This is a genomic window from Streptomyces sp. NPDC030183 (genome assembly GCF_055573455.1).
The window spans coordinates 1-54,205 of the sequence record NZ_JBVIBK010000033.1; the positions used below are offsets into that span (position 1 = coordinate 1).

Annotated in this window: 53 protein-coding genes and 1 pseudogene (1 of these 54 cut by a window edge); 26 read left to right on the forward strand and 28 right to left on the reverse strand. The window is 72.3% G+C overall.

From position 1 onward, the window contains the following. Positions 1 to 237 precede the first annotated feature (237 nt). The 3 genes from ACZ4Z2_RS31755 (at position 238) to ACZ4Z2_RS31765 (ending at position 2,982) form a co-directional block, all read left to right on the forward strand. Entirely contained in the window at positions 238 to 930 is a 693-nt protein-coding gene (locus tag ACZ4Z2_RS31755) for an SDR family NAD(P)-dependent oxidoreductase (RefSeq protein WP_468080729.1), read from the forward strand. Then, entirely contained in the window at positions 930 to 2,015 is a 1,086-nt protein-coding gene (locus ACZ4Z2_RS31760) for an S-adenosylmethionine:tRNA ribosyltransferase-isomerase (RefSeq protein ID WP_468080730.1), read from the forward strand. The genes ACZ4Z2_RS31755 and ACZ4Z2_RS31760 overlap by 1 nt, the downstream gene beginning before the upstream one ends. 298 nt (positions 2,016 to 2,313) lie before the next feature. Beyond that, entirely contained in the window at positions 2,314 to 2,982 is a 669-nt protein-coding gene (locus tag ACZ4Z2_RS31765; protein WP_468080731.1) for a transglycosylase SLT domain-containing protein, read from the forward strand. 84 nt (positions 2,983 to 3,066) lie between these two features. Here ACZ4Z2_RS31765 and ACZ4Z2_RS31770 read toward each other — a convergent pair whose 3' ends face one another. Beyond that, on the reverse strand, positions 3,067 to 5,583 hold the full coding sequence (locus tag ACZ4Z2_RS31770) for an ABC transporter ATP-binding protein/permease (protein WP_468080732.1): 2,517 nt from the start codon (positions 5,581 to 5,583) through the stop codon (positions 3,067 to 3,069). Between the two features lie 241 nt (positions 5,584 to 5,824). Here ACZ4Z2_RS31770 and ACZ4Z2_RS31775 point away from each other — a divergent pair, with 241 nt between their 5' ends. Next, a complete protein-coding gene (locus tag ACZ4Z2_RS31775; protein ID WP_468080733.1) occupies positions 5,825 to 7,858 on the forward strand; it encodes a streptophobe family protein in 2,034 nt (677 codons plus the stop codon). A gap of 379 nt (positions 7,859 to 8,237) precedes the next feature. After that, positions 8,238 to 9,449: a phosphoserine phosphatase SerB gene (gene serB, locus ACZ4Z2_RS31780; protein WP_468080735.1), complete on the forward strand. Its 1,212-nt coding sequence runs from the start codon at positions 8,238 to 8,240 to the stop codon at positions 9,447 to 9,449. Between the two features lie 128 nt (positions 9,450 to 9,577). Here the strand turns inward: serB and ACZ4Z2_RS31785 are convergent, their stop codons facing one another. The 4 genes from ACZ4Z2_RS31785 to ACZ4Z2_RS31800 form a co-directional block, all read right to left on the reverse strand. Then, the gene (locus ACZ4Z2_RS31785; protein WP_468080736.1) at positions 9,578 to 10,096 is read right to left on the reverse strand and encodes a SixA phosphatase family protein; all 519 of its coding nucleotides are present in this window, start codon (positions 10,094 to 10,096) and stop codon (positions 9,578 to 9,580) included. Positions 10,097 to 10,193: 97 nt separating this feature from the next. Continuing rightward, positions 10,194 to 10,418, reverse strand: a complete 225-nt coding sequence (locus ACZ4Z2_RS31790) for a hypothetical protein (RefSeq protein ID WP_468080737.1) — start codon at positions 10,416 to 10,418, stop codon at positions 10,194 to 10,196. A gap of 268 nt (positions 10,419 to 10,686) precedes the next feature. After that, on the reverse strand, positions 10,687 to 10,803 hold the full coding sequence (locus tag ACZ4Z2_RS31795; protein WP_099968646.1) for an SGM_5486 family transporter-associated protein: 117 nt from the start codon (positions 10,801 to 10,803) through the stop codon (positions 10,687 to 10,689). Between the two features lie 96 nt (positions 10,804 to 10,899). Beyond that, the gene (locus ACZ4Z2_RS31800; protein ID WP_468080739.1) at positions 10,900 to 12,216 is read right to left on the reverse strand and encodes a CynX/NimT family MFS transporter; all 1,317 of its coding nucleotides are present in this window, start codon (positions 12,214 to 12,216) and stop codon (positions 10,900 to 10,902) included. 94 nt (positions 12,217 to 12,310) lie between these two features. On the opposite strand from ACZ4Z2_RS31800, the gene ACZ4Z2_RS31805 reads away from it, so the two are divergent. Next, positions 12,311 to 12,976: a FadR/GntR family transcriptional regulator gene (locus tag ACZ4Z2_RS31805; RefSeq protein WP_468080741.1), complete on the forward strand. Its 666-nt coding sequence runs from the start codon at positions 12,311 to 12,313 to the stop codon at positions 12,974 to 12,976. A gap of 48 nt (positions 12,977 to 13,024) precedes the next feature. Here the strand turns inward: ACZ4Z2_RS31805 and ACZ4Z2_RS31810 are convergent, their stop codons facing one another. From ACZ4Z2_RS31810 to fabG, 3 genes are all read right to left on the reverse strand, one after another. Continuing rightward, a complete protein-coding gene (locus ACZ4Z2_RS31810; RefSeq protein ID WP_468080742.1) occupies positions 13,025 to 13,432 on the reverse strand; it encodes a hypothetical protein in 408 nt (135 codons plus the stop codon). A gap of 159 nt (positions 13,433 to 13,591) precedes the next feature. Further along, positions 13,592 to 14,359: an enoyl-ACP reductase FabI gene (gene fabI / locus ACZ4Z2_RS31815; protein WP_159766574.1), complete on the reverse strand. Its 768-nt coding sequence runs from the start codon at positions 14,357 to 14,359 to the stop codon at positions 13,592 to 13,594. 5 nt (positions 14,360 to 14,364) lie between these two features. Continuing rightward, the gene (gene fabG, locus ACZ4Z2_RS31820; RefSeq protein ID WP_468080743.1) at positions 14,365 to 15,084 is read right to left on the reverse strand and encodes a 3-oxoacyl-[acyl-carrier-protein] reductase; all 720 of its coding nucleotides are present in this window, start codon (positions 15,082 to 15,084) and stop codon (positions 14,365 to 14,367) included. Positions 15,085 to 15,324: 240 nt separating this feature from the next. Between fabG and ACZ4Z2_RS31825 the strand changes: the two genes are divergently transcribed. The 3 genes from ACZ4Z2_RS31825 to tyrS all read left to right on the forward strand — a co-directional run bounded on the left by ACZ4Z2_RS31825 (position 15,325) and on the right by tyrS (position 19,596). Continuing rightward, positions 15,325 to 16,848, forward strand: a complete 1,524-nt coding sequence (locus tag ACZ4Z2_RS31825; protein WP_468080744.1) for a TldD/PmbA family protein — start codon at positions 15,325 to 15,327, stop codon at positions 16,846 to 16,848. Further along, the gene (locus tag ACZ4Z2_RS31830) at positions 16,845 to 18,248 is read left to right on the forward strand and encodes a metallopeptidase TldD-related protein (RefSeq protein WP_468080746.1); all 1,404 of its coding nucleotides are present in this window, start codon (positions 16,845 to 16,847) and stop codon (positions 18,246 to 18,248) included. Before ACZ4Z2_RS31825 ends, ACZ4Z2_RS31830 begins: the two co-directional genes overlap by 4 nt. Before the next feature lie 76 nt (positions 18,249 to 18,324). Further along, a complete protein-coding gene (tyrS, locus tag ACZ4Z2_RS31835) occupies positions 18,325 to 19,596 on the forward strand; it encodes a tyrosine--tRNA ligase (RefSeq protein WP_468080747.1) in 1,272 nt (423 codons plus the stop codon). A gap of 76 nt (positions 19,597 to 19,672) precedes the next feature. Here tyrS and ACZ4Z2_RS31840 read toward each other — a convergent pair whose 3' ends face one another. After that, positions 19,673 to 19,954, reverse strand: a complete 282-nt coding sequence (locus ACZ4Z2_RS31840) for a GlsB/YeaQ/YmgE family stress response membrane protein (protein WP_468080748.1) — start codon at positions 19,952 to 19,954, stop codon at positions 19,673 to 19,675. 248 nt (positions 19,955 to 20,202) lie between these two features. Here ACZ4Z2_RS31840 and ACZ4Z2_RS31845 point away from each other — a divergent pair, with 248 nt between their 5' ends. Both ACZ4Z2_RS31845 and ACZ4Z2_RS31850 read left to right on the forward strand, forming a co-directional pair. After that, entirely contained in the window at positions 20,203 to 20,589 is a 387-nt protein-coding gene (locus tag ACZ4Z2_RS31845; RefSeq protein ID WP_468080749.1) for a DUF3099 domain-containing protein, read from the forward strand. A 206-nt stretch (positions 20,590 to 20,795) separates the two neighbouring features. Next, positions 20,796 to 21,032, forward strand: coding sequence for a hypothetical protein (locus ACZ4Z2_RS31850; protein ID WP_468080750.1), 237 nt, complete (start codon positions 20,796 to 20,798; stop codon positions 21,030 to 21,032). Positions 21,033 to 21,078: 46 nt separating this feature from the next. Here the strand turns inward: ACZ4Z2_RS31850 and moaA are convergent, their stop codons facing one another. The 3 genes from moaA to ACZ4Z2_RS31865 all read right to left on the reverse strand — a co-directional run bounded on the left by moaA (position 21,079) and on the right by ACZ4Z2_RS31865 (position 24,193). Continuing rightward, positions 21,079 to 22,068: a GTP 3',8-cyclase MoaA gene (moaA, locus tag ACZ4Z2_RS31855; protein ID WP_468080751.1), complete on the reverse strand. Its 990-nt coding sequence runs from the start codon at positions 22,066 to 22,068 to the stop codon at positions 21,079 to 21,081. A gap of 146 nt (positions 22,069 to 22,214) precedes the next feature. Next, on the reverse strand, positions 22,215 to 23,840 hold the full coding sequence (locus ACZ4Z2_RS31860) for a solute symporter family protein (protein WP_099968658.1): 1,626 nt from the start codon (positions 23,838 to 23,840) through the stop codon (positions 22,215 to 22,217). Further along, complete coding sequence (locus tag ACZ4Z2_RS31865) at positions 23,837 to 24,193, reverse strand: DUF485 domain-containing protein (protein WP_468080752.1); 357 nt, start codon at positions 24,191 to 24,193, stop codon at positions 23,837 to 23,839. The genes ACZ4Z2_RS31860 and ACZ4Z2_RS31865 overlap by 4 nt, the downstream gene beginning before the upstream one ends. Positions 24,194 to 24,583: 390 nt before the next feature. Between ACZ4Z2_RS31865 and ACZ4Z2_RS31870 the strand changes: the two genes are divergently transcribed. The 4 genes and pseudogenes from ACZ4Z2_RS31870 (at position 24,584) to ACZ4Z2_RS31885 (ending at position 30,649) form a co-directional block, all read left to right on the forward strand. Continuing rightward, a complete protein-coding gene (locus tag ACZ4Z2_RS31870; RefSeq protein WP_468080753.1) occupies positions 24,584 to 26,119 on the forward strand; it encodes a S8 family serine peptidase in 1,536 nt (511 codons plus the stop codon). Between the two features lie 87 nt (positions 26,120 to 26,206). Beyond that, the gene (locus ACZ4Z2_RS31875) at positions 26,207 to 27,724 is read left to right on the forward strand and encodes a S8 family peptidase (protein ID WP_468080754.1); all 1,518 of its coding nucleotides are present in this window, start codon (positions 26,207 to 26,209) and stop codon (positions 27,722 to 27,724) included. A 129-nt stretch (positions 27,725 to 27,853) separates the two neighbouring features. Beyond that, positions 27,854 to 29,388 (forward strand): annotated as a pseudogene (locus ACZ4Z2_RS31880) (CoA transferase). Positions 29,389 to 29,587: 199 nt separating this feature from the next. Then, positions 29,588 to 30,649, forward strand: a complete 1,062-nt coding sequence (locus tag ACZ4Z2_RS31885; protein ID WP_468080756.1) for a CopD family protein — start codon at positions 29,588 to 29,590, stop codon at positions 30,647 to 30,649. A 29-nt stretch (positions 30,650 to 30,678) separates the two neighbouring features. Here ACZ4Z2_RS31885 and ACZ4Z2_RS31890 read toward each other — a convergent pair whose 3' ends face one another. Continuing rightward, complete coding sequence (locus ACZ4Z2_RS31890) at positions 30,679 to 31,407, reverse strand: lysoplasmalogenase (RefSeq protein ID WP_468080758.1); 729 nt, start codon at positions 31,405 to 31,407, stop codon at positions 30,679 to 30,681. Beyond that, positions 31,404 to 32,375 (reverse strand): sterol desaturase family protein, encoded by a 972-nt coding sequence (locus ACZ4Z2_RS31895; RefSeq protein WP_468080759.1) that lies wholly within the window; start codon positions 32,373 to 32,375, stop codon positions 31,404 to 31,406. Before ACZ4Z2_RS31895 ends, ACZ4Z2_RS31890 begins: the two co-directional genes overlap by 4 nt. Before the next feature lie 318 nt (positions 32,376 to 32,693). On the opposite strand from ACZ4Z2_RS31895, the gene ACZ4Z2_RS31900 reads away from it, so the two are divergent. The 3 genes from ACZ4Z2_RS31900 (at position 32,694) to ACZ4Z2_RS31910 (ending at position 34,894) form a co-directional block, all read left to right on the forward strand. Beyond that, on the forward strand, positions 32,694 to 33,686 hold the full coding sequence (locus ACZ4Z2_RS31900) for a DEDDh family exonuclease (protein WP_468080761.1): 993 nt from the start codon (positions 32,694 to 32,696) through the stop codon (positions 33,684 to 33,686). Positions 33,687 to 33,766: 80 nt separating this feature from the next. Further along, the gene (locus ACZ4Z2_RS31905) at positions 33,767 to 34,000 is read left to right on the forward strand and encodes a hypothetical protein (protein ID WP_079049939.1); all 234 of its coding nucleotides are present in this window, start codon (positions 33,767 to 33,769) and stop codon (positions 33,998 to 34,000) included. Between the two features lie 69 nt (positions 34,001 to 34,069). Then, positions 34,070 to 34,894: an SURF1 family cytochrome oxidase biogenesis protein gene (locus ACZ4Z2_RS31910; protein ID WP_468080763.1), complete on the forward strand. Its 825-nt coding sequence runs from the start codon at positions 34,070 to 34,072 to the stop codon at positions 34,892 to 34,894. Positions 34,895 to 34,969: 75 nt separating this feature from the next. On the opposite strand, the gene ACZ4Z2_RS31915 is transcribed toward ACZ4Z2_RS31910, so the two are convergent. The 3 genes from ACZ4Z2_RS31915 to ACZ4Z2_RS31925 all read right to left on the reverse strand — a co-directional run bounded on the left by ACZ4Z2_RS31915 (position 34,970) and on the right by ACZ4Z2_RS31925 (position 37,638). After that, positions 34,970 to 35,167: a YbdD/YjiX family protein gene (locus ACZ4Z2_RS31915; RefSeq protein WP_468080765.1), complete on the reverse strand. Its 198-nt coding sequence runs from the start codon at positions 35,165 to 35,167 to the stop codon at positions 34,970 to 34,972. Then, positions 35,164 to 37,320 (reverse strand): carbon starvation CstA family protein, encoded by a 2,157-nt coding sequence (locus ACZ4Z2_RS31920; protein WP_468080767.1) that lies wholly within the window; start codon positions 37,318 to 37,320, stop codon positions 35,164 to 35,166. The genes ACZ4Z2_RS31915 and ACZ4Z2_RS31920 overlap by 4 nt, the downstream gene beginning before the upstream one ends. Before the next feature lie 81 nt (positions 37,321 to 37,401). Then, on the reverse strand, positions 37,402 to 37,638 hold the full coding sequence (locus ACZ4Z2_RS31925) for a DUF3311 domain-containing protein (protein WP_468080769.1): 237 nt from the start codon (positions 37,636 to 37,638) through the stop codon (positions 37,402 to 37,404). 222 nt (positions 37,639 to 37,860) lie between these two features. Here ACZ4Z2_RS31925 and ACZ4Z2_RS31930 point away from each other — a divergent pair, with 222 nt between their 5' ends. The 5 genes from ACZ4Z2_RS31930 (at position 37,861) to ACZ4Z2_RS31950 (ending at position 42,984) form a co-directional block, all read left to right on the forward strand. After that, positions 37,861 to 39,402, forward strand: a complete 1,542-nt coding sequence (locus ACZ4Z2_RS31930; RefSeq protein WP_468080771.1) for a sodium:solute symporter family protein — start codon at positions 37,861 to 37,863, stop codon at positions 39,400 to 39,402. Beyond that, a complete protein-coding gene (locus ACZ4Z2_RS31935) occupies positions 39,399 to 40,052 on the forward strand; it encodes a sigma-70 family RNA polymerase sigma factor (RefSeq protein WP_468080772.1) in 654 nt (217 codons plus the stop codon). Before ACZ4Z2_RS31930 ends, ACZ4Z2_RS31935 begins: the two co-directional genes overlap by 4 nt. Continuing rightward, positions 40,049 to 40,342 (forward strand): hypothetical protein, encoded by a 294-nt coding sequence (locus tag ACZ4Z2_RS31940; protein WP_468080773.1) that lies wholly within the window; start codon positions 40,049 to 40,051, stop codon positions 40,340 to 40,342. The genes ACZ4Z2_RS31935 and ACZ4Z2_RS31940 overlap by 4 nt, the downstream gene beginning before the upstream one ends. An 85-nt stretch (positions 40,343 to 40,427) precedes the next feature. Continuing rightward, positions 40,428 to 42,224, forward strand: coding sequence for a glycoside hydrolase family 15 protein (locus ACZ4Z2_RS31945; protein ID WP_468080774.1), 1,797 nt, complete (start codon positions 40,428 to 40,430; stop codon positions 42,222 to 42,224). A 4-nt stretch (positions 42,225 to 42,228) separates the two neighbouring features. Further along, entirely contained in the window at positions 42,229 to 42,984 is a 756-nt protein-coding gene (locus ACZ4Z2_RS31950) for an SDR family oxidoreductase (protein ID WP_468080775.1), read from the forward strand. A gap of 32 nt (positions 42,985 to 43,016) precedes the next feature. On the opposite strand, the gene amaP is transcribed toward ACZ4Z2_RS31950, so the two are convergent. The 5 genes from amaP to ACZ4Z2_RS31975 are packed head-to-tail and all read right to left on the reverse strand — an operon-like array spanning position 43,017 to position 45,402. After that, positions 43,017 to 43,595 carry an alkaline shock response membrane anchor protein AmaP gene (amaP, locus tag ACZ4Z2_RS31955; protein ID WP_468080776.1) on the reverse strand — a complete coding sequence of 193 codons (579 nt, stop codon included), beginning with the start codon at positions 43,593 to 43,595 and terminating at the stop codon, positions 43,017 to 43,019. A gap of 4 nt (positions 43,596 to 43,599) precedes the next feature. Further along, positions 43,600 to 44,325, reverse strand: coding sequence for a DUF6286 domain-containing protein (locus ACZ4Z2_RS31960; RefSeq protein ID WP_468080777.1), 726 nt, complete (start codon positions 44,323 to 44,325; stop codon positions 43,600 to 43,602). Beyond that, the gene (locus tag ACZ4Z2_RS31965) at positions 44,322 to 44,696 is read right to left on the reverse strand and encodes a hypothetical protein (protein ID WP_468080778.1); all 375 of its coding nucleotides are present in this window, start codon (positions 44,694 to 44,696) and stop codon (positions 44,322 to 44,324) included. Before ACZ4Z2_RS31965 ends, ACZ4Z2_RS31960 begins: the two co-directional genes overlap by 4 nt. Further along, positions 44,693 to 44,878, reverse strand: coding sequence for a hypothetical protein (locus ACZ4Z2_RS31970; protein ID WP_468080780.1), 186 nt, complete (start codon positions 44,876 to 44,878; stop codon positions 44,693 to 44,695). Before ACZ4Z2_RS31970 ends, ACZ4Z2_RS31965 begins: the two co-directional genes overlap by 4 nt. Before the next feature lie 29 nt (positions 44,879 to 44,907). Then, positions 44,908 to 45,402 carry an Asp23/Gls24 family envelope stress response protein gene (locus tag ACZ4Z2_RS31975; protein WP_468080782.1) on the reverse strand — a complete coding sequence of 165 codons (495 nt, stop codon included), beginning with the start codon at positions 45,400 to 45,402 and terminating at the stop codon, positions 44,908 to 44,910. A gap of 86 nt (positions 45,403 to 45,488) precedes the next feature. On the opposite strand from ACZ4Z2_RS31975, the gene ACZ4Z2_RS31980 reads away from it, so the two are divergent. Further along, positions 45,489 to 46,289, forward strand: a complete 801-nt coding sequence (locus ACZ4Z2_RS31980; protein WP_468080783.1) for a nucleopolyhedrovirus P10 family protein — start codon at positions 45,489 to 45,491, stop codon at positions 46,287 to 46,289. Between the two features lie 14 nt (positions 46,290 to 46,303). On the opposite strand, the gene ACZ4Z2_RS31985 is transcribed toward ACZ4Z2_RS31980, so the two are convergent. From ACZ4Z2_RS31985 to abc-f, 3 genes are all read right to left on the reverse strand, one after another. After that, entirely contained in the window at positions 46,304 to 47,095 is a 792-nt protein-coding gene (locus tag ACZ4Z2_RS31985; protein ID WP_468080785.1) for an enoyl-CoA hydratase/isomerase family protein, read from the reverse strand. Positions 47,096 to 47,212: 117 nt separating this feature from the next. Next, the gene (locus tag ACZ4Z2_RS31990) at positions 47,213 to 47,434 is read right to left on the reverse strand and encodes a helix-turn-helix domain-containing protein (RefSeq protein WP_006123601.1); all 222 of its coding nucleotides are present in this window, start codon (positions 47,432 to 47,434) and stop codon (positions 47,213 to 47,215) included. A 360-nt stretch (positions 47,435 to 47,794) separates the two neighbouring features. Further along, complete coding sequence (gene abc-f, locus ACZ4Z2_RS31995; RefSeq protein WP_468080786.1) at positions 47,795 to 49,393, reverse strand: ribosomal protection-like ABC-F family protein; 1,599 nt, start codon at positions 49,391 to 49,393, stop codon at positions 47,795 to 47,797. 307 nt (positions 49,394 to 49,700) lie between these two features. On the opposite strand from abc-f, the gene ACZ4Z2_RS32000 reads away from it, so the two are divergent. Next, complete coding sequence (locus tag ACZ4Z2_RS32000) at positions 49,701 to 50,114, forward strand: VOC family protein (protein WP_468080835.1); 414 nt, start codon at positions 49,701 to 49,703, stop codon at positions 50,112 to 50,114. A 48-nt stretch (positions 50,115 to 50,162) separates the two neighbouring features. Here ACZ4Z2_RS32000 and ACZ4Z2_RS32005 read toward each other — a convergent pair whose 3' ends face one another. From ACZ4Z2_RS32005 to ACZ4Z2_RS32015, 3 genes are all read right to left on the reverse strand, one after another. Further along, on the reverse strand, positions 50,163 to 51,572 hold the full coding sequence (locus ACZ4Z2_RS32005; protein ID WP_468080787.1) for a hypothetical protein: 1,410 nt from the start codon (positions 51,570 to 51,572) through the stop codon (positions 50,163 to 50,165). A 251-nt stretch (positions 51,573 to 51,823) separates the two neighbouring features. Then, positions 51,824 to 52,942, reverse strand: coding sequence for an alpha/beta hydrolase family protein (locus ACZ4Z2_RS32010; RefSeq protein WP_468080789.1), 1,119 nt, complete (start codon positions 52,940 to 52,942; stop codon positions 51,824 to 51,826). A gap of 106 nt (positions 52,943 to 53,048) precedes the next feature. Beyond that, entirely contained in the window at positions 53,049 to 53,780 is a 732-nt protein-coding gene (locus tag ACZ4Z2_RS32015) for a class II aldolase/adducin family protein (RefSeq protein WP_468080790.1), read from the reverse strand. A gap of 307 nt (positions 53,781 to 54,087) precedes the next feature. Between ACZ4Z2_RS32015 and ACZ4Z2_RS32020 the strand changes: the two genes are divergently transcribed. Beyond that, positions 54,088 to 54,205, forward strand: partial view of an inorganic phosphate transporter gene (locus tag ACZ4Z2_RS32020; RefSeq protein ID WP_468080792.1) — the beginning only. Its footprint extends 1,142 nt past the window's final position; 118 of the gene's 1,260 nt are visible here — the first part of the coding sequence; it begins with the start codon at positions 54,088 to 54,090; the stop codon falls past the right edge of the window.

Sequence of the window (54,205 nt, forward strand, 5' to 3'; positions counted from 1 at the left end):
CGCCGCGATCTGGCACAACTTCCAGACAGGCCAGGCGGTCAGCCGCTCACTGACCGCCTACGACCACTAAACGTGTTCGGAAAGACTCGTCTAGGGCCGGGGGCCCCGCCGGGTGACCTAGGGCGAAGGGCCTTGGTGGGTTGCGGCCCATGGACGAGGCGGTGGGGTGGGCCGGGTTCCTACGTTGAGATCACCGCCGACCGCAGCGGGAGGCGGCGACGACGAGGGGACGATGTCATGCCGGTGGCGATCATCACGGGGGCTTCCAAGGGCCTGGGACGGGCGCTGGGGGAAGCGCTGGCGGAGCGGGGCTGGGACCTGGTGCTCGACGCGCGGACCGAGGAGGTCCTGCGGGGGACGGCGAAGGAGCTGGCGGCGTACGGGACGCGGGTCGAGGCGCTTCCGGGGGATGTGACGGACGCGGCGCACCGGTCGGCGCTGGTCGCGGCGGCCCGTGCGCTGGGCGGGCTCGACCTGCTGGTGAACAACGCGAGTGCGCTGGGCGCCGAGCCGCTGGTCCGGCTGGAGGAGCTGGCCCTGGACGGGCTGCGGCGGGCCCTGGAGGTCAATGTGGTCGCGGCGCTGGGGCTGGTCCAGGAGGCGCTGCCGCTGTTGCGGGCGTCGGGCGCGGGTGCGGTGATCGACGTCAGCTCGGACGCTGCGGCGGAGGCGTACGGGACGTGGGGCGGGTACGGGGCGTCGAAGGCGGCGCTGGACCAGCTGTCGGCGGTGCTGGCCGTGGAGGAGCCGGGGCTGCGGGTGTGGGCGGTCGATCCCGGGGACATGGGCACCGATCTGTACGCGGCGGCCGTGCCGGACGACGACGATCCGCGGCCGCGTCCGGAGAGTGTGGTGCCGGCGTTCCTGCGGCTGATCGAGGGGCGGCCGGCCAGCGGCCGTTACGGGGCGCCGTCCCTGCTGGAGGCGTGATGACGACGGCCCTGAAGGTGCCGGGTGACCGGCTGGCGCGGGTGCCGGTCGAGCAGCGCGGGCCGGGGCTCGACCGGGACTCCGTCCGGTTGCTGGTGTCGCGCGGTACGGAGGTGTCGCACCACGCGTTCGTGGAGCTGCCCCTGCTGCTGCGGGCCGGGGACCTGCTGGTGGTGAACACGTCGCAGACGTTGGCGGCGGCCGTCGACGGGATGCTCGGGCACACGCGCGTGGTGGTGCACTTCTCGACGCGGGGCGATGACGGGCGGTGGGCCGTCGAGCTGCGGGATCCGGACGGCAGGGGCACCACACGCCCGCGCGCGGGCGGTCCCGCGGGGACCGGGGTGCGGCTTCCGGGGGGCGCGGGGCTGGTTCTGGAGGAGCCGCTGAGCGAGCGGGGCGAGCGGTTGTGGTGGGCGCGGGTGTCCTCGCCGGACGTGCTGGGGCTGCTGCGGGAGCACGGGCGGCCCATTCGGTACTCCTACACGGAGCGGGACCAGCCCTTGTCGGTGTACCAGACGGTGTTCGCCCTGCCGTCCGAGGACGGGGCGGGCAGCGCGGAGATGCCGAGTGCCGCGCGGCCGTTCACCGCGCGGCTGGTGGCGGAGCTGGTGAGCCGGGGCGTGCAGTTCGCGCCGGTGACCCTGCACACGGGGGTCGCGTCGGCGGAAGCGCACGAGCCGCCGTACCCGGAGCGGTTCGCGGTGCCGGCGGCGTCGGCGCGGCTGATCAACGCCGTGCGGGCGGGCGACGGGCGGGTGATCGCCGTGGGAACGACGGCGGTGCGGGCCGTGGAGTCCGCTGCCGGTGCCGACGGTGTCGTGCGTCCGGGTGGGGGGTGGACGGATCTGGTGGTGACCCCGGAGCGGGGGGTTCGGGTGGTCGACGGGCTGGTGACCGGGCTGCACGAGCCGGAGGCGTCGCATCTGCTGATGCTGGAGGCGGTGGCGGGGCGGGCGGCGGTGGAGCGTGCGTACGAGGAGGCGATGGCGGGGCACTACCTGTGGCACGAGTTCGGCGACGTGCATCTCATCCTGCCCTCGGAGGCACCTCACCGTGCGCATTGCGGCAGCAACCGCACGTAAGGGCGGGGCCTCGGCGATGTGAGGACGGGCATAGGGCGCACATCACGTACGAAGCTCCCTAGGAGATGGATACGCCCGGTTTGAACGGGACAGACGTGCTGTTCTGTCCCGTTTTGCCGCTTCCGCGTCCACTAAGCGGCATCGTACGTCACACCTTTGCCACCCGATTTTGCGGCCGCTAAGAATTGCTTCAGTCGCTCGGCGCCGTGGGTTTCCGCCCACGGCGCTTGTGCTGGAAAGCAGTTGTCCCCACCCGGCCGAGAGCGACCTCCGCGCTACTCGAAGAGGTCCATCACTCATGTCGCTGAACGCCAAGAACCCCGGTAACCGTCCCGTGCTGTCCAAGGCCCACAAGCTCTCGTTCGCCTCAGTGGCCGCCGTCGGCGCCGCCGCTGTCGCGTTCTCGCTGGTGCCGGCCGAGGCACAGACCGCCACGAAGACGGTTTCCGCGGCGCCGGTGGCGTTCAGCCAGAGCCCGGCCCAGACCGTCAAGGCGAGCGTCGTCGACCAGGCGGCCGACGCGCAGAAGAAGGCCGCCCTGGTCGCCGCGCAGAAGAAGGCCGCGCAGGAGCGGGCGAAGAAGGAGGCCGCGAGCCGGGCCGCCAAGCGCGCCGTCCAGGTCAAGGCCGCCGCCCCCAAGACGTACCCGAACAACCTCGACGGCTGGATCCGCGAGGCGCTCGACATCATGAAGAAGCACAAGATCCCGGGCACCTACCACGGTCTGCACAAGAACATCATGCGGGAGTCCTCGGGCAACCCGAACGCCATCAACAACTGGGACATCAACGCCAAGAACGGCGTCCCGTCGATCGGTCTGCTCCAGGTCATCAAGCCGACCTTCGACGCGTACCACGTCCCGGGCACCGCCTGGAGCCAGTACGACCCGGTCGCCAACCTCACGGCCGCCGCGAACTACGCCGCCGACCGCTACGGGTCGATCGACAACGTCAACAGCGCTTACTGAGGTCGGCGCGGACCCCGGTGAAGCGTCGAAGGGCGGCACCCCCTGGTGGGGTGCCGCCCTTCGGCGTGGGTGCCGGTTTCTCGGTTACTTCCGCATGACCTCGGGCTCGTGGCGGCGCAGGAAGCGGGCCACGAGGAAGCCGCAGACGACGCCGATCAGGACCAGGGCGACCATGTCGAAGGCGTAGACGCCGGCCGTGTGGTCCCACAGCGGGTCCGTGTCGCCGGCCTCCTTGGGCGGGCTGATGTTGTTGAAGTCCAGCGTGGCGCCGGCGGCGGCGACCGCCCAGCGCGACGGCATCAGGTACGAGAACTCGTTGACGCCGGGGCTGCCGTGCAGGGCGAAGAGGCAGCCGGTGAAGACGACCTGGACGATCGCGAACATGACCAGCAGCGGCATGGTCTTCTCGGCGGTCTTCACCAGCGAGGAGATGACCAGGCCGAACATCATCGACGTGAAGCCGAGGCCCATGATCGGGATGGAGAGTTCGAGCATCACGGCGACCTTGCCCTCGCCGAGGATCAGGGCCTCGTCGGGGATGGTCCGGCTGGCGAAGCCGATCGCGCCGACCATGGCGCCCTGGAGCACGGTGACCGTACCGAGGACGATCACCTTCGACATCAGGTACGCCGAGCGCGACAGGCCGGTCGCCCGCTCCCGCTCGTAGATCACCCGTTCCTTGATCAGCTCACGGACGGAGTTGGCGGCTCCCGCGAAGCACGCGCCGACCGCGAGGATCAGCAGCACGGTGGTGGCGGTGCCGTTCGGGATGGGCAGGTTGGTCGCCGGGTTCACCTTCCTGACCAGCAGGTCCTTGTCCGGGTCGATGAGCAGGCTCACCGCGCCGAGGACGGCCGGCAGGATCACCGTCAGCGCCAGGAAGCCCTTGTCCGACACGATCACCGCGAGGTAGCGGCGGACGAGGGTGCCGAGCTGGGAGAACCAGCTCTGCGGCTTCGGCGGGCGCATCGACTGCGGCGGCGGCATGTGCACCGACTGCGGGGCGACGGCGTCGATGTCCGCGGCGTACATCTGGTAGTGCTGCGAGCCCTTCCAGCGGCCCGCCCAGTCGTAGTCGCGGTAGTTCTCGAAGGCGGAGAAGACGTCGGCCCAGGTGTCGTAGCCGAAGAAGTTCAGGGCCTCCTCGGGCGGGCCGAAGTACGCCACCGAACCGCCGGGGGCCATCACCAGGAGCTTGTCGCAGATCGCCAGCTCGGCGACGGAGTGGGTGACGACCAGGACCGTACGCCCGTCGTCGGCGAGGCCGCGCAGCAGCTGCATGACGTCGCGGTCCATGCCCGGGTCGAGGCCGGAGGTCGGCTCGTCCAGGAAGATCAGCGACGGCTTGGTCAGCAGCTCCAGGGCGACCGACACACGCTTGCGCTGGCCGCCGGAGAGGGACGTGACCTTCTTGTCCTTGTGGATGTCGAGCTTCAGCTCGCGCAGCACCTCGTCGATGCGGGCCTCGCGCTCGCCGGCCGTGGTGTCGGCCGGGAAGCGGAGCTTGGCCGCGTACTTGAGGGCCTTCTTGACGGTCAGCTCCTTGTGCAGGATGTCGTCCTGCGGGACCAGACCGATGCGCTGACGCAGCTCGGCGAACTGCTTGTACAGGTTCCGGTTGTCGTAGAGGACGTCGCCCTGGTTGGCGGGGCGGTAGCCCGTGAGCGCCTTGAGCAGCGTCGACTTGCCGGAGCCCGAGGGGCCGATGACCGCGATGAGCGACTTCTCCGGGACGCCGAAGGAGACGTCCTTGAGGATCTGCTTGCCGCCGTCGACGGTGACCGTCAGATGCCGGGCGGAGAAGGAGACCTCACCGGTGTCGACGAACTCCTCGAGGCGGTCCCCGATGATGCGGAACGTCGAGTGGCCGACGCCGACGATGTCGTTCGGGCCGAGGAGTGCCGTGCCGCCCTTGGCGATCGGCATACCGTTGACGAACGTGCCGTTGTGGGACCCGAGGTCGCGGATCTCGAAGCGGCCGTCGGGCGTCGCGTGGAACTCGGCGTGGTTCCTGGAGACCTGGAGGTCGGAGACGACCAGGTCGTTCTCCAGGGCACGGCCGATGCGCATCACACGGCCGAGGGCCAGCTGGTGGAACGTGGTCGGGCTGCGGTCGCCGTACACCGGCGGCGCCCCCGCGCCACCACCGGAGCCCTGCTGCGGATGGCCCTGCTGATGCGGGACCTGGGGCTGCTGCGGCTGCTGCCAGCCCGCCTGCGGCACCTGCTGCTGCGGCGCCTGCTGGGCGGCGTATCCGGCGCTCGCGCCCTGCGCCGCGTACGGCTGCTGGGGCTGCGCCACCGAGGCGGCCGTACCGGAGAGGCTGACTCTCGGGCCGTCGGTCGCGTTGCCCAGGTGCACGGCCGAGCCGGGGCCGATCTCCAACTGGTGGATCCGCTGGCCCTGCACGAATGTGCCGTTGGTGCTGCCGTGGTCCTCGATCACCCAACTACGGCCGCTGAAGCTGATCGTGGCGTGGCGCCAGGAGACCCTGGCGTCGTCGAACACGATATCCCCCTGCGGATCCCGTCCGAGGGTGTATGTCCTGGACGGATCGAGCGTCCAGGTTTGTCCGTTCAATTCCAGTACGAGTTCCGGCACTCCATGCCCCACTGAGTTGTCCCCCGAGTTACCCCCATCACAGGGAGTCTAGGGATGTCGAACATCGGGGGGAACTATTTCAGGCTCGACCCCTTGACCGAAAGTCGGGCCTTGTGAAGAGACCGTACGCGGGCGCCCACCGGTCCCGTTGACGGGGTGGAAACCGGGCCGGAGAGTGGTAATCCCACGTGAGGGGGACATCAGCGGTGCAACGCCGCGATGCGGATCGGGGGGTCCGACCATGAGCAACCGGAGTGCCGGCCATGGCAGGAGCGTGCGGTGGGGGGACGTCCTGTTCTCCGCGATCGCCGCGGTGAGCTGGTCGTTGATCGGGATGGCGGGCACGGCGGCGCTCGGTCTGCGCCTGCTGGAGGCCGACTCCGCGGGTGAACTCGGGCCGATGACCGCGGCGGTCGTGGCCCTCGGGGCGGGTGGGTCGGTGACACCGTCGGGTGATGTGTCCGTCTTCGGCCTGGAAGGAGCGCAGGTCACGACCGCCATCGACATCACGCCACTGGGTGTGAGTCTCGTGGGCGCGCTCCTGTTGTCGGGCTTCTTCCTGCGGTCGCTGCGCGGCGCGGGAGTTGACGTCGTTCCGGGTGAACTCCTCGCGCGGGTGGGCGCGGTGGTCGTGCTCTTCATGGCGCTGATGGGCGGACTGGCCTGGGCAGGCAGCGCCGTCGTCACCCTGGACGGCGGCGATCTGGGCTTAGACGAACTGCCCGGGGGCGGTGACCTCGACGCCATCGAGATCCCCGGGCTCGGCGACGTCGGAGACATCGGCGGCGGCCTGCTCCCGGAGCGGCTCGGCGACCTCGCCGACGCCAACGCCCAGGTGGGCTTCACCGTCGACGCGGCGCCCACGGTGCTGGGCGGTCTGCTGTGGTGCCTCGGAGTGCTCCTGGTCGCCCTGCTGGCCTCGCGCCGCACTCCCCTGCCGCGCGGGCTCGACGCCGTGCACCGGGTGGTACGGCCCGCCGTGTCCGCGCTGGTCACCGTGCTGCTGGTGGCGGTCGCGGCGGGCCTCGCGGCGGCGGCGTACGCGGCGACCGGCGATCCCCACCCGAGGCGGATCGCGGGCGCGGCGCTGCTCGGAGCGCCCAACGGCGTCTGGCTCGGCGTCCCCGTCGGCCTGTTCGTGCCCTGGGACGGCAGCGCCACGGGGGCGCTGGCGAACCTGCTGCCCGACCCGCTCGACGCACTGCTGCGCGTGGACGCCAGCGAACCCGTCACCCTCGCCCGGCTGGCCGAACTGGACAGCCGGGTATGGCTGTTGGGGGTGGCGGCAACGCTGATGACGCTGTACGCGGGCGTGTTGACCGCCGTGCGTACGCCGTTCGCCGGGCAGGTGTCTCCGCCGACCGCCGGGGGTCCGGTGGGTGCGGGTGTACGGGGCGGGGGTGCGCTCGGGTTCGCGGGGCACTGCGCACTTCGGCTGGGGGTCGCCACGGCGGTGGCACTTCCCCTCCTTGTCCTGCTGACGGAGGTGTCGGTGGACGCCTCGCTGGCCGTGTTCGGCATCGACGCGTTCGACGCGGGCATCGAGCTGCGCGGGCGGGCGGCCATGGCTCTCGCGCTGGGCGCGGTGTGGGGGGCGGGCGCGGGGGCCGTGGGGGCGCTGCTGGCGTGCGCCACCGGGGCGGCGGGGCGACGGGTCGCGCCCCTGGCGCTCGGGACCGGGTACGCGGGGTCGGCACCGGCCGCCGGGCCCTCCGTCCCGGCCCCCTCCCCCTCGGGCCCGTACACGCCGGGTACGCCGTACCGGCCGCCGAACCCGGACACCAATCCCTATCTGCGGCTGCCCGACGGGCTGCTGCGACCGGGGCAGGTCGTGGAGCGGGGGGACCGGCGGGGGGCGCGGAACGCCGGCGCCCAAGGGCCGGGTGAGTACGGGCGGGAGGCCGCGGGCCCGGCCGGGGACGACCGGGGGGCGGGGAGCGGTGGGCCGGGCCCAGAAGGTCGACGGCCGCCCGATGTGTACGGCGCGCCCACGGTGGCGAGGCGGTTCACACCGCCGCCCCGCCGGCCCGGGGCGGGGCCCCGGCCGGGGTCGGGATCGGGATCGGGGTCCGGGTCGGGGGCAGGTGGGGGGTCGGGGGCTGGATCGGGGGCGGGAGCCGGTGCGGGATCGGGAGCGGGAGCCGGTGCGGGATCGGGCGTGTGGCCGGCTCCGCCTCCGCCACCGGACGACGGGCCGGCTCCGCCTCCGCCACCGGGCGACGGGCCGCCTCCGCCTCCGCCGCCCCCACCGGCGGCCGGGCCGCGAGGACGCTGAGGGACTCGATGCGGGGGCAACGCGGGGCTGGCGCGAGTCGGGGGCGGGTGCGGGGCTGGTGCGAGGTCCGGGGCCGGGGCGAGGTCCGGGGCCGATGCGAGGGCTGGTGCGAGGTCCGGGGCCGATGCGAGGGCCGGGGCCGATGCGAGGGCCGGGGCCGGCGCGAGGGCCGGGGCCGGCGCGAGGGCCGGGGCGAGGTCCGGGGCGGGGAGCGTCTCCGCGGGGTGGTCAGAGGGCGTGGATCGGGGGATTCCGGTGTCGCCCCGGCGCTTCGCGCACGATCCGGGTGGCCTTCAGCCACTCGTAACGCAGTGTTCTCCGTCCGCTGGGCGGACCTCAGGGGCGGAGGGCGCCGGGTGCCGGATACGGTTGGAGCATCATGAGCGCTTCGCAGACCTCCTCTGACGTCCCCACTCTCCTCGTCAAGATCTTCGGCAAGGACAGGCCGGGCATCACCGCCGGGTTGTTCGACACTCTTGCCGCGTACTCCGTCGACGTGGTCGACATCGAGCAGGTCGTCACCCGTGGCCGGATCGTGCTGTGCGCCCTGGTGACCGTGCCGCCGGCCGGGCAGGAGGGTGATCTGCGGGCCACCGTCCACGGCTGGGCGGAGTCCATGAAGATGCAGGCTGAGATCATCTCGGGCCTGGGCGACAACCGGCCCCGTGGTCTCGGCCGCTCGCACGTCACCGTGCTGGGGCATCCGCTGACCGCCGAGTCGACGGCCCGGATCGCCGCGCGGATCACGGCGACCGGCGGCAACATCGACCGTATCTTCCGGCTCGCCAAGTACCCGGTGACGGCGGTGGAGTTCGCCGTGTCCGGCACCGAGCCCGAGACGCTCCGCACGGCGCTGGTGACCGAGTCGGTGGCGCTCGGCGTGGACGTGGCCGTGGTCGCGGCGGGACTGCACCGGCGGGCCCAGCGGCTGGTGGTCATGGACGTGGACTCCACGCTCATCCAGGACGAGGTGATCGAGCTCTTCGCGGCGCACGCCGGGTGCGAGCAGCAGGTCGCCGAGGTGACGGCGGCCGCGATGCGCGGGGAACTGGACTTCGAGCAGTCGCTGCACGCGCGCGTGGCACTGCTGGAGGGGCTCGACGCGTCGGTGGTGGACAAGGTGCGCAGCGAGGTGCGGCTCACCCCTGGGGCGCGCACGCTGATCCGCACGCTGAAGCGGCTCGGTTTCCAGGTCGGTGTCGTCTCGGGTGGCTTCACCCAGGTCACGGACGACCTGAAGGACCGGCTGGGCCTGGACTTCGCGCAGGCCAACACGTTGGAGATCGTCGACGGCAAGCTGACCGGCAGGGTCGTCGGGGAGATCGTGGACCGGGCGGGCAAGGCGCGGCTGCTGCGCCGGTTCGCCGCCGAGGCGGGGGTGCCGCTGGCCCAGACCGTGGCGATCGGCGACGGCGCGAACGACCTCGACATGCTGAACGCGGCCGGGCTGGGCGTCGCCTTCAACGCCAAGCCGGTCGTACGGGAGGCCGCGCACACCGCGGTGAACTTCCCCTTCCTCGACACCGTGCTCTACCTCCTCGGCGTCACGCGGGAAGAGGTCGAGGCGGCGGACACGCACGACGAGCGGTGAACACGAGCGGGGCGTGAGGGTGAGGGTGAGCGACCGCGTGTGACGACGTGCGAAGGCCCGGCAGCACGGTGCTGCCGGGCCTTCGTCGTGCCCGTGTGGCGTCCGGCGTGCGCCCGAGCCCTGGGTGGCTACTCCGTCGGCGCCCAGTAGTCGACGAGGGTGCCGACGCCCGGCTCCAGGCTCTTCCAGGAGCCCTCGAAGGTGATCACGGCGTAGGCGGCGGCCGGGAAGTCGCGGCGGCTCATGCGCTCGCGGGCGTCGCCCTCCGCCTGCCCGGCGAGGATCTCGGCGAGGGCCTGCACGCCGGGGTTGTGGCCGACCAGGAGGACGTTCTGCGCGTCGTCCGGGGTCTCGTTGAGCAGGGCGATCAGCTCGCCGGGAGACGCCTCGTAGATCCGCTCCTCGTAGACCGTTTTCGGTCGCTCGGGCAGCTCGTGGACGGCCAGCTTCCAGGTCTCGCGGGTCCGGACGGCGGTGGAGCAGAGGGCAAGGTCGAAGGAGATGCCGCTGTCGGCGAGCTTGCGTCCGGCGACGGCGGCGTCCATACGGCCCCGGTCGGCGAGCGGCCGCTCGTGGTCGGACACCTGTGGCCAGTCGGCCTTCGCATGCCGGAAGAGGACAATCCTGCGGGATTCTGCGACGCTCATGGGTCCCAGCTTCGCACGAAACAGGCCATGGGGCGCAGGGAGTTGAAGTGCGGATATCCGCGACCGGTGTCCGCGCCCGCGGGGGCTCGGCCGGCCGTCACGGGACGAGGGCCGTCAGGGCCCGCTGTATCCGCTCGAAGACATGGGCGAGCAGGGGGTCGCCGCTCGCGGCGTGGGCGTCGGCGGGGTTGAGGATCAGCAGCAGGAGGGTGGCGAAGCCGAGGGCGGGCAGGGCGAGGGCCCACCAGGGGAGCCGGATGTCCACGCCGCCCGTGGGGGCGGGGGCCGCCGGGTGGGGTCGGGTGTGCGTACGGGCCGACATGCCGCCTCCGTGGTCTTCGCGTCGTCGGTGGCCGCTCCTCCGTAGGGTCCTCGCGAGTCCCCCGCGGCCACTCTTCGAAGCTACGGAATCCGGGCGGCGCAACCCATCCGGTGATCCACCCACTTCACCCTGAGACTCACCCCCTAGGGGATGGGGGGTCAGCCCCACCATGGACGGGGGGTCAGCCCCACCATGGGGGTGGGCGCGACACGGCCGGCGCCGAGCGGTCAGCCGCTCGGGGCCACCGCAGGTCGGCGTCCGTGCGGCGTCACGGGGAGGCGATCGCCGCGATGATGCCGATGACGATGAAGATGGCGAGGAACGAGCCGAAGACCACGAGCATCTTCTTCTGGCCGTTCTGGGGGTTCGGGTCGAGCACGGGCATGGGCCCAGTCTCGCACCCCGCGCCACCGCGCCGGCCCCGGGGTCGGCCTTCCACCCCGCTCAGCGCGCCGCCCCCGGGGTCGGCCTCCCACCCCGCTCAGCGCGCCGTCGCGGCCGTCTCGTCCTCGACCATGCGGTCGCGGCCCGCCAGGGCGCCCACGGCGATCTGCGGGACCATCAGGGCCGCCATGAGGGCCAGGGGCAGGCCCCAGCCGCCGCTGTGCTGGTAGAGGACGCCGACGAGGAGCGGGCCGGGGATCGAGATCAGGTAACCGGTGCTCTGCGCGAACGCGGACAGCCTGGCGACGCCCTCACCGGTCCGGGCCCGCATGCCGACCAGGGTGAGCGCGAGCGGGAAGGAGCAGTTGGAGACGCCGAGCAGCAGCGCCCACGCCCAGGCGCCGTCGGCCGGGGCGAGGTACAGACCACCGTACGAGAGGAGCCCGCACAGGCCCAGGGCGACGGCGATGGGCCCCTGGTGGGGCAGCCGGGTGGCGAGCCGGGGGATCACGAAGGCCAGCGGTACGCCCATCACCATCGTCACGGCGAGCAGCAGGCCGGCCGTGTCCGCGGGGACGCCGGCGTCCCGGAAGATCTGCGGCATCCACCCCATCGTGATGTACGCGGCGGTGGCCTGGAGCCCGAAGAACACGGCGAGCGCCCAGGCGGTACGGCTGCGGGTGACGCGCGACGCGGTCGCGTCCTTGCGCGCGGGACCGGCGTCGAGAGCCGTGTCCCGGCGGGCGGGGTGCCGCTCGGCGGTCTCGCCTCCCCGCGCGCCGCGCCCCCGTACGAGCGGCAGCCAGGGCAGTACCGCCGCCGCCGCGAGGGCCGACCAGGCGGTGAGGCCGGTCCGCCAGCTGCCGCCGAGCGCCTCGGTCAGCGGGACGGTCACGGCCGCGGCGGCCGAGGTGCCGAGGGCGAGGGCCATGGAGTACAGGCCGGTCATGGAGCCCACCCGGTCGGGGAACCAGCTCTTGACGATGACCGGCATGAGGACGTTGCTGACGGCGATGCCCATCAGGGCGAGGGCGGTCGCGGCCACGAACCCCGCGGTGGTGCCGGTGCGGGGCCGGACCAGCAGGCCGGTGGCGATCGCGGCCATGCCGGCGCAGACCACGGCGGCGGGGCCGAAGCGGCGGGCCAGCCGTGGCGCGAGGCTCCCGAACACGGCGAAGCAGAGGGGCGGTACGGAGGTGAGGAGTCCGGCGACGCTGCCGCTCATACCGAGTCCGTCGCGCACCTCTGCGAGGAGGGCGCCGAGGCTGGTGATGGCGGGCCGGAGGTTCAGGGCGGTGAGCACGATGCCCAGGACCATCAGCCGCTTCGTCCACGCGCGCGTGCCCGGTGACCCGGTCCTCGGGCCGGGGGCGCGGGTCACGGGCCTCGTCCTCAGGGTTTCCTCGCTCGCCATGCCCTACATCATAGAATCATAGGATGATTGGTTGTCGAGGTGGTTGCCGAGGGGTCGGCTCCGCCCTCCGCCCCGGACCGTGCGAAGGTGTGCCATGCCCCTGAGTCATCCCCGCCGTTCGGCGCTGTCCGAGCAGGTCATCGCGGCTCTGCGGAACCAGATCACCTCGGGCGAGTGGCCGGTCGGCTCACGCATCCCGACCGAGCCCGAGCTGGTCGAGCAACTGGGCGTCGCCCGGAACACCGTCCGTGAGGCCGTCCGCGCCCTCGCGCACAACGGCCTGCTGGACATCCGCCAGGGCTCCGGCACCTTCGTCGTCGCGACGAGCGAGCTGGCGGGGGTCATGCACCGCCGCTTCGCCGACGCCGACCCCCGGCACATCGCCGAGCTGCGCTCCGCCCTGGAGTCGAGCGCCGCGAAGCTGGCCGCCGAGCGGCGCACCGAGAAGGACCTGAAGCAGCTGGACGCGCTCCTCGCGCACCGTGAGGCGGCCTGGGAGTCCGGGGACGCGGAATCCTTCGTGGCGGCCGACGCGACCTTCCACCTGGCGGTCGTGGCCGCCTCCCACAACGACGTCGTCACGGCCGTCTACGCGGATTTGGGCGAGGTCCTGCGGGACTGGCTGCGCGACGACGTCGGCGCGGAGCTGACGCCGGAGACGTACATGGACCACGCCCGGCTCGTGGAGGCGATCCGCGCGGGTGACGCGGACTCCGCGGCGGCGGAGGCGGCCGGTTATCCGTTCCACTGCCGGCCGTGAGGAGCCTCAGCCCTCGGTCGTCCTACCGTGAGGAGCCTCGGCCGAGTCTCAGTCGTCCGGCGGTGAGGAGTCCTGGTCGTCCGGCCGCTGGTGGGTGAACCACACGGCGCGGACCTCCTTCCAGCAGCGCCCGGTGAACCGCACCGTCTGCGCGGGACCCGTCTCGACGGGCGCGCCGTCGCTGTCGATGTCCCACCAGCGCGCGCACTCGATGTGCAGGCGGACCCGGTCGGGGTCCGGGTAGGGGTTGTAGCAGTACCCGATCACCTGGGAGCCGATGACCGTGCTGCGGCAGGCCGCCCCGAACGGTTCGGGACGGTCGGCCGTCACGCGCGCGTGCCGTGAACCGGCTGCCTTCCCGGTCTCCACGCGTGCGTACGGGATCGCTTCGTACGGAAGGGACAGTACGAGAGCCAGGGCGACGGCCACGGGGGCGAAGCTGCGGGACAGACGCACAAGGGAGACCTCCTCGGCCGAGCGGCTGGGCGGTGTACGTCCAGCGTGCGCGGCACCCGGCCCGGGCGGCCCGTCGGATGGGCCGAACGGGGGATGCGCGAAGGGCCCGTGTCCGGGGGGACACGGGCCCTCGACCCGACCGTCAGGCCGCGGGTGGCGTCACGCGCCGATCGCGTGCAGCCCGCCGTCGACGTGGATGATCTCGCCGGTGGTCTTCGGGAACCAGTCGCTGAGCAGGGCGACGACACCGCGGCCGGCCGGCTCGGGGTCCTTGAGGTCCCACTCCAGCGGCGAGCGGTGGTCCCACACGGAGGCCAGCTCGCCGAAGCCCGGGATGGACTTGGCGGCCATGGAGCCGATGGGGCCGGCGGAGATGAGGTTGCAGCGGATGTTCTGCTTGCCCAGGTCGCGGGCCATGTAGCGGCTGGTGGCCTCCAGGGCGGCCTTGGCCGGGCCCATCCAGTCGTACTGCGGCCAGGCGTACTGCGCGTCGAAGGTGAGGCCGACGACCGAGCCGCCGTTCTGCATCAGCGGCAGGCAGGCCATGGTCAGCGACTTCAGGGAGTACGCCGAGACGTGCATGGCGGTCGCGACGGACTCGAACGGCGTGTTGAGGAAGTTGCCGCCGAGCGCGTCCTGCGGGGCGAAGCCGATGGAGTGCACGACGCCGTCGAGGCCGCCGAGCTCCTCACCGACGACGTCGGCCAGGCGCCCGAGGTGCTCCTCGTTGGTGACGTCGAGCTCGATGACCTTGGTGGGCTTCGGGAGCTTCTTGGCGATGCGCTCGGTCAGCGTGGGCCGGGGGAAGGCGGTGAGAATGATCTCCGCGCCCTGCTCCTGGGCCAGCTTGGCGGTGTGGAAGGCGATGGAGGACTCCATCAGCACACCGGTGATCAGGACGCGCTTGCCCTCGAGGATTCCGCTCATGGTGATCAGTGACCCATTCCCAGTCCGCCGTCTACGGGGATGACGGCTCCAGTGATGTACGAGGCGTCGTCCGAGGCGAGGAACCGCACCGTCGCGGCGATCTCCTCGGGCTGCGCGTACCGGCCGAGCGGCACCTGCGAGACGATGCCCGCGCGCTGCTCGTCGGTGAGGACCTTGGTCATGTCGGTGTCGACGAAACCGGGCGCGACGACGTTGAAGGTGATGTCGCGCGAGCCCAGCTCACGGGCGAGGGACCGCGCGAAGCCGACCAGGGCGGCCTTGGAGGCGGCGTAGTTGGCCTGGCCGGGCGAGCCGTAGAGGCCCACGACCGACGAGATCAGCACGACGCGGCCCTTCTTGGCGCGCAGCATGCCGCGGTTGGCTCGCTTGACGACACGGAAGGTGCCGGTGAGGTTGGTGTCGATGACCGAGGTGAAGTCCTCCTCGGACATCCGCATCAGGAGCTGGTCCTTGGTGACACCGGCGTTCGCGACGAGAACCTGGACCGGACCGTGCTCGGTCTCGATCTCCTTGTAGGCCTGCTCCACCTGCTCCGAGTCGGTGATGTCGCACTTGACCGCGAGGCAGCCCAGCTCCGCGAGGGCGGCCGGCGGCTCCCCCGAGCGGTATGTGTAGGCGACCTTGTCGCCGTTCTCGGCGAACGCGCGGGCGATGGCGAGGCCGATGCCCCGGTTGCCTCCGGTGACGAGAACCGAGCGGCTCAACGGATCACCCTTTCCATAGCGGTCTGCACACCTGCCCGAATGCCTGGACGGCAGGCGCCTTCCTCGAAAACCTATCGGTCGGGCCCGTCGCGCGGGCATTCGGGCAGTGACAGTGGCGTGGGGGACTCACTGTGGGGTCCCTACAGAAAGCCATCGGGGTCGGCGCGGAAAGATGTGGTCCGGGTGCCCGCGGGCGCGACATGATCGGACCCGACAGGCCACGACAGCAGGGAGACCTCGGTGCCTCATTCCATCGACGAAGCCTTCACGGCACTGCCGCTAAGGGCCTTGGCCGACGCCGCGCTCGCACGCGCGCGTGCGCTCGGGGCCGAGCACGCGGACTTCCGGTTCGAGCGGGTGCGCAGCGCGTCCTGGCGGCTGCGGGACGCCAAGCCCGCCGGATCGTCGGACACCACCGACCTCGGCTACGCGGTGCGGGTGGTGCACGGCGGCACCTGGGGGTTCGCCTCCGGTGTGGACCTGACGATGGACGCCGCCGCGAAGGTCGCCTCGCAGGCGGTGGCGATGGCCAAGCTCTCGGCCGAGGTGCTCAAGGCGGCCGGGTCCGACGAGAGGGTCGAGCTGGCGGACGAGCCGGTGCACTCGGAGAAGACGTGGATCTCCTCGTACGGGATCGACCCGTTCACCGTCCCCGACGAGGAGAAGACCGCGCTGCTCACGGACTGGAGCGCGCGGCTGCTGGCGGCGCCCGGGGTCAATCACGTGGACGCCTCGCTGCTCACCGTGCACGAGAACAAGTTCTACGCGGACACGGCGGGGACGGTGACCACGCAGCAGCGGGTCCGGCTGCACCCGTCGCTGACCGCCGTGTCCGTCGACGAGTCCAGCGGTGAGTTCGACTCGATGCGGACCCTGGCGCCGCCGGCCGGCCGGGGCTGGGAGTACCTGACGGGGACCGGCTGGGACTGGGACGACGAGCTGGCGCGGATCCCCGAGCTGCTCGCCGAGAAGATGCGCGCCCCGAGCGTGGAGGCGGGCCTGTACGACCTCGTCGTCGACCCGTCGAACCTCTGGCTGACCATCCACGAGTCCATCGGCCACGCCACCGAGCTGGACCGCGCGCTCGGCTACGAGGCCGCCTACGCCGGCACGTCCTTCGCCACCTTCGACAAGCTCGGCAAGCTCCGGTACGGCTCCGAGCTGATGAACGTCACCGGTGACCGCACCGCCGAGCACGGCCTCGCCACCATCGGGTACGACGACGAGGGGGTGGAGTGCCAGAGCTGGGACCTCGTCAAGGACGGCACCCTCGTGGGCTACCAACTCGACCGCCGCATCGCCCGGCTGACCGGCCTCGGCCGCTCCAACGGCTGCGCGTACGCCGACTCCCCCGGGCACGTCCCCGTGCAGCGCATGGCCAATGTGTCGCTCCAGCCGGATCCGGCGGGGATGTCCACGGAGGACCTGATCGGCGGTGTCGACCGCGGTATCTACGTCGTCGGGGACCGGTCGTGGTCCATCGACATGCAGCGGTACAACTTCCAGTTCACCGGGCAGCGGTTCTTCCGGATCGAGAACGGGCGGATCACCGGGCAGCTGCGGGACGTCGCGTACCAGGCGACGACGACCGACTTCTGGGGTTCCATGGCGGCCGTGGGCGGGCCGCAGACGTATGTCCTCGGCGGCGCCTTCAACTGCGGCAAGGCCCAGCCGGGCCAGGTCGCCGCGGTCTCGCACGGCTGCCCCTCGGCCCTGTTCAAGGGCGTCAACATTCTGAACACCACGCAGGAGGCAGGTCGATGAGCGCGCCCGTCAACAAGGCACACAAGCCGCACGAGATCGTCGAGCGGGCTCTCGAACTGTCCCGGGCCGACGGATGCGTGGTGATCGCCGACGAGTACTCCACGGCCAACCTGCGCTGGGCGGGCAACGCGCTGACCACGAACGGGGTCACGCGCGGGCGGTCGGTGACGATCGTCGCCACGGTCGACGGCAAGGAGGGCACCGCCTCCGGTGTCGTGTCCCGCTCGGCCGTCACCGCCGAGGAACTGGAGCCGCTGGTACGGGCCGCGGAGGAGGCCGCGCGCGGGGCCGGGCCCGCCGAGGACGCCCAGCCGCTGGTCACGGGCGTGCAGCCGTCCCCCGACTTCACGGAGCCGCCCGCCGAGACCACCTCCGCCGTGTTCGCCGACTTCGCCCCGGCCCTGGGCGAGTCGTTCGCACGCGCGCGTGCGGGCGGCCGCGAACTGTACGGCTTCGCCAACCACGAGCTGGTCACCAGCTATCTGGGCACGTCGACGGGGCTGCGGCTGCGGCACGACCAGCCGAACGGCACGCTGGAGCTGAACGCCAAGTCCCCGGACCGTACGCGCTCGGCGTGGGCGGGTCGCTCCACGCGGGACTTCAAGGACGTCGACCCGGCGGCCCTGGACGCGGAGCTGGCGGTACGGCTCGGGTGGGCAGAGCGGCGGATCGCGCTGCCCGCCGGACGGTACGAGACGCTGCTGCCGCCGACGGCCGTGGCCGACCTGCTGATCTACCAGATGTGGTCGGCGTCGGCGCGGGACGCCGCCGAGGGCCGGACCGTGTTCAGCAAGCCCGGCGGCGGCACCCGGATCGGCGAGCGGCTCACCGACCTGCCGCTGTCGCTGCGCAGCGACCCCTACGAGCCGGGGCTGGAGTCGGCGCCCTTCGTGCTCGCCCACTCCTCCGGCGGCGACAGCTCGGTGTTCGACAACGGGCTGCCGCTGAAGGCGACCGACTGGATCCGCGAGGGCGAGATCGCGCATCTGCCCACCACCCGGCACAGCGCGGGCCTGACCGGCCTTCCGGTGGCGCCCGCCATCGGCAACCTCGTCCTCGACGGCGGCGACGACCGCTCCCTGGAGGAGATGGTCGCGAACACCGGACGCGGGCTGCTGCTGACCTGCCTGTGGTACATCCGCGAGGTCGATCCGGCGACGCTGCTGCTGACCGGCCTGACCCGCGACGGTGTCTACCTCGTGGAGAACGGCGAGGTCACGGGCGAGGTCAACAACTTCCGGTTCAACGAGTCGCCGGTGGACCTGCTCGGGCGGGCCGTCGAGGCGGGCCGCACGGAGAAGACGCTCCCCCGGGAGTGGAGCGACTACTTCACCAGGGCCGCCACCCCCGCGCTGCGGGTGCCGGATTTCAATATGAGCTCTGTCAGCCAGGGCGTATAACCTCGTAGTCGTTCGTGGTCGGCCGCCCCCGGCTGCCGACCACCATCCGAAGAGCATTCGAGGAGACACGAGAACCGTGACGGACATCGTCGACGAGCTGAAGTGGCGGGGGCTGTTCTCCCTGTCCACCGACGAGGACGCTTTGCGCAAGGCTCTCGCGGACGGTCCCGTCACGTTCTATTGCGGTTTCGACCCGACCGCGCCGTCCCTGCACGTCGGGCACCTGGTGCAGGTGCTCACCGTGCGCCGGCTCCAGCAGGCCGGCCACCGGCCGCTGGCGCTGGTGGGCGGTGCGACGGGTCTGATCGGCGACCCCCGCCCCACGGCGGAGCGCACGCTCAACGACCCGGAGACGGTGGCCGGCTGGGTCGGCAGGCTGCGCGCCCAGATCGAGCCGTTCCTGTCCTTCGAGGGCGAGAACGCGGCCGTCATGGTCAACAACCTCGACTGGACCGAGGGCCTGTCCGCGATCGAGTTCCTGCGGGACATCGGCAAGCACTTCCGCGTCAACAAGATGCTGACGAAGGACTCCGTGGCCCGCCGTCTGGAGTCCGACCAGGGCATCAGCTACACCGAGTTCAGCTACCAGATCCTCCAGGGCATGGACTTCCTCCAGCTCTACCGGAGGTACGGCTGCACGCTCCAGCAGGGCGGCAGCGACCAGTGGGGCAACCTCACGGCCGGCCTGGACCTGATCCACCGGCTGGAGCCCGGTGCCGAGGTGCACGCGCTGGCGACCCCGCTGATGACCAAGGCGGACGGCACCAAGTTCGGCAAGACCGAGGGCGGCGCCGTCTGGCTGGACCCGGAGATGACGACGCCGTACGCGTTCTACCAGTTCTGGCTGAACGTGGACGACCGGGACATCGCCCGGTACATGCGCATCCTGTCCTTCAGGTCCCGTGCGGAGCTGGAGGAGCTGGAGCGGCAGACGCAGGAGCGGCCCCAGGCCCGTGCCGCGCAGCGCGCGCTGGCGGAGGAGCTGACGACGCTGGTGCACGGCGCCGACCAGACGGCAGCGGTGATCGCCGCGTCGAAGGCGCTCTTCGGCCAGGGTGAGCTGGCGGAGCTGGACGAGCGGACGCTGGCCGCGGCGCTGGCCGAGGTGCCGCACGCCAAGGTCGCCGAGCTGGCTCCGGTCGTGGACCTGTTCGCCGAGGTCGGGCTGGTGCCGAGCAAGTCGGCGGGCCGGCGCACGGTCAAGGAGGGCGGGGCCTACGTGAACAACGCGAAGGTCACCGCCGAGGACGCCGTGCCGGCGGCGGAGGACCTCATCCACGGGCGCTGGCTGGTGCTGCGGCGCGGCAAGAAGAACCTGGCGGCCGTCGAGGTGACGGGGGCCCGGTAGAAGCACCGAGGGGTGTGGGGGCGCAGCGGCCACGGCGTCGCTCGGTCCCCGCACCCCTTCGCGCGGCGGGCGTCCGTCAGCCGCGTTGGTGTTTCTTCTTCCCCACCGTCGCCATGTAGAGGCTGTCGCCCAGGTACACGATCGCCACCGCGGCGACCACCTGGAAGACGTGGCGGCTCCAGTCGATGCCCGCGGTCTCCTCGACGCCGAAGCCCCGTGCGATGGCGTTGCCGACGACGGCGCCCAGCATGCCGAAGATCGTCGTCAGCCAGAGCGGGCTGTGCTGCTTGCCCGGAATGATCGCCTTGGCCAGCAGGCCGAGCACGAGCCCCACGATGATCGCCCACAACCAGCCCATGGCTGCCTCCTCCTACGGCTCGACGTGAGCAGTACGGCCAGTGTCGGCCCGCCTCCGCTACGCCGCATGTCGGGCGGTGCCGTACGCGGGACGGCGCAGGTCGTCCCGTCCCGCCGGGAGGAGACCCGGTCTCGTAGGCGGCGCAGGCGCGGCGTACCGTGGAGAGGTACCGGCCCGCCGTTCACCGTGCGGGGTCCGGCAGGGGAACGGGCCGGGGCGCGTCCGACAGAGGCGGGTGGTGGAACGCGATGCGGAAGCAGAGCAACGTCGAGGTCTTCCGGATCACCGGCGCCCGGCAGGGGCTCGCCGACGACGTCCGGGGCAGGCAGCGACGCTATGTCATCTCGATGTCGGTGCGCACGCTCTCGGTGATCGCCGCGGCGGTCCTGTGGAACGTCGAACGGCACGTCGCGGTCGTCGCCCTGGTGCTCGGAATGGTGCTGCCGTACATCGCCGTGGTGATCGCCAACGCGGGCCGGGAGAACGCGCCCTCGCTGCCGTCCACGTTCATCGTCCCGCCGGTGCGGCCCATGATCACGCCGCTCCCTGCCGAGGAGTCCGCGGAATCCTTCACGGAAGACGTCCCGGCGGACTCCGCGGGGGGTCACCGGAGTGAGCCGCGCGAGCGGGCCTGAGCCGGGGACCCGCTGGAAGCGGAATCCATCCGGCCGCCAACCTCAAGAAAAGCTCAGATCAATCATGTAGTTCCTGTGCCGGGCAGAGGGTCACCCGTGACATACTGCGTACGCGCTCCGCATCCCCCGTCGGAGCGACAGACCGACGCCGGGCAGCTCCCCCCGTGGCTGCTCGGCGTCGCCTTTTGTGCGGCTAGGGTCGACGGGTGAACATCCTCAACGTCCCCGGTGCCGATCCCGTCTCCCCCGTCTGTTCCGCCAAGGGCTGTCGTGCCGACGCGGTCTGGGTGCTCGCCTGGAACAACCCCAAGCTGCACACCCCGGACCGGCGGAAGACCTGGCTCGCGTGCGAGGAGCACCGGGAGCATCTGTCCCAGTTCCTCGGGGTGCGCGGGTTCCTCAAGGACGTCGTCACGCTCAAGGAGTGGGAGGACAGGGCCTAGGCCGCCGCCGGGCAGCCCGTGCGCCGCTGCTGCGTCGTGGGGGTCCTCATCCCCCGATCGCGGACATCGGCCGGTCGGGCTGGACGAACGACGGATCGTCCAGGCCGGCGCCCGCCTTCTTGCCCCACATGGCCAGTCGCCAGATGCGGGCGATCTCCTCGTCGGGGGCGCCCGAGCGCAGGGCTGCGCGGAGGTCGGTCTCCTCGCGGGCGAACAGACAGGTGCGGACCTGGCCGTCGGCGGTGAGGCGGGTGCGGTCGCAGGCGGAGCAGAACGGGCGGGTGACGGAGGCGATGACGCCCACGCGGTGGGGGCCGCCGTCGACGAGCCAGCGCTCCGCCGGTGCCGAGCCGCGCTCCTCCTGGCCCTCGGGGGTGAGGTCGAAGCGGGTGCGCAGGGAGGCGAGGATGTCGCCGGCGGTGACCATGCCGTCGCGCTTCCAGCCGTGCTGGGCGTCCAGCGGCATCTGCTCGATGAACCGCAGCTCGTAGTCGTGCTCGACGGCCCAGGCGAGGAGGTCCGGGGCCTCGTCGTCGTTGAGGCCGGGCATCAGGACCGAGTTCACCTTGACGGGGGTCAGGCCCGCCTCGCGGGCTGCTTCGAGGCCCTCCAGGACGTCCTTGTGGCGGTCCCGCCGGGTGAGGGTCTTGAAGACATCGGGGCGCAGGGTGTCCAGGGAGACGTTCACCCGGTCCAGGCCCGCCGCCTTCAGGGCCGCCGCCGTGCGCTTCAGGCCGATGCCGTTGGTGGTGAGGGACGTCTGGGGGCGGGGCTCCAGCGCCGCCACGCGCTCCACGATGCCGGCCAGGCCGGGGCGCAGCAGGGGCTCGCCGCCGGTGAAGCGGACCTCGGTGACGCCGAGGGTGGTGACGGCTATGTCGATGAGGCGGACGATCTCGTCGTCCGTGAGCAGATCGAGCTTGGCCAGCCACTGCAGGCCCTCCTCGGGCATGCAGTAGGTGCAGCGCAGATTGCACCGGTCGGTCAGCGAGACCCTGAGGTCGGTGGCCACTCGGCCGTAGGTGTCGATGAGCACGTGGGCCCCCTCCCGCGCCGGATCAGTCGTTCCCTGACACCTGCGAGCCTACGTGACACCGGTGACGACATCACAGGCCCGATCCCACGAGACGCGGCGAGGGGCCGCCGTAGATCCCTACGACGACCCCTTCGCAACACGACCTCTCAGTGCGCGCCGGTGCCCGTGAGGGAGCGGACCTCCAGCTCGGCGTACTTGGCCTCGTCGGGCTTCTCCTTGGAGAGCACGGTGCCGAGGAAGCCCATGAGGAAGCCGAACGGGATGGAGATGATGCCCGGGTTCTTCAGCGGGAACCAGTGGAAGTCGACGTCCGGGAACATCGCCTTGGGGTCGCCGGAGACGACGGGCGAGAACAGCACCAGGCCGACGGCGACGATCAGACCGCCGTAGATCGACCACAGCGCGCCCTGGGTGGTGAACCGCTTCCAGAAGAGGCTGTAGAGGATGGTCGGCAGGTTGGCCGAGGCCGCGACCGCGAAGGCGAGCGCGACCAGGCCGGCCACGTTCAGGTCGCGGGCGAGGGCGCCGAGGCCGATGGAGACGATGCCGATGAAGACGGTCGCCCAGCGGGCCGCGCGGACCTCCTCGGCGCCGGACGCCTTCCCCTTGCGGATGACGTTGGCGTAGATGTCGTGCGCGAAGGACGACGACGAGGCGAGGGTGAGGCCGGCGACCACGGCGAGGATGGTCGCGAACGCCACCGCCGAGATCGTGGCGAGCAGGATCGCGCCCCAGGCCGAGTCGACGCCGCCGAGGTGCAGGGCGAGCAGCGGGGCCGCGGTGTTGCCCGACGGGTTGGAGGCGATGATCTCCTTCTGGTCGATCAGCGCGGCGGCGCCGAAGCCGAGGGCGATGGTCATCAGGTAGAAGCCGCCGATGATGCCGATGGCCCAGTTGACCGACTTACGGGCAGCCTTGGCGTTGGGCACCGTGTAGAAGCGGATCAGGATGTGCGGCAGGCCGGCGGTGCCGAGGACCAGGGCGATGCCGAGGGAGATGAAGTCCAGCTTGGAGGTGCCGGTCGCGCCGTACTGGAGGCCGGGCTCCAGGAAGGCGGCGCCCTTGCCGCTGTTCTCGGCGGCGGTGCCGAGCAGATCGGAGATGTTGAAGTTGAACTTCAGCAGCACCAGGAACGTAATGAGGAGCGTGCCGCCGATCAGCAGCACGGCCTTCACCATCTGGACCCAGGTGGTGCCCTTCATACCGCCGATGGAGACGTAGACGATCATCAGGAGGCCGACGAGGGCGACGATGAGGATCTTGCCGGCGTCGGAGGTGATGCCGAGGAGCAGGGAGACGAGGACGCCCGCGCCCGCCATCTGGGCCAGCAGGTAGAAGATCGACACGACGATCGTGGACGTACCGGCGGCGGTGCGCACCGGGCGCTGGCGCATGCGGTACGCGAGCACGTCGCCCATGGTGTAGCGGCCGGAGTTGCGCAGCGGCTCGGCGACCAGGAGCAGGGCGACCAGCCAGGCGACGAGGAAGCCGATGGAGTAGAGGAAGCCGTCGTAGCCGAAGAGGGCGATCGCGCCGGCGATGCCGAGGAACGACGCGGCGGACATGTAGTCGCCGGAGACGGCGAGGCCGTTCTGGAAGGCGCTGAACTGGCGGCCGCCCGCGTAGAAGTCGGCGGCGTCCTTGGTCTGGCGGCCGGCCCACACGGTGATGGCGAGCGTCGCGAGGACGAACAGCGCGAACAGCGTGATGATGAGCGGCCGGTGCTCGCTGGCCTCGTTGGCCGCGAGGACTGTCTGCTGAACGGGGCTCATGCGCCGCCCTCCATCCGGGACTTGATCGCCTCGGCCTTGGGGTCGAGCTTCGCGGCGGCGTGCCGCGAGTACCACCAGGCGATGAGGAACGTGGTGACGAACTGGGCGACGCCGAGGACGAGGGCGATGTTGATGTTGCCGAGGAGCTTGGTCCCCATGAAGTCGCCGGCGTAGTTGGAGAGCAGGACGTACAGCAGGTACCAGGCGATGAAGGCGACGGTCAGCGGGAAGGCGAACGACCGGTAGGAGCGGCGCAGTTCACCGAACTCGGCGCTCTCCTGGACCGCGGTGAACTCCTCGGCCGAGGGGAGATGGTGTTCTGCCTGCGCGGGGGGCGGTGCGTCGGTTGCCACGGAGTCTCCTCGCGTATCCGCCGCGGTCGCGACGGTGGATGGGGACGATTTCGCCGTCGGATCGGGGGACGGGTCGATTACGGACATCTGGTCGGCTCTGTTCCTAGCGGTGAGATGGGGCGCACGATCGTGCTCGGGCTCCCTGCTCAACGTCACGGCGGCACGGGAGGACCGGTTCAACCGTCTGTCGTTCTTTCGAAAATCGATTCGGCGACGGATCGACACAGGCGTGTCGATAAGGGATACCCCTCTACTTCGGCCGGGGTCCCCTCAAGTCATTGCTGGCCAGGGACGGCGGGGGATAGCTTCGGGGCGCACCACCAAGTCATGTACCTGCCCAGGCACTCGTGTGCCCGGGGCCGGTTTCTTTGAGGATGATGTGGAGACCCCATGGCTCATCTGCGCTCCAGCCGTCGGCTCGCGCTCGCGGTACCGGTCGCTCTCTCGCTGACCGCCTCACTCGGCTTCCTGCCGGGTGTCGCCTCGGCGGCGCCGCTCGCCGCACCCGCCACCGCGACCGCGACCGCGGAGGGCCCGAACCTCTCGTACGTCGTGAACACCAGGACCGACAAGTGGACCCTCGCCTCCGTCAAGAAGGCGATCGCCGAGGCGGGCGGCAAGGTCGTCGTCGCCTACGACCGGATCGGCGTGATCGTCGTCCACTCCACCAACCCCGAGTTCGGCGCGACGATCCGTGCCGCGCGCGGTGTGCAGTCGGCCGGTCTGACCCGTACCTCGCCGCTGACGCCCGCGGGCACGACGGACGAGGGTGCCGTCGACGTCCTGACGGACGCTGAGGCCGCGAAGGTGAAGGCCGCCTCGGCCGACATCCCCGACGCCGAGCCGCTCGAGGCCGACCAGTGGGACCTGCGGTCGATCGGCGCCGACAAGGCGGCGAAGATCAACGACGGCAGCAGGAGGGTCACGGTCGCCGTCATCGACACCGGCGTCGACGACACCCACCCGGACCTCGCGCCGAACTTCTCCAAGTCCCAGTCGGCCAACTGCGACGGCGGTGTCGCGGACACCAGCGAGGGCGCCTGGCGGCCGTACACCGCGGCCGACTACCACGGCACGCACGTCGCCGGTGAGATCGCCGCGGCCCGCAACGGCATAGGCGTCGCCGGCGTGGCTCCCGGCGTCCAGGTCTCCAGCATCAACGTGACCGACAAGAAGAGCGGTCTGTTCTACGCGGAGAGCGTCGTCTGCGCGTTCGTGTTCGCCGCCGACCACGGCGTGGAGATCACGAACAACAGCTACTACGTCGACCCGTGGCTCTACAACTGCATGGAGGACCCGGACCAGAAGGCGATCGTCGACGCCGTCAACCGGGCGCAGAAGTACGCCACGAAGAAGGGCACCCTGCACCTGGCCTCGGCGGGCAACTCCAACCACGACCTCGCCTCCGACGCGATCGTGGACGCCTCCAGCCCCAACGACACCACTCCGGTCGAGCGCACCATCGACCCGAGCGAGTGCTTCGACGTGCCGACCCAGCTGCCGGGCATCGTCACGGTGAGCGCGACGGGCGTGAAGAACGAGAAGTCGTACTACTCCACGTACGGCAACGGTGTCGTCGACATCGCGGCGCCGGGCGGCGACCGGCGTTACCAGCTGCCGGACACCCCGTCGAAGGACGGCCGCATCCTGTCCACGATGCCGGAGGGCAAGTACGGCTTCCTCCAGGGCACGTCGATGGCGGCGCCGCACGCCTCGGCCGTGGCCGCGCTGCTGAAGTCCACGCACCCGTGGGCGTCCCCGGCGCAGCTGCAGTGGCTGCTGAAGGCCCAGGCGGACAAGCAGGCCTGCCCCACGACGTACGACCAGAACGGCGACGGCACCCCGGACGCCGTCTGCGAGGGCGGCCCGCGTGTCAACGGCTTCTACGGGCACGGCATCGTCAACGCCCTGAAGGCCGTCAAGTAACAGCCACCGGGGCGGACCGACACCCCGACGGGAACGCGTTCCCGCACAGCTCGTACCGCTCATCACGCGAAACGAACTGGAGACAGCATGACAGCGCCTCGTAAGCGCTCGCGTCGCCTGGCGGCGATCCCCCTGGGGATGGTCCTGGCGACGGCAGTGGTCGTCATACCCGGTACCACGGCCTCGGCGGCAGAGGTGACCGCCCGGACCGCGGCCGACGCGACACAGCTCAGCTACGTGGTCAACGTCCGCCCCGGTCACGGACCGTCCGCCAAGGTGAAGAAGGCCATCACCGAGGCGGGCGGCACGATCGTGACGTCGTACGACAGGATCGGCGTCATCGTCGTCCACTCGGCGAACGCCGACTTCGCCCCCGCGATCCGCCGGGTGCCCGGGGTGGAGTCGGCGGGCGCCACGCGCACCGCGCCGCTGCCCGCGCAGTCCACCACCGACGTCGGCACCCCCAAGGTGCTGTCCGCCGAGGAGATCGCGGCAGCGGACGCCGCCGAGGGCCAGGACCCCCTTGAGTCACTGCAGTGGGACCTGCCCGCCATCAAGGCGGACAAGGCCCACGAGGTGTCCCTGGGCAGCCCGGACGTCACGGTCGCCGTCATCGACACCGGCGTCGACGACACCCACCCGGACATCGCGCCCAACTTCGACCGGAAGGCGTCGGTCAACTGCGTCACGGGCAAGCCCGACACGACCGACGGCGCCTGGCGGCCGGGGCCCACGGAGAGCCCGCACGGCACTCATGTGGCCGGTGAGATCGCCGCCGCGAAGAACGGCGTCGGGGTCACGGGTGTGGCGCCGGGCGTGAAGGTGTCCGGCATCAAGGTGTCCACGACGGCCGGCTTCTTCTACACGGAGGCCGTGGTCTGCGGCTTCATGTGGGCCGCCGAGCACGGCGTGGACGTCACGAACAACAGCTATTACACCGACCCGTGGTACTTCAACTGCAAGGACGACCCGGACCAGAAGGCGCTCGTCGAGGCCATCACCCGGGCCTCGCGGTACGCGGAGAAGAAGGGCACGGTCAACGTCGCGGCGGCCGGCAACGAGAACTACGACCTCGCGGCCGACGAGATCACCGACCCGACGTCGCCGAACGACACGACGCCGTCGGACCGGGTGATCGACCCGTCGAAGTGCCTGGACATCCCGACCCAGCTGCCCGGTGTCGTCACGGTCGCCGCGACCGGCGCGAAGGGCGTCAAGTCGTCGTTCTCCAACCACGGTCTGGGTGTCATCGACATCGCCGCGCCCGGCGGCGACTCGACCCGTCTGCAGACCCCGGCCCCGCCCGCCACCAGCGGCCTCATCCTGGGCCCGCTGCCGGGCGGCAAGTGGGGCTACATGGCCGGTACGTCGATGGCGTCACCGCATGTCGCGGGGGTCGCCGCCCTCATCAAGTCGACGCACCCGTACGCGCCGGCGCCGCTCGTGAAGGCCCTGCTGTACGCGCAGGCCGACGCGACGCCGTGCACGGACCCGTACGACCTCGACGGTGACGGCAAGGCCGACGCGGTGTGCGAAGGGCCGAAGAACTACAACGGCTTCTACGGCTTCGGCACGGCGGACGCGCTGGACGCGGTCACCAAGTAGCGGCTCACCACGCGGGAACTCTCCTCAAGGGAGCGTCAGGGTCGGGCGGTCGGGTACCGCCCGGCCCTTTCCGCTGCCCCGGCACCCATGTTGATCCCGTCCACACCGCACAGTGGACTCATGACGGACATGGGTGCGGGCAAGGGCGCGGGCAGGGACTCGGGCGCGGGCGGAGCCAGGGGGATCGGCACCGGCGGAGGCAGCTCGATCGGCACCGGCGTGAGCCTGGCGTCGGCGTGGGCGGCGCTGGGCGGCGACCCCGGTCCGCTGCGGCGGGTGTCGACGGTCGTACGGGACGGGGTGCTGCCGGCCCGGCTCCCGGTACGGGAGCTGGCGCGGGCCTGCGTGGGCGTGTGCGCCCTGGCCGCCGCCGAGCTGGGCGCGCGGCGGGCCGGCCTCGCGGACGTGCCCCGCGTACGGGTGGACGACGGGGCGGTGGCCACGGCCTTCGTGAGCGAGCGGCATCTGCTGATCGACGGGCGGGCGCCGGTCGCCTTCGCGCCGCTGTCGCGTTTCTGGCGCACGGCGGACGGCTGGGTGCGCACGCACGCCAACTACCCGCACCACCGGGAGCGGTTGCGGTCCGCGCTGGGGCTGCCCGGGGGCGACGCGACCGCCGTCGGCGCGGCGCTCGCCGAACGCTCGTCGCTTCAGGTCGAGGAGGCGGTGTACGCGGCCGGGGGTCTCGCGGTCGCGCTGCGGTCGGTGGACGAATGGGCGGCGCACGAACAGGCCGCGGCGGTGGCGGCCGGGCCGCTGGTCGAGCACGACCGGGCGGACATCGCGCACGCGCGCGTGCCGCCGCCCGCGGCTCGGGCCGCGCACCGGCGTCCGGGGCCGGCGCCGTCCTCGTCGGGCGGGGCTCTCCCGCTGCCCGCCGCCGGGGTGCGGGTCCTCGACCTGACCCGTGTCATCGCGGGCCCGGTCGCCACCCGGACGCTCGCCCTGCTGGGCGCGGACGTGCTGCGCGTCGACCCGCCGGGGCTGCCCGAAATCCCCGACCAGCACATCGACACCGGCTTCGGGAAGCGGTCGACGGCACTGGACCTGGCCCGTGCCGCCGACCGGCGCGTCTTCGAGGAGCTGCTGGCCGCGGCGGACGTCGTCGTCACCGGGTACCGGCCGGGTGGGCTGGACCGGTTCGGGCTGGCCCCGCAGGCACTGGTCGCCCGGCGGCCCGGCCTCGTCGTGGCGCAGCTGTCGGCGTGGGGCGCGTACGGGCCGTGGGCCGGGCGGCGGGGCTTCGACAGCCTCGTCCAGGTGGCGACCGGGATCGCGGCGGTCGAGGGGTCGCCGGAGCGTCCGGGCGCGCTGCCCGCGCAGGCCCTCGACCACGGGACGGGGTACCTGCTGGCGGCGGCGGTGCTGCGGTCGCTCTCCGAGGGGTGGGCGGACGGTCGCGGACGGGTCGTACGGCTGTCGTTGGCGCGAACGGCGGCGTGGCTGCTGGAGGACGCGGGCCGGGGCCGGGGGTCCGCCCTGCGGGTGCGGAGGAGAGCAGCGCCGGTGCGGTGTCCGGCTCGGCGGATCCCTGGCTCGCCGAGCGGGACAGTCCGGTCGGGCGGCTGCGGTACGCGCTGCCGCCGGTCTCCTTCGAGGGCGGGCCGGGCGACTGGGCGCGACCGCCGGGGCCCTGGGGCGCGGACGAGGCGAGGTGGGTGTGAGGGGCGAGAGGGTGCCAGGGGGTGTGCGAGGGAGTGAACTGGCGGCGCGTGGGTGAGATGTGCGCCTCCCCCGCGCTTCTTGGCGCGCAGGTCTCCGTGAGACGGACACCGTCCCCAGCCGTAGGTATGGGCGTGATGTCGAACTACCGGCTGTTTTCCGGAACTTGCCCGTCTCTGGGGCGACTGGTGGACTTTCGGGGTGAGCCTGACGAGACGGACGACGGAGGAGAACGGGGCCCTGGGCCCCGGGCGGCGGGCCGTCGGGGGACGTGCGGGGCGGTGGCCCGGACGGTGGTGGCCGGCGGGCGGCGGGCGGGCCGCCGGGCTGCTCCTCCTGGTGGCCGTGGGCGCGGCGGTCCCCCTGTTCGGGCCGCGTGTCGCGCTGGCCGGCACGGGTGAGGCGGCGGCCCCCGGGGCGGGCGGGATCGCCCTCCTGAGAACGGTCGCGCTGGCCGCGCTGTGCGTACCGCTGGGCGAGCTGTTCGTCGTGCGGCTGGCCCGGCGGGTGCCCGGTGCCCCGGAGGAGAGGCCCCGCAGTCGGGCGGCGGGGGCGGCTGTCGCCGGTTGCGTGGCCGCCCTGGGGCTGGCCTCGGTGGTGGCGACCGGCAACCTCCTGCCGGGCTCCCCCGCCGACATGGACATCGGCGGCCTCCACGCGACGCGGGACGGACGGCTCGCCCTGCTGGAGGTCAACGCGTTCGCGGCGGCGGCCCTGTGCGCCCGGTCCCGGCGTCCGCTCACCCAGGTGGTGCCGCTCACGGCGATCGTCGCCGCGGAGGCGTCGCGGGCGCACCCCACCGTCGAGGACGACCCGCTCCTCGGCACTGCCCTGACGTTCGTTCACCTGCTGTGCGCGGCCTTGTGGGCGGGCGGACTGCTGTACGTCCTACGCACCCTGGGCACGCGCGCGTGGCGCGCGACGGCAGGGCCGGGCGCCGCGCTGCTGGGTTTCTACGCGCGCGTGGCCGTGGTTCTGCTGGCCGCCGTGACCGCCACCGGGTTGGGCAGCACGCTCCGCCGGATGCCGCCGGGCACGGTCCTCGACCAGCTGACGGAGACGGCGTACGGGCGCGTCCTGCTCGCCAAGGTGCTGCTCATGGCCGCCGTCGCCGCGCTCGCCCTCTCCGCGCGGCTGCGGCTGCGGCGCGCGGCCGACCCGCTCGACGCCTGTGCTCCCGCACGCGCGGAACTGGTGTTCCTGGGGGTGGTCGTGGCGGTGTCGGCCCTGCTCACGGCGCTGCCGGTGCCGATCCGCTGGTGAGGGCCGGCGGCCCCGGGGGCCGCCCTCGCTCAGGGGGCCGCCGTCACCGAGCCGCCGGTGGGCGCCGGTCGCCCGGTCTCCGGGGTCTGGAGGACACCGTGGGCCAGCAGGCACTGGGCGGCGATGTACGTGAGCATGATCCACAGGTCCGGGCGCGGGAGCTGCGGCCACTCGGCGACACCCGTCGCGATGAGCATGTCCGACAGCACGAAGAGCGCGCCGCCGGCGCCGGCGACGACCCCCAGCCGGGCCGCGGAGCACGCCATCGCGGTCAGCAGGGCGCTGTACCCGGCGACAGGCACCCGCAGTTCCGCGGGCAGACCGGCCCACAGGCTCGCCAAGGCGACGACGAGGACGAGCGCGTACCCGGCGGGCAGCCGGAGGGCACGCGCGCGTGCCGCCCGCTCTCCCTCGGGTGAACGGCCCGCCCCCGCGCTCCCCGCGTCGTTCGCCCGCCGCGCCCGCTTCCCGAAGAGGACGAGGTAGCAGACGTGCCCCGCCGCGAAGGAGCCCATCCCGGCGAGGAAGGCGGGGTCGGCGTCGGAGAGGAGGAGGACGTCCCCGCCCCAGCCGCACAGGAGCGCGGCGATCAGCAGCCGGGGGCCGCCGCGCGCGTGGACGCACGCGGCGAGCAACGGCATCAGCAGCGGCTTGGCGGCGAGGTGCCCGGGGGTGAACCCCGCGGCGAGGGAGCCGAGGTCGACGACCGCGGCGACCCCGAAGGCGACGAGGACGGTCTGTCCGCCGTCCCGTCTCACGCGGCGGTCTCCGTGACCGCCGGCCGCTCCTCGGCGGCCGGCTTCCCCTCGGCGGCCAGCTTCCCTTCGGCGGCCGGCTTCCCCTCGGCGGCCGGCTTCCCTTCGGCGGCCGGCTTCCCCTCGGCGGCCGCGCGCCGAGCCGCCGGTCCCCAGCCGGGGCCCCGGAAGACCCGCCCGGCCCGCTCGCTCCAACTCCGGGCCGCCCTCAGGTCCTTGGCGATGGCGACGTACTCGTGGGTGGCGACCCGCAGGGGGTTGTAGGTGCCGATGTTCTTGGTCAGACCGTAGACGGGGCGCTCGGTCTCCGCGACGAAGGACCGGAACAGCCGGTCCCAGACGATGAGGATGCCGCCGAAGTTGCGGTCGAGGTAGCCGCCCTGGGAGGCGTGGTGGACGCGGTGGTGCGACGGCGTGTTGAACACGAACTCGAACGCCGGGTGCAGCTTGCCGATGCGCTCGGTGTGGATCCAGAACTGGTACACGAGGTTGGCCGACGAGCAGAAGGCGAGCGCGGCCGGATGCACACCGAGGGCGATGAGCGGGACGTAGAAGGGCCACACGGTCCACGTGGTCCAGGGCTGCCGCAGCGCGGTGGTCAGGTTGAACTTCCGGCTGGAGTGGTGCACGACGTGGCAGGCCCACAGGATCCTGACGACGTGGTGGCCCCGGTGCGACCAGTAGTAGAAGAAGTCCTGCGCGAGCAGCATCAACGGGACCGTCCACCACAGCACGGGCACGCGCAGCGGGGTCAGTTCGTAGACCGCGGTGTAGATGGCGACGATCGGGATCTTCCACAGGAAGTCGAACGCGAGACTGCCGAGCCCCATACCGACGCTCGTCGCGGCGTCCTTCGCCTCGTATCCGGCGGCGTCCTCGTCCGGATGGAGGCGGTAACTGATCACCTCGATCACGGTGAGCAGCACAAACGCGGGTATCGACCACAGCACGACATCGGGCAGGTTCGGCATGTGGGCACCGTAGAACCGCTGGTGAGCTGGGGCTAGACGTTGTTACTGACAAGTATTTCCAGTGGTACGCGCTTGCTTCTTGGCGTCCTCCGCCAATCCGGCGGGCAGACTTGAGGGGTGGCCCCCGAAAGGGAGCCGTCGATCTGCGCCACCGGGCGATGTGCCCCATCTGCGACATCCGGCCCAGAACTTCGCGACCTTGGAGACCAGCCTCGCCGAACTGGCCTTCGCCGCACAGCTCACGGCACCGGCTTCCACGGCAAGACACCTCACCGTCGAGTAACAGGCTGTCAGTCGTGGCCCGTATCCTCAGGGACCATGCTCGAAGACCTTTCGACCGCGGCGTCGCAAGCTCCCTGGCCGACCGCGTATCCGCAGGGGTACGCGGTTGTTGACGTGGAGACGACCGGGCTGGCCCGGGACGACCGGATAATCTCCGCGGCTGTGTACAGACTGGACGCGCGCGGTGAGGTCGAGGACCACTGGTACACGCTGGTCAACCCGGAGCGCGACCCGGGGCCGGTGTGGATCCACGGGCTGACGAGCGACGTGCTCGAAGGGGCCCCGCTGTTCCGGGACATCGTGGAGGAGTTGTCCTCCCGGCTCGCCGACCGCGTACTCGTCGCGCACAACGCGGTGTTCGACTGGTCGATGCTCGCCCGGGAGTACGCCCGCGCGGAGACCGAGGCGCCGGTGCGGCAGCGGCTGTGCACCATCGCGCTGTCGAAGGAGCTGGGGCTGCCGCTGCCCAACCACAAACTGGAGTCGCTCGCGGCCCACTTCGGCGTCGTGCAGCAGCGCGCCCACCACGCGCTGGACGACGCGCGGGTGCTGGCGGAGGCGTTCCGGCCCAGTCTGCGCGCCGCCGCCAGCCGGGGTGTGCGGTTGCCGCTGCTCGAATGCCGGCCGCTGACCGAGTGGTCCTCCTCGCCGACGATCGGACGGCAGGCCACCGGCGGGTACTCCTCCGGTGGCTACGGGGCGGGCAGTTGGCGGCCCTCCCGCAAGCGGCCCCCGTGCCCGTACCCCAACCCCGGCCGGTACGAAGAGGGCAAACCGCTCAAGCAGGGCATGCGGGTCGCCTTCTCCGGGGACACCTCCGTCGACCGGGAACTGCTGGAGGACCGGGCGGTGGAGGCGGGGCTGCATGTGGCGACGAGCCTGTCCCGGGTGACGAGTCTGCTCGTCACCAACGACCCGGACTCGGGTACGTCCAAGACCGTCAGGGCCCGGCAGTACGGGACACCCGTGATCGACGAGGCGGCGTTCGGGCAGCTGCTGCGGGACGTGGAACCGGCCTCCGAGGGGTGAGAGGGGCGTACGGGTGATTGGCGGGCGACTCGCCCGCCGTCCGCTCGCCCGTGGCGGGTCGGCGCCGCACGCTGTGGCGCATGGCACGTTGCGAAGTCTGCGGAAACGACTACGGCATGACGTTCGAGGTGCACGCGCAGGGCGCGGTGCACGTCTTCGACTGTTTCGCCTGCGCGATCCACCGCATGGCCCCCATCTGCGAGCACTGCCGGGTGCAGATCATCGGTCAGGGCGTCGAGGTCGAGGGCCACTGGTACTGCGGCGCCCATTGCGCGCGGGCCGAGGGGAGGGTGGGGATCGTCGACAAGGTCTGAGCCGGTATGCGGCGGCCCCCGGCGGGACCCTCCCGCCGGGGGCCGAACCGCGCGAGGTACGGTCAGTGGGTGTACCGCTTCCTGTTGTCCCGGCAGTGGGTGATCCTCACGCTGCTCGCGCTCGTCCTGATCCCGACCATGGTCAGGCTGGGCTTCTGGCAGATGCATCGGTACGAGGAGCGCTCCGCCCGGAACCAGCTCGTCGCCGACGCGCTGGCCGCGAAGCCGGTGCCCGTGGAGCGGCTGACGTCCCCCGGGCACACCGTCACCAGCGCCGAGCGCTACCGGACCGTGACCGCGCGGGGCACCTTCGACACCGACGACGAGGTCGTGGTCCGCCGCCGCACCAACGCCGATGACGAGGTCGGCTTCCACGTCCTGACCCCGTTCGTCCTCGACGACGGCAAGGTCCTGCTCGTCAACCGCGGCTGGATCCCGTCGGGAGGACTCGGCGAGACGGCGTTCCCCAAGATCCCCGCGCCGCCCGGCGGTGAGGTCACCGTCACCGGGCGGCTGATGCCCGACGAGACGACCGAGGCCAGCGGGATCAAGGACCTTGAGGGCCTGCCGGACCGGCAGATCATGCTGATCAACAGCGGGCAGGAGGCCAAGCGCCTCGACGCCCGGGTCCTCGGCGGCTACGTCGCCCTGACAGCGCCCGAGCCGAAGGGCGACACCCCGGAACTCCTCGGCAGCCCCGGCGACGAGAACGCCGCGCTGAACTACGCGTACGCCCTCCAGTGGTGGCTCTTCGCCGCCGCCGTCCCCGTCGGCTACGTCATCCTCGCCCGCCGCGAGCGCCGCGACCGCGAGGCGGCCGCGGCGAACGCCGAGCATGCGGAGAACGAGCAGACCGAGGACGAGCAGACGAAGACGACGCCCTCTCCGGCGTAGGGCCTGCCCCGTCAAGGACCCGTCCCGTCAAGGACCCGCCCCGTCAAGGCCCCGTCCCGTCCAGGGCCCGTCCCGTCAGCAGCAGCGGCCCTCCGGGTGCTCCTCCCGGTGCCGGGCCCGCAGGGCGTCGTACTCCCTCCGCGTCGGCACCGGGGTTCCGGCGTGCCGGCGGTGGTGCCGGGCGCAGTAGCGGTCGTACTCGGCCTCGCCCGTCAGTTCCCGGAGGTACCAGCGCACGGTCCGGGCCCAGCGGCGGATGCCCGGGGCCGTCATCGGCGGGCCCCCGCCAGCTCGTCCTCGGACCGCTCGGGCAGGTCGTCGAGGCGGGACTCGACGTAGGGCGCCTCGGAGGTCGGGAGCGGGGACGGGGAGCGTACGGCGCGGACGCAGACCACCGCGCAGTTGACGAGGACCGTGAGGACGAGGAGGAGGAAGATCGCCATGATCACGCCGTCGACCGTGTTGTTGAGGACGATGGTGTGCATGTCGTCCATGGTCGTGGCGCCGGGCAGCAGCTCGCCCCTGTCGATGGCGGCCGCGTACTTGTCCCGCAGGGCGAAGAAGCCGACCGCCGGGTTGTCGGAGAAGATCTTCTGCCAGCCGGCGGTGAAGGTGACGGCCACGTCCCAGGCCAGCGGGATGCCGGTGACCCAGGCCCAGCGGAGCTTGCCGGACTTGATCAGGACAGTCGTGGTGACGGCGAGGGCGACCGCGGCGAGCAGCTGGTTGGCGATGCCGAAGAGCGGGAACAGCTGCTTGATGCCGCCGAGGGGGTCGGTGACACCGGCGTGGAGGAAGTAGCCCCAGGCGCCGACGACCAGGGCGCTGGTGATCCAGATGCCCGGCTTCCAGGTGACCCGGCCGATCGGCTTCCAGACGTTGCCGAGCATGTCCTGGAGCATGAAGCGGCCGACGCGGGTGCCGGCGTCCACGGTGGTGAGGATGAACAGCGCCTCGAACATGATCGCGAAGTGGTACCAGAACGCCTTCATCCCCGCGCCGCCGAAGACCCCGGCGAAGATCTCCGACATGCCGACGGCGAGGGTGGGCGCGCCACCTGAGCGGCCGACCAGGGTCTCCTCCTCGACGGCCTTGGCGGCGGCGGTGAGCTGCTCGGGGGTGATGGTGAAGCCGAGGTTTCTCACGGCCTCGGCGGCGGTGTCGACGGTCGGACCGAGCAGGGCGGCGGGGGAGTTCATGGCGTAGAAGAGGCCGGGCTCCAGCACGCACGCGGCGATCAGGGCCATCACGGCGACGAAGGACTCCGTGAGCATGGAGCCGTAACCGATGAGCCGGACCTGGGACTCCTTCCGGATCAGCTTCGGGGTCGTACCCGAGGAGACCAGGGCGTGGAAGCCGGAGAGGGCGCCGCAGGCGATGGTGATGAACAGGAACGGGAAGAGGGAGCCGGCGAAGACCGGGCCGGTGCCCGTGTGGGCGAACTCGGTGACGGACTCGGCCCTGAGGTTCGGGGCGGCGATGACCACGCCGACGGCCATCAGGGCGATGGTGCCGACCTTCATGAAGGTGGAGAGGTAGTCGCGCGGGGCGAGCAGCATCCACACGGGGAGCACGGAGGCGACGAAGCCGTAGCCGACGAGGCAGAACACCAGGGTCTCGGGGCTCCAGACGAAGTACCCGGCGAGCGAGGAGTCCTGGATCCAGCCACCGCCGAGGATGGCGAGCAGGAGCAGGGCCACGCCGAGGAAGCTGGTCTCGACGACCCGGCCGGGGCGGAGATAGCGCAGGTAGAAGCCCATGAAGAGGGCGATGGGGATGGTCATGGCGACCGAGAAGGTGCCCCAGGCGGACTCCGCGAGGGCGTTGACGACGACCATCGCGAGGACCGCGAGCAGGATGATCATGATGGCGAAGACGCCGATCAGCGCGGCGGCTCCGCCGACCTTGCCGATCTCGTCACGGGCCATCTGGCCGAGGCTCTTGCCGTCCCGGCGCATGGAGAGGAACAGGACGATCATGTCCTGGACGGCGCCGGCGAAGATGACGCCCGCGATGATCCAGATGGTGCCCGGCAGATAGCCCATCTGCGCGGCCAGGACGGGGCCCACCAGCGGACCGGCACCCGCGATGGCCGCGAAGTGGTGGCCGAACAGCACCCGCTTGTCGGTGGGGTGGTAGTCGACGCCGTCCTCCAGCCGTTCGGCGGGCGTGGCACGGGTGTCGTCGACCTGGAGGACCCGGCGGGCGATGAACCGGGAGTAGAAGCGGTAGGCGATCGCGTACGAGCCGAGGGCCGCCACGACCAGCCAGACGGCGGAGATCTCCTCGCCCCGGGACAGGGCGACCACGGCCCAGCCGAGCGCGCCGACGAGGGCGACGGTGATCCAGAGCGCGAGGGATCTCGGCGACATCCGGGGCTTTTCGGGTGCGGTGCGGCCGGATTCGGGCACGGCTGATGTGGGCATGGCGGCTCCTGACCTCAACGGGTGTGCGGCGGGAAAGGGTGAAGCGAAAGAAGGAAGAAGGGAGAAGGAAGAAGGGTGGGCTCAGCGAGGCCGGTCTCGGCGCCGGTCCCGCCGCCGGTCCGTCAGCGCGTACGCGGCGAGCAGACAGAGGCCGCATCCCGGTACCCAGGCGAGCTGGTACCAGTAGAAGAACGGCGTCCCGGCCAGTCGCGGCTCGGCACCGGCGTACCAGGGGACCCACAGCAGGCCCGCGGCGGGCGCGAGGAGCAGTACGGCGATCGCGACGCGCCGTAGCCGGTGATGACCGGTCCGTGGCATGGCCTGCGCTCCTCTCCCGCTTCCTGTGGGTCTGTGCAAGAGTTGCCCACCCGCTCGGATCGGTTGACAGCGCGTTTCCGCGAGATTCCTCGAGATTTCCTCCGGTCTCCGGTCAACCGGAGCGGCGCCCCGCGCAACTACCGCGTGAAGGCCCCCGGCGCGCCGAAGGCGGCGCGGCACCCCGGGACGGTGCGGGGCCAGGCACACCAAGGACGGTGAACCATGGCGGACGCTGCCATGACCGCGACGTTCCTCGCCGTGATCGGCGGAGCGTCGCTGCTCGCCGTCACCGCGCGCCGGCTGCGCCCCACCGACCGGCTGCCGTCCCTGGAGGGCTGGGCGCTGGCCGACCGCTCCCTCGGCCCGGTGTGGACCTGGCTGCTGCTCGGCGGCACCGTCTTCACCGCGTACACCTTCACCGCCGTGCCCGGCCTCGCGTACGGCAACGGGGCGCCCGCGTTCTTCGCCGTGCCGTACACGGTGATCGTCTGCCCGCTCGCGTTCGTGCTGCTGTCCCGGCTGTGGGAGGTGGCCCGGCGCCACGGCTATGTGACGGCCGGGGACTTCGTGCGCGGCCGGTACGGTTCGGCGCCGCTCGCTCTGGTGGTGGCGCTGACCGGGATCCTCGCGACGATGCCCTACCTGGCGCTCCAGCTGCTCGGCATCCGGGCGGTGCTGACGGCCGGGGGCGTCTACCCCGAGGGCGCGGCCGGTGACCTGGTGATGGTCGCGCTGTTCGCGGGGCTCGCCGTGGCGACGTACCGGCACGGGCTGCGGGCGCCCGCGGTGATCTCGGCGCTGAAGGCGGTGGCCGTCTTCGTGTCGCTGACCGCCGTGTGCTGGCTGGTCCTCAGGCGGTTCGGCGGTCCCGGCCCGGTCTTCGAGGGGGCGGCGGAGCGCCTCGGCGGACCGGCCCTGCTCCTCTCCCCCGAGCAGCAGCCCGCCTACGCCACCCTCGCGCTCGGCTCGGCGCTCGCCCTGCTGATGTACCCGCACGTCCTGACCGCCGGGTTCGCCGCCGACGGCCCCCGCACCGTCCGCAAGGCCACGGTGGCCCTGCCGGCCTGGACCGGGCTGCTCGCCCTGTTCGGCTTCCTCGGGATCGCGGCGCTCGCGACCGGGGTGCGGGCACCGGAGGGCGGCGCCGAGGCGGCCGTCCCGATGCTGGTGGACCGGCTGATGCCGGGGCCGCTGGCCGGGCTGGTGTTCGGCGCGATCACCGTGGGCGCGCTGGTCCCGGCGGCGGTGATGTCGATCGCGGCGGCCACCGGCTTCGTCCGCAATGTGTACGTCGAGTACTTCCAGCCCACCGCCACTCCGAAGCGGCAGGTACGCATCGCCAAGGCGGTGTCGCTGACGGCGAAGGTGGGGGCGGTGGCGTTCGTGTTCGGGCTGCGCGACCAGGACGCCATCAACCTCCAGCTGCTGGGCGGGGTGTGGATCCTGCAGATCTTCCCGGCGGTGGCGGTCGGCCTCGTCACGGGCCGGCTGCATCCTCGGGCCCTGCTCGCCGGGTGGGGCGTCGGCATGGTGACCGGCACGTTCCTGGTCGTACGGGAGGGGTTCTCCTCGATCGTGCTGCTGGGCGGCGGCTCGCTGGAGATCTACGCCGGTCTGCTCGCCCTCCTGGTGAACCTGGCCGTCGCGGTGGTCGCCACCGCGGTCCTCGAACGGCTCGGCGTCCCGCGCGGCGCCGACGCGACCGACCTACCGTCCCGCCTGACCGTCAGGCGGCGCCCCGAGACGGGAGCGAGCAACCCGTGAGACGCAGACAGCACATGAGCGTGCCGGTGCCGACACCGACGGCCCCCGCCGCCGAGCCGCCGGTCGGTGCCGTACGGCCCCAGGCGACCGTCGAACCGCTGGTGCCGCGGCCGGCACACCGGGGCGAGCCGCCGGCCCCCGCCGCGAGCGACCCGGTCGACGTGGAACGCGAGGCCGGCGTCGCCCGGCTGTTCGAGCTGCACTACTCCTCGATGCTGCGGCTCGCCGTGCTGCTGGGCGCCGACGACCCCGAGAACGTCGTGGCGGAGGCGTACTACCAGATCTACCGCAAATGGCGGCGTCTGAAGGACGCCGCGGCGGCGGAGGCGTATCTGCGTTCCACCGTCTGCAACCTCACCCGGATGCGGATACGGCACCTCCAGGTCGTCCGCAAGCACGCGGAGACCCCGCCGGACGAGGCGGTCGCCTCCGCCGAGAGCACGGCCCTGCTCCATGACGACCAGCGGGTGCTGATCGGCGCCCTCCAGCAGTTGCCCGCCCGGCAGCGGGAGGCGCTCGTGCTGCGCCACTGGCTCGGGCTGAAGGAGAGCGAGATCGCGGCCGCGATGGGCATCTCCTGCGGCTCGGTCAAGACCCACACCGCACGCGGCCTCGCCGCCCTGACCCAGGCGATGGAGGCCCGGCGATGAACGACACCACCGGCAACGACACGGGCAGGGACCGCACCGAGCGGGAGCTGGCCGAGGCGCTCGCCGCGCTCGCGGGCGGCGTCCACGCGGCCCCCGACGCCTACCGCACGGCCCGCGGCGACTGGCTCCGCCGGGAACGGCGCCGCCGGCTCGTCCTCGCGGTACTGATCATGGTCGTCTTCGCGCTGGCCACCCTGATCGGCCTCTGGGTCCTCAACCGGACCCCGTCCAGCCCCGGGGTGATCTTCTCGGGGGTGGGCGGCACGACGGCGGGCACGGGACCGGGCTGACGGACGGGGCGGGCGGCCACCGGGGGTACCAGGTGGGTCGCATTCCGTCGGACTGATCATCCCCGGCTCAGGGAACCCGACTTCCGTGCACCCCCGAATCGAGGACTACGCGCTGATCGGTGACCATCAGACGGCCGCCCTGGTGAGCAACCGGGGCTCGATCGACTGGCTGTGCCTGCCCCGCTTCGACTCGGCGGCCTGCTTCGCCGCCCTGCTGGGCACCGAGGAGAACGGCCACTGGCGCATCGCCCCGAGAGGCGCCGAGATCTGCACCCGGCGCGCGTACCGCAAGGACACGCTCGTCCTGGACACCGAGTGGGAGACGGAGGACGGCACGGTCCGGGTGACCGACCTGATGCCGCAGCGCGACCGCGCCCCCGACGTCGTCCGCGTCGTCGAGGGCCTCGCGGGCCGGGTGACCCTCCGCTCCACGATCCGCCTGCGCTTCGACTACGGCTCGGCCGTCCCCTGGATGCGCAGGTCGGACGGCCACCGGGTGGCGGTCGCGGGCCCGGACGCGGTGTGGCTGCGCAGCGAACCCGAGGTGCGCACCTGGAGCGAGGACCGCGCCACCTACGCCGAGTTCACCGTGGAGCCCGGCGACAGGATCGCGTTCGTCCTCACCTGGCACCCCTCGCACGAGCCGCGCCCCCGCCTGGTCGACCCGTACGAGTCGCTGCGCACGAGCCTGCACGACTGGCGGGCCTGGGCGGCGCGCTGCCGCTACGACGGGCCGTACCGGGACGAGGTGGTCCGCTCCCTGATCACCCTCAAGGCCCTCACCTACGAGCCCACCGGCGGGATCGCCGCGGCCGCCACCACCTCGCTCCCCGAGGAGATCGGCGGGGTGCGCAACTGGGACTACCGCCACTGCTGGCTGCGCGACTCCACCCTCACCCTCGGCGCGCTGCTGGCCTGCGGCTATCTGGAGGAGGCCGAGGCATGGCGTGACTGGCTGCTGCGCGCGGTCGCCGGTGATCCGGCGGACCTGCGGATCATGTACGGCCTGGCCGGTGAGCGGCGCCTGCCCGAGCTCGAACTGCCATGGCTGACCGGCTACGAGAACTCCCGTCCCGTCCGCATCGGCAACGACGCCGTGCGGCAGAGGCAGCTCGACGTGTACGGCGAGGTCATGGACACCCTGACCCTGTCCCGCAGTGCGGGCCTGCCGGCGAAACCGCAGATGTGGCAGATGCAGTGCGCCTTGATGGAGTACCTGCGGTCGGTGTGGCGGGAGCCCGACGAAGGGCTGTGGGAGGTGCGGGGCCCGCGCCGGCACTTCACGCACTCCAAGGTGATGTCCTGGGCCGCCGCCGACCGGGCCGTGCGCACCCTGGAGGAGGAACCGGAGCTGGACGGCGACCTCGACGGCTGGCGGGCGCTGCGCGACGAGATCCACCGCGAGGTCTGCGCCCGCGGCTACGACGCCGAACGCAACACGTTCACCCAGTCCTACGGCTCCCGTGAACTCGACGCCTCGCTGCTGCTCATCCCCCGGATGGGTTTCCTGCCCCCGGAGGACCCCCGGGTCGTCGGCACGGTCGACGCGATCCGCGAGGAGCTGAGCCACGAGGGGTTCGTGCGCCGCTACAGCGCCGACCACCTCTCCTCGACCGCCTCCGTCGACGGGCTGCCGGGCGGCGAGGGCACGTTCCTCGTGTGTTCGTTCTGGCTCGCCGACGCCCTGCATCTGACCGGCCGAACGAAGGAGGCCCGCGAGCTGTTCGAACGGCTGCTCGGGCTCACCAACGACGTGGGTCTGCTCGCCGAGGAGTACGACCCGGTCGCGGGCCGGCAGCTGGGGAACTTCCCGCAGGCGTTCAGCCACATCGGACTGGTGGGCACCGCCCTCGCCCTGTTCGACGGCGACGAGGCAGGATAGGGCCATGGATCTTGGGCTGAAGGACCGTGTCTACATCGTCACCGGGGCGACCCGCGGACTGGGCAACGCGGCGGCGCGGGAACTCGTCGCCGACGGCGCGAAGGTGGTCGTGACCGGCCGCGAGGAGGAGAGCGCGGAGCGGGCCGCGGCCGCGCTCGGGCCGAACGCGGTGGGGGTGGCCGCCGACAACGCCGACCCGGAGACCGCCGGCCGGCTCATCGCCGTCGCCCGCGAGCGGTTCGGGAGGTTCGACGGCGTTCTCGTCAGCGTGGGCGGGCCCGCGCCGGGGTTCGTCGCGGACAACACGGACGAGCAGTGGACCGCCGCGTTCGAGTCGGTGTTCCTGGGCGCGGTCCGGCTGGCGCGGGCCGCCGCCGCGGAGTTGGGCGAGGGCGGCGTCATCGGGTTCGTGCTGTCCGGGTCGGTGCACGAGCCGATCCCCGGTCTGACGATCTCCAACGGCCTGCGGCCGGGTCTGGCCGGCTTCGCCAAGTCGCTCTCCGACGAGCTGGGGCCGCGCGGGATCCGGGTCGTGGGGCTGCTGCCGGCCCGTATCGACACGGACCGGGTGCGGGAGCTGGACGGGATGTCGGCCGACCCGGAGGCCACGCGCGCCGCGCACGAGTCGCGGATCCCGCTGCGGCGCTACGGCAGGCCGGAGGAGTTCGGACGGACGGCGGCGTTCCTGCTCTCCCCCGCCGCGTCCTATCTGACGGGTCTGATGCTGCCCGTCGACGGCGGGATGCGGCACGGGTTCTGATTCCTCGGCCCCCTTGTCTGTCGGGGGTTTCGTCAGGTCACGCGTTCCGCGCGGTGTTTGACGCCGCGCAGTCTGACCTCCGCCGGGAGCGCGGCCAGACCGGCCGAGTCCCTGGCGTGGGTCACCGCCTCGGTGGTCAGGCGGTGCAGGGTGTCGGCGGGGTGGGCGTGCGGCTGGAGGCGGGCGCGGAGCCGGGCCTCGGGGGCGTTGCGGCGACCGGTGAGCTGGGCGTGGGCCCGGTCGACGCCGTCAAGCCGGGCGGCCTCGGCGGTCAGGACGCTCTCCAGGGCGCGGCCCCGCAGCAGCGCGCCCTCGCCGTCGCCGGTGTCGACGAGGACCTCGGTGAGGCGGTGGCGGCGCAGTACGGCGGTCAGCCACCACAGGGCGAGCAGCACCAGCAGGGCGAGCACGGCGATGACGGTGGGCCACCACCAGCCCTCGTCGCGCCACCGGGTGCGCTCGGCCTGGCTGAGCAGCACGTCGTGCCGCCCGTCGTGGATCCACCAGGAGGGCGGTTCCAGGCCGAGCCCGACGGCGAGCACGCTGCCGCCGAGCACGAGGAGCACCAGGCCGACGAGCCCGAGCAGCACCCTGTTGACGATCCGCAGCATGGTGTCACCCCTTCCGGCCGGGACGCCGTACGTGCACGGACAGGGCGGGCGGACGGGCGAGGCCCAGGCCCCGGATGCCGTCGGCGAGGGTGGCGTCGAGGTCGGCCCGGACCTCGTCGAGTTCCCGGAAGTGGGAGACCGCGCGGGCGTCGACCTTCTTGCGGCCGGCGCGGACCCGTACCGACTGCACGCCGGACACCTCCATCGCGCGGTCGCGCAGCACCAGCGCGGCGGCGTCCCGGTGCAGACCCGCCCGGACGTCGGGGTGGAGGCGGCGCATCGGCAGCACGTCACGCAGGCCGGGGGTGACGGCCAGCACGAGCAGCCAGAGACCGAGGGCGGCCGCGATTCCGGCGCCGGTCAGCACCCAGACGTCGTCGAGGGGACGCTCGGCGAGCTCCCGGGCCAGCGTGCGGCGCCAGGCCATGGCGGGCCGGTCGGCGCGGACGGCGGCGATGTCGTACAGGAGGAGGCCCGCGCCCGCGAGGAGCAGCAGGGCGAGGATGCCGGCGGGGACGCGGCGCGCCGACCAGAAGCGCTTCTCGTCCCCGTGGCCGTCCTCGGTGACGGGCGGTGGGTCGTAGGCCGCGGCCGACGCGGACTGGCCCGGCTGGTCCGGTTGGTCCGCTCGGTCCGGTTGATCCGGTTTCTGGCCGGTGGTGGTCTCGTCGGTCTTCTCGATGACGGGCAGGCGTTGCGTGCTGCCTTCGGAGCGCTGGGGTTCGCTCATCGCGTCCTCCCCTGTGCCGCGTCGTGTGCGTGCGCCAGGTGCAGCCGTTCGACCTGGACGGCCACGTCCGATACGTGCATTCCCGCCAACGTCCCTACCCGCTCCCTGACTCGGCGACGCACCGCAGCGCATTGGCCACCGATGTCGGAGGGGTAGGGGAGTTCGAGGGCGACGCGGATGCGCGCGGTCTCATGATGGACGACGACCGTGGCATTGGGGGGCGCGGAGTCGGGCGGCCGTGCCCCCAATGCCTCGCGCGCCGCCTGGCCCGCGATCTTCGCGACGACCCGGTCGGCGATCCGGGTCGCGCCGCGCTCCCGGGGCGCGACGGACCGCGTCCCCGTGCGGTTGCCGCTGTCGGCGAGGGTCATCGGCGTCGGTCGTCGCGGGGGCGGAAGAAGTCGCCGAGGTCCAGGTCCCCCTCCAGGAACCGGCCGACGACGAAGCCGACGGCACCCAGCGCCGCCACCAGCAGGAAGGCACCGAATCCGCCGAAGTATCCGGCGAAGCCCAGCGCCATCCCGGCGATCACGCCGATCACAGCAAGACTCATCCTGTGCTCCTAGGGCTCGGGTGCTCCTGTCACTGCAGCCGGGTCTCCGGCTCCTCCTCCTCGTCCTCCGGCAGCTTCACATCGCTGACGGCGATGTTGACCTCGACGACCTCCAGGCCCGTCATCCGCTCGACGGCGGCGATGACGTTCTCGCGCACGGCGCGGGTGACGTCGGAGATGGACACCCCGTAGTCGACGACGATCTCCAGGTCGAGCGCGGTCTGCACCTCGCCGACCTCGGCGTTCACACCCCGGGTGACGGCCTTCGAACCGCCGGGCACCCGGTCGCGGACGGCGCCGAAGGTCCGGGACAGACCGCTGCCCATGGTGTGCACACCGAGCACGTCCCGTGCCGCGAGCCCGGCGATCTTCTCGACGACACCGTCGGCGATGGTCGTACGCCCCCGGGTCGCCGGATCGCCGCCACCGCGCCGGACGGTCCTGCGCCCTCCGGTCTGTCCCGACGCCGACTCCTTCGTGGTGTCGGGGCCCTCCGTCCGGTTCCGCTCCGTCATCTCACTCATGGCGCACACCCCTTCCGATTGTCCTCCTTTGCTCACATTAAGCCGGGTTGCGGCGCCGCGCGCCGGGGATGCGGCAGGCTGGAGGAATGACGGCGGACAGCTGGACCAACGCGGTACGACAGCAGCTGGGCCTCGGCCGGGTCCTCCCCCTGGGCGGCCCGCACGACGGGGCGTGGATCACGGAGGCGGCGGCCCGAGCGGCGCTGCGGCGCGCGGCGGCCTCGATGCGGGGGGTGCGCCTCGGTGCCCTGCGCGTCGGGCCGGCCGAGCCGTCGAGCGCGGCACCCGCCGTCCCCGCTCCCCCGAGCGCCCTGCCACCGGGCCCGTTGCGGGTCACCGCGGACTTCCTCGCCGCGGCGGCCCCGGCCGCCGAGCCGTTCCCCGTGACGGCCGACCGGCTGCGGGCGGCCCTGGCCGAGGCCGCGGCGGAACACCTGGGTCTCGCGGTGACGGAGATCGATCTGCGGATGGCGGATCTGCTGGAGACGGATCCGCCGGAGACGGAGGAGCTTGGTGTCACGGCGGCGCCGACGGCACCGCCCCCGCCCGGAACGCCCTCACCGTCCTCACCACCCTCGCCGCCCACGCCGTACGACGACCGCGCCTCGGCCCGGCCCTTCCCACCGGACGACGGCGAGGAGTCCCGGGTGACCGCGGCGGCTCTGGGGGTGCCGGGCGTGAGCCGGCTGACCGGTGCCCTCGGCGGTCCGGGCCGCGCGGTCCACATCGACACGGGGCCCGCGCTGCCCCGCCGCCATGTGCGCGTCGAACTGGCGGTTGTGGAGGGCAGACGGGCCCTGGACGTGGCACGCGACGTCCGCACGGCGGTGGGCGAGGCGCTCCCCGACCACCCGTCGGTGGCGGTCCTCGTCACCGACGTCGAGTGAGCGGGCGGTGCCCGCTACTCCGTCACGCCGGCGAGGTCCCGCAGCCGCCTGGCCTGGGCGGCACGCTCCGCGGCGCGCTGCTGCTCGTAGTCCCGGCCCTCGGCGCCCCGCAGCAGCGCCTTGGTCTCGATCACCGCGTCGCGCGGGGCGGACACGAGCGCGGCGACCAGGTCTCGTACCGCGTCGTCCAGCTGGTCGGCGGGCACGGCGAGGTTCGCCAGGCCGATGCGCTGGGCCTCCTCGGCCTGGACGAAGCGTCCGGTGAGGCAGATCTCCAGCGCGCGGCCGTACCCGACGAGGCTGACCAGCGGATGCGTGCCGGTGAGGTCGGGGACGAGGCCCAGGCTGGTCTCGAGCATGGCGAACTGCACGTCGTCAGCGACGACGCGCAGGTCACAGGCGAGCGCGAGCTGGAAACCCGCGCCGACGGCATGTCCTTGCACGGCGGCGACGGACACGATGTCACTCCGCCGCCACCAGGTGAACGCCTCCTGGTATTCGGCGATGGTCGCGTCGAGCGCGGCGTCGTCACGACGTGCCAGGTCGATGAACGACGGCTCGCCCTCGATGCCCTCGGGCGTGAACATCTGCCGGTTGAGCCCGGCGGAGAACGACTTGCCCTCGGCCCGCAGCACGACGACCCGGACGGAGCCCGGCACCGACCTGCCGGCCTCGGCGAGCGCCCGCCACAGAGCGGGGCTCTGCGCGTTGCGCTTGGCCGGGTTGGCCAGGGTCACCGTGGCGATCGCGTCGTCGACGGTGAGCCGTACGCCGTCCTTGTCGAGCAGCGGTTCGAGCGAAGCCATGGGGCGCCTCCGATGGGTGCGGTCAGCAGAGCAGAGCTAAGTGACTGCACAGTAACCACCCGGCCGATCAGACAACCGACCGGGTGGCCACCATCGAAGCCGATGGGCCGCCCGGCGTCAGGCCGACGCGGCCTTCTTGCCGCGCGTCGCACCGCCACGCCCTCGAAGCGTGACGCCCGACTCGCTGAGCATCCGGTGTACGAAGCCATACGAGCGGCCGGTTTCCTCGGCCAGCGCCCGAATGCTCGCACCGGAGTCGTACTTCTTCTTCAGGTCTGCCGCGAGCTTGTCGCGCGCGGCGCCGGTCACCCGGCTGCCCTTCTTCAGAGTCTCGGCCACCCGGTCCTCCTCATGGGAAGTGCGCTCTGGTCTCCTCATGATCACCCCTCCGGGGCGTGATGGCCACCCATTCGGCAAGGTCCGTGGGACAAGGTTGTGACGACGGGAGCGCGTCCCCACAACCGGAATCTGTCATTCCGAGCGGGCTTGTCCGTACGGCCGAACGAGTGGATTCGCGAAGAGGCAGGTCAGAGACGTGCGACGGCCGAGCCCTGCGCACAGCAGGGCTCGGCCGGCAATTTCGTGTACGACACACCTCGGTACGAGGAGATCTCACACAGATGATGGATCACCGATGAGCCGAATGATCCAGAGGCTGTTGATCAACGGTTTGCCGGGACGTTCGGCGCCGCCGAGCGGTCAGGCGAGTGCCACGAGGTCCGCGTAGTCGGCGCCCCACAGGTCCTCGACGCCGTCCGGCAGCAGGATGATCCGCTCCGGCTGGAGCGCCTCCACCGCGCCCTCGTCGTGGGTGACGAGGACGACCGCGCCCTTGTAGGTGCGCAGCGCCCCGAGGATCTCCTCGCGGCTGGCCGGGTCGAGGTTGTTGGTGGGCTCGTCGAGCAGGAGGACGTTCGCCGACGACACCACCAGGGTGGCGAGGGCGAGCCGGGTCTTCTCGCCGCCGGAGAGGACACCGGCGGGCTTGTCGACGTCGTCGCCGGAGAACAGGAACGAGCCGAGCACCTTGCGGACCTCGACGAGGTCCATGTCGGGGGCGGCCGAGCGCATGTTCTCCAGGACCGTGCGGTCCGGGTCGAGGGTCTCGTGCTCCTGGGCGTAGTACCCGAGCTTGAGGCCGTGGCCCTCGACGACCTGGCCGGTGTCGGGCTTCTCGACGCCGCCGAGCAGACGCAGCAGCGTGGTCTTGCCGGCGCCGTTGAGGCCGAGGATGACGACGCGGGAACCCTTGTCGATGGCGAGGTCGACGTCGGTGAAGATCTCCAGCGAGCCGTACGACTTCGACAGGCCCTCGGCGGTGAGCGGTGTCTTGCCGCACGGGGCGGGCTCGGGGAAGCGGAGCTTGGCGACCTTGTCGCTCTGGCGGACCGCCTCCAGACCGGCCAGCAGCTTGTCGGCGCGCCGCGCCATGTTCTGCGCGGCGACCGTCTTGGTGGCCTTGGCGCGCATCTTGTCGGCCTGCGAGTGCAACGCGGCGGCCTTCTTCTCGGCGTTGGCGCGCTCGCGCTTGCGGCGCTTCTCGTCGGCCTCGCGCTGCTGCTGGTAGAGCTTCCAGCCCATGTTGTAGACGTCGATCTGGGCGCGGTTGGCGTCCAGGTAGAACACCTTGTTCACGACCGTCTCGACCAGGTCGACGTCGTGGCTGATGACGATGAACCCGCCGCGGTAGGTCTTGAGGTAGTCCCGCAGCCAGACGATGGAGTCGGCGTCGAGGTGGTTGGTGGGCTCGTCGAGCAGCAGGGTGTCCGCGTCGGAGAAGAGGATGCGGGCCAGTTCGACGCGGCGGCGCTGACCGCCGGAGAGGGTGTGCAGGGGCTGGCCGAGCACCCGGTCGGGCAGGTTGAGCGCGGCGGCGATGGTGGCGGCCTCGGCCTCGGCGGCGTACCCGCCCTTGGTGAGGAACTCCGTCTCCTGGCGCTCGTACTGCTTCATCGCCTTCTCGCGGGTGGCGCCCTGGCCGTTGGCGATGCGCTGTTCGTTCTCGCGCATCTTGCGGATCAGGACGTCGAGGCCGCGGGCGGAGAGGATGCGGTCGCGGGCGAGGACGTCGAGGTCGCCGGTGCGGGGGTCCTGCGGGAGGTAGCCGACCTCGCCGGACCGGGTGACGGTGCCGGCGGCGGGGATGCCGTCGCCGGCGAGGACCTTGGTGAGGGTGGTCTTGCCGGCGCCGTTGCGGCCGACCAGGCCGATGCGGTCGCCCTTGGCGACACGGAAGGTGGCGGACTCGATGAGGACGCGGGCACCGGCGCGCAGCTCGATACCGGAGGCGGAGATCACGGACAGACTCCAGGGCGGATTTGGGTGGCGGGTGGGCGGCTGAGGACGTTCCCGCTGTCTAATGCGCGAGGAGAATGGCCATGGGCCGATTCTAACGGGGGGCGGCAAGCGGTTTTCCGCCCGCGTCCCAAGGGATCACGTGGTCTCGGTCACCGCCCGACGACCGTTGTGCGGTGGGTCGTTGCGCGGAGGGTCGCTGTCCGGTGGGTCGTCGCCCGGCAGCTCGCTGCCGTGGGGGCGCTGTCGGTGCCGGGTGCCAAACTGGACAGCGGTTTGCGTTCCGGGCGACAGAGAGGTCGTGATCGGCATGGCGGGCAAGGGCGAGGTACGTCCGAGCATCTGTCCGACGCTGCTGTACACGGACGCCAAGGCGGCCGTCGCGCAGCTCACCGCGGGACTGGGCTTCACCGAGCTGTCGGTGTACGAGGGCGAGGACGGCACGATCCACCACGCCGAGCTGGCGCAGGGCAACGGCGTGGTGATGCTCGGTTCGCGGGGCACCGGCAGCGCCTTCGACGCGGCGATGAAGGGCGCCGGCCCCGCCGGGGTGTACGTCGTCGTGGACGACGTGGACGCCCACCACCGCCGGGCCGTGGAGCACGGGGTGGAGATCCTGATGCCCCCGACCGACCAGGACTACGGCTCACGGGACTACATGGCCCGGGACATCGAGGGCAACGTGTGGAGCTTCGGCACGTACGCCCCCGAGCCGGGCGCCTGACGCCCGGCCCGGCGGGGCCCGGCCGCCCCCGGTCCGCACCGGGTGGGCTCAGCTGCCCCCGGTGTGGACCTGGAAGGCCGCGCGGCGGACGGCCTTGGCCAGGGCCGGGTCGGGGTGAGCGGCGGCGAGCGCGACCAGCACCTGGACGGTGCGGGGGTGGCCGACCGCGCGGACCTCGTCGAGCAGCGCGGGCACGGTGGCCTGCACGGCGGACTCCAGGTGCCGGACCAGCAGCGGGGCCTCGCCGTGGTCGGCGACGGCGGCCGCGGTGTCCACCCAGAGCCAGGTCGCCTCCTCGCGGGTGAGCACCTCGTGGGCGTCCTCGGGGTCGGCGCCGTCGTGCTCGGCGAGCCACAGCAGGGCGTAGGGCCGCAGCGGCGTCTCGTCGGCGACGGTGCGCACATCGGGCTCGGCGGGGGCGCCGACGACCCGCAACGCCTCGAAGGCGAGGCCCCGGATGAGGGCGTCCTCGCCGCGGGCCGCGTCGATGAGTTCGGTGACGGCGGCGCCGACCGTGCGGGCGGCGAGCCAGGCGCGGTACTCGGCGCGGGCCGCGTTCGGGCGGAGCTGGGCGCAGCCGCGGAGCATGTCCTCGGCGGAGACCTCGATGTTCCCGGCGGGGCTCTGCGCGGCGACGCAGATCTGCTCCAGCTTCACCCACACCGCCCAGCTGCCGAGCGGGGTGAGCGTGGCCTGGCCGTCGCCGTAGGTGAGGGCGCCGACGGAGGCGATGGCCCGCAGGGCCCAGTCGAGGAGCGGGGCGAGCGGGGTGTCCTCCGCACCGGCGTCCGCGGCGGGCTCGGCACCCGCCTCGGGCTGCGGCCCGTACGTGATCTCGCAGCGCTCGGTGCGCAGTTCCGTGACTCTCTGTTCGAGGAGGTCGAGGAGCTGCTCCACGGGCACGGGCCCGGCGGAGAGCTGGAGGAACGAGAGCACCTGCGGCATGGCCGAGACGACCTCGGCGACGGCGGCGGGCTCGCGGTCCCCGGGCTCGGGGTGGGCGAGGGACCAGGCGTCGAAGAGGGCCACCCAGCCGCGCAGTACGGCACTGTCGTCGCGGTGCCAGGCGCGCAGCCGCCAGCCGGGGCGCGCGCTGTCGCCGTGCACCTCGACGAGACCGGCCAGGCGTGCCGTGTCCCAGTCGTGGCGGACCTGATCCGGGGTCAGCCCGAGGTCGACGGCGGCCCGTTCGGCGGTCGCCTCGGAGAGGGTGCCCTTGCCGTCGGAGCCGGCGCCCTCGCGGCCGGGGCGCAGGGCGGCGTCGGCCCAGCGGGCGACGCGGGCCGCGTCCGCCAGGACGGTGCGGGCCATCCGGGCCAGTTCCGCGGGCGGCGGGGTGCCCTCCGGGGGCCGGGGGGCCGGTCGGCGGCGCTGGGTCACTGCTGCTCGGGGAGCGGCGGCCAGGGTTCGCGGGCTGACGAGTCGGAGCCTGGAGTCGCGCGGATTACGGGACGTCACGGGGGCAGTCTTCCGGTTGACGGTCCGAAAACCCAAACGGAATGTCACAGCGGGCGACAGGGGTGGCCAACGCACGGGTCCCTCAGGGGCGTCCCACGGGTGCGTGGCGCCCTGGTTCGACGCTAAGCGGAATGGGGCGTACCTGTCTGCGGGGGGACGGGTCGGCGGGCTTCGCGGCGGTGAGCCGCGGGGATGGTGGGGGACACCCCGTCGCCTGCCCCCCGGCCCTGCAGCCGCCCCCTCCCCCGGCCCTACATCAGCGGTGTCAGGAAGCGGCGCAGGGTCTCCTCGTAGCGCGCCGGGTCGGCGTTCCACATGGCGCCGTGGGGCGCCTGGCGCACGGCGCTCAGGGTGACGCGGCCGGGGTGGTGGGCGGCGAGCCGGCGGGAGGCGTCCCAGGGGGCGACGACATCGTCCGGGCCGTGGAAGATCAGGGCCGGTACCGGGAAGCGCACGGGTTCGACCGCCTGGGCGCCGCCCAGCCCCGTGCGGCCCTGGGCGGCGCGGACGGCGAGGGGCAGCAGGGCGCCGGGGGTGCGGCGGGCGGCGGCGAGGGCGCGCAGGGTGGCCGTCCAGTCCAGGACCGGCGAGTCCAGGACGAGCCCGGCGATCCGGTCGCGCAGCCCGGAGCGCGCGGCGGCGCGGAGCACCATGGTGGCGCCGGTGGACCAGCCGTGCAGGACGACCTTCTCCGCACCGAACCGGACGGCGTGGTGGATCGCCGCGTCGACGTCGCGCCACTCGGTCTCGCCGAGGTGGCTCAGACCGTCCGGGGAGCGGGGCGCGCCGTCGTCGCCGCGGTAGGCGAGGTCGAGCACCGGGAAGCCGTGGCGGTGCAGGAACCCCATGACGTTCATGGGGTGTTCGCGGGTGGCGCCCAGTCCGTGCACGGTGATCACCCAGGTGCCGCGGTCCCCGGGGACGTACCAGGCGGGCAGGGCGCCCAGCTCGCCGGGCACCTCGACGTCGCTGTGGTCGAGGCCGAGGGCGGTGCGCGGGTCGCCGATGTGGGTGGTGGGGGTGAACCACACCTTGTCGCCCGGCTCCAGGGTGCCGTGGCTGACGCGTTCGAGGCGGCGTACGACGGTGTCGGGGGCGTGCGGGGCACCGTTCACCACGGAGCCGACGACGGCGTGGGCGGCGGTGCCGGTGAGGCCGTAGGTGCCGGGGCGCTGGGAGGCGAACGCTCTGGTCAGGGCGATCCGGCCGACGGCGGTGGAGTGCACGGTCAGCCGGGGCTCCGTGGGCAGTGGTCTGCCCGGCGGAGCCTTCAGCGCGGCGTCACTGGCCAGGCGGCCGGCGGCGACACTGGCCGCCCCGGCCGCGAACGCGACTCCGACGGCCGCGGCTGCTGCTCTCACTGCTCGCACGCGTCCAGTGTCCTGGCCGACCCCGTCCGGGGCCAGTGGGCCGACCCCGTCCGGGGCCCGTGGGCCGGGGCCCCGGACCATCGTCCGGGTGGCGGTCGGCCACCGGCTACCGCGGCTGGCCGTACCCCCGGAACCGCTCCCCCGCCTCCGCCACCTGCTCCGGTGTGAGCAGGTGGGGGGACAGGCCGGGCACCGAGGAGGCCGTCAGCCAGACCCTGCACATCCATTCGAGCTGGGCGGTGCGGTCGAACGCCTCGGAGAGGCTCTGCCCGTAGGCGATCGTGCCGTGGTTCTGGAGGAGACAGGCGGTGCGCCCCGCCAAGGCGCGCAGCATGTTCTCGGCCAGCTCGGGGGTGCCGTAGGTCGCGTAGGGGGCCACGCGGACCGGTCCGCCGAGGGCGCCGGCCATGTAGTGGATCAGCGGCAGCTCGGGGACGAGCGTCGAGACGGCGGTCGCGTGGACGGCGTGGGTGTGGACCACGGCGCGGGCGTCGGTGGAGGTGTGGATCGCGAGGTGCATCGGCAGTTCGCTGGTCGGCCGGAGGGTGCCGAGGGTCTGGCGGCCCGCGAGGTCGACGCCGGTCACGTCGTCCGGGGTGAGGCGGTCGTACGGGACGCCCGTCGGCGTGACCAGCACGGTGTCGCCGACGCGTACGGAGACGTTGCCGGAGGTGCCGACCACCAGACCGTCGGCCACTGTCCGGCGGGCCGTGGCGACGAGTTCCTCCCAGGCCCCCGCCACGTCGTCGGGGACCGCCCCGGGCGGGGTGTCCCGCGTCTGCCGTGCGTCCCCGCCCGCGCCCCGCGGGTCCCCTGCGTTCCGCCGCTGCTCAACCATGCGGCGATCCTGCCAGGAGGCCGCCGGGTGACCGGAATCCGTCGCACGGCTCCACGGCCCGACCGGGGAAGTTCGCCCGGCGCCGACGGGGCCCAGGCGCGGGTCACGCACGGAGGCCGAAGCTCCGTTTCAGTTCGAGGACATCGGGGAAGGCGCGCCCGCGGATCGGCGGAGGGCGCCCCCGTGGACACAAGCGGAACCAGGGCGGCCCGATCGCTACACCCTCCGGTACGCCTCAGTTCATCTTCCGTTCACCCAGGTTGCCTACGGTCCAGATGCCACTGACATCCAAAAGAAGCTCGGGTAAATGGAAAACTTCTCGCTGATCCTCGCGATCGTGGTCATCACCGCGCTCGTGTTCGATTTTACGAACGGTTTCCACGACACCGCCAACGCGATGGCCACCACCATCTCGACCGGCGCCA

What these genes read in the sequence shown, in the direction of transcription:
- ACZ4Z2_RS31755 (WP_468080729.1), top strand. Translation starts at nt 238, where the DNA reads ATGCCGGTGGCGATCATCACGGGGGCTTCCAAGGGCCTGGGACGGGCG.
- ACZ4Z2_RS31760 (WP_468080730.1), top strand. Translation starts at nt 930, where the DNA reads ATGACGACGGCCCTGAAGGTGCCGGGTGACCGGCTGGCGCGGGTGCCG.
- ACZ4Z2_RS31765 (WP_468080731.1), top strand. Translation starts at nt 2,314, where the DNA reads ATGTCGCTGAACGCCAAGAACCCCGGTAACCGTCCCGTGCTGTCCAAG.
- ACZ4Z2_RS31775 (WP_468080733.1), top strand. Translation starts at nt 5,825, where the DNA reads ATGAGCAACCGGAGTGCCGGCCATGGCAGGAGCGTGCGGTGGGGGGAC.
- serB (WP_468080735.1), top strand. Translation starts at nt 8,238, where the DNA reads ATGAGCGCTTCGCAGACCTCCTCTGACGTCCCCACTCTCCTCGTCAAG.
- ACZ4Z2_RS31785 (WP_468080736.1), bottom strand. Translation starts at nt 10,096, where the DNA reads ATGAGCGTCGCAGAATCCCGCAGGATTGTCCTCTTCCGGCATGCGAAG.
- ACZ4Z2_RS31790 (WP_468080737.1), bottom strand. Translation starts at nt 10,418, where the DNA reads ATGTCGGCCCGTACGCACACCCGACCCCACCCGGCGGCCCCCGCCCCC.
- ACZ4Z2_RS31795 (WP_099968646.1), bottom strand. Translation starts at nt 10,803, where the DNA reads ATGCCCGTGCTCGACCCGAACCCCCAGAACGGCCAGAAGAAGATGCTC.
- ACZ4Z2_RS31800 (WP_468080739.1), bottom strand. Translation starts at nt 12,216, where the DNA reads ATGGCGAGCGAGGAAACCCTGAGGACGAGGCCCGTGACCCGCGCCCCC.
- ACZ4Z2_RS31805 (WP_468080741.1), top strand. Translation starts at nt 12,311, where the DNA reads ATGCCCCTGAGTCATCCCCGCCGTTCGGCGCTGTCCGAGCAGGTCATC.
- fabI (WP_159766574.1), bottom strand. Translation starts at nt 14,359, where the DNA reads ATGAGCGGAATCCTCGAGGGCAAGCGCGTCCTGATCACCGGTGTGCTG.
- ACZ4Z2_RS31830 (WP_468080746.1), top strand. Translation starts at nt 16,845, where the DNA reads ATGAGCGCGCCCGTCAACAAGGCACACAAGCCGCACGAGATCGTCGAG.
- ACZ4Z2_RS31840 (WP_468080748.1), bottom strand. Translation starts at nt 19,954, where the DNA reads ATGGGCTGGTTGTGGGCGATCATCGTGGGGCTCGTGCTCGGCCTGCTG.
- ACZ4Z2_RS31845 (WP_468080749.1), top strand. Translation starts at nt 20,203, where the DNA reads ATGCGGAAGCAGAGCAACGTCGAGGTCTTCCGGATCACCGGCGCCCGG.
- ACZ4Z2_RS31860 (WP_099968658.1), bottom strand. Translation starts at nt 23,840, where the DNA reads ATGAGCCCCGTTCAGCAGACAGTCCTCGCGGCCAACGAGGCCAGCGAG.
- ACZ4Z2_RS31870 (WP_468080753.1), top strand. Translation starts at nt 24,584, where the DNA reads ATGGCTCATCTGCGCTCCAGCCGTCGGCTCGCGCTCGCGGTACCGGTC.
- ACZ4Z2_RS31875 (WP_468080754.1), top strand. Translation starts at nt 26,207, where the DNA reads ATGACAGCGCCTCGTAAGCGCTCGCGTCGCCTGGCGGCGATCCCCCTG.
- ACZ4Z2_RS31895 (WP_468080759.1), bottom strand. Translation starts at nt 32,375, where the DNA reads ATGCCGAACCTGCCCGATGTCGTGCTGTGGTCGATACCCGCGTTTGTG.
- ACZ4Z2_RS31900 (WP_468080761.1), top strand. Translation starts at nt 32,694, where the DNA reads ATGCTCGAAGACCTTTCGACCGCGGCGTCGCAAGCTCCCTGGCCGACC.
- ACZ4Z2_RS31905 (WP_079049939.1), top strand. Translation starts at nt 33,767, where the DNA reads ATGGCACGTTGCGAAGTCTGCGGAAACGACTACGGCATGACGTTCGAG.
- ACZ4Z2_RS31915 (WP_468080765.1), bottom strand. Translation starts at nt 35,167, where the DNA reads ATGACGGCCCCGGGCATCCGCCGCTGGGCCCGGACCGTGCGCTGGTAC.
- ACZ4Z2_RS31920 (WP_468080767.1), bottom strand. Translation starts at nt 37,320, where the DNA reads ATGCCCACATCAGCCGTGCCCGAATCCGGCCGCACCGCACCCGAAAAG.
- ACZ4Z2_RS31925 (WP_468080769.1), bottom strand. Translation starts at nt 37,638, where the DNA reads ATGCCACGGACCGGTCATCACCGGCTACGGCGCGTCGCGATCGCCGTA.
- ACZ4Z2_RS31930 (WP_468080771.1), top strand. Translation starts at nt 37,861, where the DNA reads ATGGCGGACGCTGCCATGACCGCGACGTTCCTCGCCGTGATCGGCGGA.
- ACZ4Z2_RS31940 (WP_468080773.1), top strand. Translation starts at nt 40,049, where the DNA reads ATGAACGACACCACCGGCAACGACACGGGCAGGGACCGCACCGAGCGG.
- ACZ4Z2_RS31950 (WP_468080775.1), top strand. Translation starts at nt 42,229, where the DNA reads ATGGATCTTGGGCTGAAGGACCGTGTCTACATCGTCACCGGGGCGACC.
- amaP (WP_468080776.1), bottom strand. Translation starts at nt 43,595, where the DNA reads ATGCTGCGGATCGTCAACAGGGTGCTGCTCGGGCTCGTCGGCCTGGTG.
- ACZ4Z2_RS31960 (WP_468080777.1), bottom strand. Translation starts at nt 44,325, where the DNA reads ATGAGCGAACCCCAGCGCTCCGAAGGCAGCACGCAACGCCTGCCCGTC.
- ACZ4Z2_RS31965 (WP_468080778.1), bottom strand. Translation starts at nt 44,696, where the DNA reads ATGACCCTCGCCGACAGCGGCAACCGCACGGGGACGCGGTCCGTCGCG.
- ACZ4Z2_RS31970 (WP_468080780.1), bottom strand. Translation starts at nt 44,878, where the DNA reads ATGAGTCTTGCTGTGATCGGCGTGATCGCCGGGATGGCGCTGGGCTTC.
- ACZ4Z2_RS31975 (WP_468080782.1), bottom strand. Translation starts at nt 45,402, where the DNA reads ATGAGTGAGATGACGGAGCGGAACCGGACGGAGGGCCCCGACACCACG.
- ACZ4Z2_RS31980 (WP_468080783.1), top strand. Translation starts at nt 45,489, where the DNA reads ATGACGGCGGACAGCTGGACCAACGCGGTACGACAGCAGCTGGGCCTC.
- ACZ4Z2_RS31985 (WP_468080785.1), bottom strand. Translation starts at nt 47,095, where the DNA reads ATGGCTTCGCTCGAACCGCTGCTCGACAAGGACGGCGTACGGCTCACC.
- ACZ4Z2_RS32000 (WP_468080835.1), top strand. Translation starts at nt 49,701, where the DNA reads ATGGCGGGCAAGGGCGAGGTACGTCCGAGCATCTGTCCGACGCTGCTG.
- ACZ4Z2_RS32015 (WP_468080790.1), bottom strand. Translation starts at nt 53,780, where the DNA reads ATGGTTGAGCAGCGGCGGAACGCAGGGGACCCGCGGGGCGCGGGCGGG.